Source organism: Acinetobacter sp. AR_0276, assembly GCF_003000705.1.
GTDB classification, from domain to species: domain Bacteria; phylum Pseudomonadota; class Gammaproteobacteria; order Pseudomonadales; family Moraxellaceae; genus Acinetobacter; species Acinetobacter nosocomialis.
Genome location: NZ_PSQO01000004.1, coordinates 749,381 through 807,051 on the forward strand (window position 1 = coordinate 749,381; position 57,671 = coordinate 807,051).

The 57,671-nt window shown below is 38.2% G+C and carries 64 protein-coding genes, 1 tRNA gene and 1 pseudogene (2 of these 66 running past the window's edge); 27 read left to right on the top strand and 39 right to left on the bottom strand.

Features of this window, described 5'->3' with window-relative positions; all coding sequences use genetic code 11:
* On the top strand, positions 1–45 hold the end of the coding sequence (locus tag CSB87_RS04375; protein WP_031953051.1) for a hypothetical protein. Its footprint begins 864 nt before the window's first position; only the last 45 of its 909 coding nucleotides appear in the window; its start codon lies beyond the left edge, outside the window; the stop codon is at positions 43–45.
* A gap of 3 nt (positions 46–48) precedes the next feature.
* Here CSB87_RS04375 and wecB read toward each other — a convergent pair whose 3' ends face one another.
* Together wecB and CSB87_RS04385 are read right to left on the bottom strand one after the other, a co-directional pair.
* The gene (gene wecB, locus CSB87_RS04380; RefSeq protein ID WP_031953052.1) at positions 49–1,185 is read right to left on the bottom strand and encodes a non-hydrolyzing UDP-N-acetylglucosamine 2-epimerase; all 1,137 of its coding nucleotides are present in this window, start codon (positions 1,183–1,185) and stop codon (positions 49–51) included.
* Between the two features lie 2 nt (positions 1,186–1,187).
* A complete protein-coding gene (locus tag CSB87_RS04385; RefSeq protein WP_146128702.1) occupies positions 1,188–2,408 on the bottom strand; it encodes a tetratricopeptide repeat protein in 1,221 nt (406 codons plus the stop codon).
* 255 nt (positions 2,409–2,663) lie between these two features.
* Between CSB87_RS04385 and CSB87_RS04390 the strand changes: the two genes are divergently transcribed.
* Positions 2,664–3,365, top strand: coding sequence for a VIT1/CCC1 transporter family protein (locus CSB87_RS04390; RefSeq protein WP_002052483.1), 702 nt, complete (start codon positions 2,664–2,666; stop codon positions 3,363–3,365).
* Positions 3,366–3,475: 110 nt separating this feature from the next.
* The gene (locus tag CSB87_RS04395) at positions 3,476–4,522 is read left to right on the top strand and encodes an NAD(P)H-dependent flavin oxidoreductase (RefSeq protein WP_031953056.1); all 1,047 of its coding nucleotides are present in this window, start codon (positions 3,476–3,478) and stop codon (positions 4,520–4,522) included.
* Positions 4,523–4,565: 43 nt separating this feature from the next.
* Here CSB87_RS04395 and dusB read toward each other — a convergent pair whose 3' ends face one another.
* The gene (dusB, locus tag CSB87_RS04400; RefSeq protein WP_031953058.1) at positions 4,566–5,591 is read right to left on the bottom strand and encodes a tRNA dihydrouridine synthase DusB; all 1,026 of its coding nucleotides are present in this window, start codon (positions 5,589–5,591) and stop codon (positions 4,566–4,568) included.
* 82 nt (positions 5,592–5,673) lie between these two features.
* Here dusB and CSB87_RS04405 point away from each other — a divergent pair, with 82 nt between their 5' ends.
* A complete protein-coding gene (locus tag CSB87_RS04405) occupies positions 5,674–6,882 on the top strand; it encodes a DUF1615 domain-containing protein (RefSeq protein WP_031953060.1) in 1,209 nt (402 codons plus the stop codon).
* A complete protein-coding gene (locus CSB87_RS04410; protein ID WP_004885875.1) occupies positions 6,849–7,505 on the top strand; it encodes an HAD-IB family hydrolase in 657 nt (218 codons plus the stop codon). Before CSB87_RS04405 ends, CSB87_RS04410 begins: the two co-directional genes overlap by 34 nt.
* 27 nt (positions 7,506–7,532) lie before the next feature.
* Here the strand turns inward: CSB87_RS04410 and proB are convergent, their stop codons facing one another.
* The 8 genes from proB to uvrB form a co-directional block, all read right to left on the bottom strand.
* On the bottom strand, positions 7,533–8,666 hold the full coding sequence (proB, locus tag CSB87_RS04415; RefSeq protein ID WP_002052602.1) for a glutamate 5-kinase: 1,134 nt from the start codon (positions 8,664–8,666) through the stop codon (positions 7,533–7,535).
* Positions 8,667–8,681: 15 nt separating this feature from the next.
* Entirely contained in the window at positions 8,682–9,902 is a 1,221-nt protein-coding gene (gene cgtA / locus CSB87_RS04420; protein ID WP_002052725.1) for an Obg family GTPase CgtA, read from the bottom strand.
* Positions 9,903–10,066: 164 nt separating this feature from the next.
* Positions 10,067–10,741, bottom strand: coding sequence for a hypothetical protein (locus CSB87_RS04425; RefSeq protein ID WP_002052875.1), 675 nt, complete (start codon positions 10,739–10,741; stop codon positions 10,067–10,069).
* 11 nt (positions 10,742–10,752) lie between these two features.
* Complete coding sequence (locus CSB87_RS04430) at positions 10,753–11,487, bottom strand: hypothetical protein (RefSeq protein ID WP_004885863.1); 735 nt, start codon at positions 11,485–11,487, stop codon at positions 10,753–10,755.
* A gap of 149 nt (positions 11,488–11,636) precedes the next feature.
* Positions 11,637–13,094 (bottom strand): glyceraldehyde-3-phosphate dehydrogenase, encoded by a 1,458-nt coding sequence (locus tag CSB87_RS04435; RefSeq protein WP_002052743.1) that lies wholly within the window; start codon positions 13,092–13,094, stop codon positions 11,637–11,639.
* 216 nt (positions 13,095–13,310) lie between these two features.
* Positions 13,311–14,258, bottom strand: coding sequence for an EamA family transporter RarD (gene rarD, locus CSB87_RS04440; protein ID WP_079376984.1), 948 nt, complete (start codon positions 14,256–14,258; stop codon positions 13,311–13,313).
* 108 nt (positions 14,259–14,366) lie between these two features.
* Entirely contained in the window at positions 14,367–14,954 is a 588-nt protein-coding gene (locus tag CSB87_RS04445) for a lipocalin family protein (RefSeq protein WP_002052730.1), read from the bottom strand.
* A gap of 94 nt (positions 14,955–15,048) precedes the next feature.
* The gene (gene uvrB, locus CSB87_RS04450) at positions 15,049–17,070 is read right to left on the bottom strand and encodes an excinuclease ABC subunit UvrB (RefSeq protein ID WP_004707569.1); all 2,022 of its coding nucleotides are present in this window, start codon (positions 17,068–17,070) and stop codon (positions 15,049–15,051) included.
* A 179-nt stretch (positions 17,071–17,249) separates the two neighbouring features.
* On the opposite strand from uvrB, the gene CSB87_RS04455 reads away from it, so the two are divergent.
* Together CSB87_RS04455 and CSB87_RS04460 are read left to right on the top strand one after the other, a co-directional pair.
* Positions 17,250–18,041, top strand: coding sequence for a hypothetical protein (locus CSB87_RS04455; protein ID WP_002052788.1), 792 nt, complete (start codon positions 17,250–17,252; stop codon positions 18,039–18,041).
* Between the two features lie 143 nt (positions 18,042–18,184).
* Positions 18,185–19,618: a diguanylate cyclase domain-containing protein gene (locus CSB87_RS04460; RefSeq protein WP_031953063.1), complete on the top strand. Its 1,434-nt coding sequence runs from the start codon at positions 18,185–18,187 to the stop codon at positions 19,616–19,618.
* A gap of 32 nt (positions 19,619–19,650) precedes the next feature.
* Here CSB87_RS04460 and CSB87_RS04465 read toward each other — a convergent pair whose 3' ends face one another.
* Positions 19,651–19,830: a hypothetical protein gene (locus CSB87_RS04465; RefSeq protein WP_000139632.1), complete on the bottom strand. Its 180-nt coding sequence runs from the start codon at positions 19,828–19,830 to the stop codon at positions 19,651–19,653.
* 208 nt (positions 19,831–20,038) lie between these two features.
* Here CSB87_RS04465 and CSB87_RS04470 point away from each other — a divergent pair, with 208 nt between their 5' ends.
* On the top strand, positions 20,039–21,274 hold the full coding sequence (locus CSB87_RS04470; RefSeq protein ID WP_031953064.1) for a pyridoxal phosphate-dependent aminotransferase: 1,236 nt from the start codon (positions 20,039–20,041) through the stop codon (positions 21,272–21,274).
* A 51-nt stretch (positions 21,275–21,325) separates the two neighbouring features.
* Here the strand turns inward: CSB87_RS04470 and CSB87_RS04475 are convergent, their stop codons facing one another.
* Positions 21,326–21,736 carry a GFA family protein gene (locus CSB87_RS04475; protein WP_031953066.1) on the bottom strand — a complete coding sequence of 137 codons (411 nt, stop codon included), beginning with the start codon at positions 21,734–21,736 and terminating at the stop codon, positions 21,326–21,328.
* 186 nt (positions 21,737–21,922) lie between these two features.
* On the opposite strand from CSB87_RS04475, the gene CSB87_RS04480 reads away from it, so the two are divergent.
* Positions 21,923–22,360 (top strand): PaaI family thioesterase, encoded by a 438-nt coding sequence (locus tag CSB87_RS04480; RefSeq protein ID WP_004707558.1) that lies wholly within the window; start codon positions 21,923–21,925, stop codon positions 22,358–22,360.
* Positions 22,361–22,374: 14 nt separating this feature from the next.
* Here CSB87_RS04480 and CSB87_RS04485 read toward each other — a convergent pair whose 3' ends face one another.
* Together CSB87_RS04485 and CSB87_RS04490 are read right to left on the bottom strand one after the other, a co-directional pair.
* Positions 22,375–22,803 (bottom strand): hypothetical protein, encoded by a 429-nt coding sequence (locus CSB87_RS04485; RefSeq protein ID WP_031953068.1) that lies wholly within the window; start codon positions 22,801–22,803, stop codon positions 22,375–22,377.
* A gap of 41 nt (positions 22,804–22,844) precedes the next feature.
* Positions 22,845–22,980 (bottom strand): annotated as a pseudogene (locus CSB87_RS04490) (hypothetical protein).
* Positions 22,981–23,038: 58 nt separating this feature from the next.
* Between CSB87_RS04490 and CSB87_RS04495 the strand changes: the two are divergent.
* Positions 23,039–23,114 (top strand) — tRNA-Asn (locus tag CSB87_RS04495).
* A 188-nt stretch (positions 23,115–23,302) separates the two neighbouring features.
* Here CSB87_RS04495 and CSB87_RS04500 read toward each other — a convergent pair.
* The 13 genes from CSB87_RS04500 to CSB87_RS04560 form a co-directional block, all read right to left on the bottom strand.
* Entirely contained in the window at positions 23,303–24,061 is a 759-nt protein-coding gene (locus CSB87_RS04500; RefSeq protein ID WP_031953070.1) for an SDR family oxidoreductase, read from the bottom strand.
* Positions 24,062–24,333: 272 nt separating this feature from the next.
* Positions 24,334–24,978, bottom strand: coding sequence for a tRNA-(ms[2]io[6]A)-hydroxylase (locus tag CSB87_RS04505; RefSeq protein WP_002052437.1), 645 nt, complete (start codon positions 24,976–24,978; stop codon positions 24,334–24,336).
* Positions 24,979–24,984: 6 nt separating this feature from the next.
* A complete protein-coding gene (pdxJ, locus tag CSB87_RS04510; protein WP_004707553.1) occupies positions 24,985–25,710 on the bottom strand; it encodes a pyridoxine 5'-phosphate synthase in 726 nt (241 codons plus the stop codon).
* A gap of 13 nt (positions 25,711–25,723) precedes the next feature.
* Positions 25,724–26,437, bottom strand: coding sequence for a DNA repair protein RecO (gene recO / locus CSB87_RS04515; RefSeq protein WP_004707550.1), 714 nt, complete (start codon positions 26,435–26,437; stop codon positions 25,724–25,726).
* Positions 26,438–26,446: 9 nt separating this feature from the next.
* Positions 26,447–26,647: an NF038104 family lipoprotein gene (locus CSB87_RS04520; protein ID WP_004885836.1), complete on the bottom strand. Its 201-nt coding sequence runs from the start codon at positions 26,645–26,647 to the stop codon at positions 26,447–26,449.
* A gap of 18 nt (positions 26,648–26,665) precedes the next feature.
* On the bottom strand, positions 26,666–27,688 hold the full coding sequence (gene era, locus CSB87_RS04525) for a GTPase Era (protein ID WP_079376989.1): 1,023 nt from the start codon (positions 27,686–27,688) through the stop codon (positions 26,666–26,668).
* Positions 27,689–27,699: 11 nt separating this feature from the next.
* Positions 27,700–28,392, bottom strand: a complete 693-nt coding sequence (gene rnc / locus CSB87_RS04530; protein ID WP_004707545.1) for a ribonuclease III — start codon at positions 28,390–28,392, stop codon at positions 27,700–27,702.
* Positions 28,364–28,738 (bottom strand): DUF4845 domain-containing protein, encoded by a 375-nt coding sequence (locus CSB87_RS04535; RefSeq protein WP_001224037.1) that lies wholly within the window; start codon positions 28,736–28,738, stop codon positions 28,364–28,366. The genes rnc and CSB87_RS04535 overlap by 29 nt, the downstream gene beginning before the upstream one ends.
* A gap of 23 nt (positions 28,739–28,761) precedes the next feature.
* A complete protein-coding gene (gene lepB / locus CSB87_RS04540) occupies positions 28,762–29,589 on the bottom strand; it encodes a signal peptidase I (protein ID WP_002052421.1) in 828 nt (275 codons plus the stop codon).
* Positions 29,590–29,659: 70 nt separating this feature from the next.
* A complete protein-coding gene (gene lepA / locus CSB87_RS04545; RefSeq protein WP_002052578.1) occupies positions 29,660–31,477 on the bottom strand; it encodes a translation elongation factor 4 in 1,818 nt (605 codons plus the stop codon).
* A 182-nt stretch (positions 31,478–31,659) separates the two neighbouring features.
* Positions 31,660–32,208: a GNAT family N-acetyltransferase gene (locus CSB87_RS04550; RefSeq protein WP_004885833.1), complete on the bottom strand. Its 549-nt coding sequence runs from the start codon at positions 32,206–32,208 to the stop codon at positions 31,660–31,662.
* Positions 32,209–32,221: 13 nt separating this feature from the next.
* On the bottom strand, positions 32,222–32,677 hold the full coding sequence (locus tag CSB87_RS04555) for an acyl-CoA thioesterase (protein WP_022575280.1): 456 nt from the start codon (positions 32,675–32,677) through the stop codon (positions 32,222–32,224).
* A 118-nt stretch (positions 32,678–32,795) separates the two neighbouring features.
* The gene (locus CSB87_RS04560) at positions 32,796–34,172 is read right to left on the bottom strand and encodes a Do family serine endopeptidase (protein ID WP_004707541.1); all 1,377 of its coding nucleotides are present in this window, start codon (positions 34,170–34,172) and stop codon (positions 32,796–32,798) included.
* Positions 34,173–34,402: 230 nt separating this feature from the next.
* Here CSB87_RS04560 and nadB point away from each other — a divergent pair, with 230 nt between their 5' ends.
* On the top strand, positions 34,403–36,046 hold the full coding sequence (nadB, locus tag CSB87_RS04565; RefSeq protein ID WP_031953075.1) for an L-aspartate oxidase: 1,644 nt from the start codon (positions 34,403–34,405) through the stop codon (positions 36,044–36,046).
* A 50-nt stretch (positions 36,047–36,096) separates the two neighbouring features.
* Here nadB and CSB87_RS04570 read toward each other — a convergent pair whose 3' ends face one another.
* From CSB87_RS04570 to pabC, 4 genes are all read right to left on the bottom strand, one after another.
* Positions 36,097–36,519 (bottom strand): PaaI family thioesterase, encoded by a 423-nt coding sequence (locus CSB87_RS04570; RefSeq protein WP_031953076.1) that lies wholly within the window; start codon positions 36,517–36,519, stop codon positions 36,097–36,099.
* A gap of 133 nt (positions 36,520–36,652) precedes the next feature.
* Positions 36,653–37,252, bottom strand: coding sequence for a dTMP kinase (tmk, locus tag CSB87_RS04575; RefSeq protein WP_002052412.1), 600 nt, complete (start codon positions 37,250–37,252; stop codon positions 36,653–36,655).
* 9 nt (positions 37,253–37,261) lie between these two features.
* Positions 37,262–38,332 carry an endolytic transglycosylase MltG gene (gene mltG / locus CSB87_RS04580; RefSeq protein ID WP_002052517.1) on the bottom strand — a complete coding sequence of 357 codons (1,071 nt, stop codon included), beginning with the start codon at positions 38,330–38,332 and terminating at the stop codon, positions 37,262–37,264.
* Between the two features lies 1 nt (position 38,333).
* Complete coding sequence (gene pabC / locus CSB87_RS04585) at positions 38,334–39,146, bottom strand: aminodeoxychorismate lyase (protein WP_031953078.1); 813 nt, start codon at positions 39,144–39,146, stop codon at positions 38,334–38,336.
* A 263-nt stretch (positions 39,147–39,409) separates the two neighbouring features.
* Between pabC and CSB87_RS04590 the strand changes: the two genes are divergently transcribed.
* From CSB87_RS04590 to CSB87_RS04615, 6 genes are all read left to right on the top strand, one after another.
* Positions 39,410–40,417, top strand: a complete 1,008-nt coding sequence (locus CSB87_RS04590; RefSeq protein WP_002052521.1) for a sulfate ABC transporter substrate-binding protein — start codon at positions 39,410–39,412, stop codon at positions 40,415–40,417.
* 30 nt (positions 40,418–40,447) lie between these two features.
* The gene (locus CSB87_RS04595) at positions 40,448–41,056 is read left to right on the top strand and encodes an RBBP9/YdeN family alpha/beta hydrolase (RefSeq protein ID WP_004885816.1); all 609 of its coding nucleotides are present in this window, start codon (positions 40,448–40,450) and stop codon (positions 41,054–41,056) included.
* Positions 41,057–41,136: 80 nt separating this feature from the next.
* Positions 41,137–41,970 (top strand): sulfate ABC transporter permease subunit CysT, encoded by an 834-nt coding sequence (gene cysT / locus CSB87_RS04600; RefSeq protein WP_004707527.1) that lies wholly within the window; start codon positions 41,137–41,139, stop codon positions 41,968–41,970.
* Positions 41,967–42,851 carry a sulfate ABC transporter permease subunit CysW gene (gene cysW, locus CSB87_RS04605; protein WP_004707525.1) on the top strand — a complete coding sequence of 295 codons (885 nt, stop codon included), beginning with the start codon at positions 41,967–41,969 and terminating at the stop codon, positions 42,849–42,851. Before cysT ends, cysW begins: the two co-directional genes overlap by 4 nt.
* Before the next feature lie 11 nt (positions 42,852–42,862).
* Positions 42,863–43,924, top strand: a complete 1,062-nt coding sequence (locus CSB87_RS04610) for a sulfate/molybdate ABC transporter ATP-binding protein (protein ID WP_002052588.1) — start codon at positions 42,863–42,865, stop codon at positions 43,922–43,924.
* A 71-nt stretch (positions 43,925–43,995) separates the two neighbouring features.
* Positions 43,996–44,919 (top strand): CysB family HTH-type transcriptional regulator, encoded by a 924-nt coding sequence (locus CSB87_RS04615; protein ID WP_002052645.1) that lies wholly within the window; start codon positions 43,996–43,998, stop codon positions 44,917–44,919.
* A gap of 86 nt (positions 44,920–45,005) precedes the next feature.
* Here CSB87_RS04615 and carO read toward each other — a convergent pair whose 3' ends face one another.
* Positions 45,006–45,746, bottom strand: a complete 741-nt coding sequence (carO, locus tag CSB87_RS04620) for an ornithine uptake porin CarO type 3 (RefSeq protein ID WP_016805510.1) — start codon at positions 45,744–45,746, stop codon at positions 45,006–45,008.
* A 285-nt stretch (positions 45,747–46,031) separates the two neighbouring features.
* Between carO and dapD the strand changes: the two genes are divergently transcribed.
* From dapD to CSB87_RS04660, 8 genes are all read left to right on the top strand, one after another.
* A complete protein-coding gene (gene dapD / locus CSB87_RS04625) occupies positions 46,032–46,853 on the top strand; it encodes a 2,3,4,5-tetrahydropyridine-2,6-dicarboxylate N-succinyltransferase (RefSeq protein ID WP_002052807.1) in 822 nt (273 codons plus the stop codon).
* Between the two features lie 78 nt (positions 46,854–46,931).
* Positions 46,932–47,642: a 7-carboxy-7-deazaguanine synthase QueE gene (gene queE, locus CSB87_RS04630; protein WP_004885803.1), complete on the top strand. Its 711-nt coding sequence runs from the start codon at positions 46,932–46,934 to the stop codon at positions 47,640–47,642.
* Between the two features lie 40 nt (positions 47,643–47,682).
* On the top strand, positions 47,683–48,354 hold the full coding sequence (gene queC, locus CSB87_RS04635) for a 7-cyano-7-deazaguanine synthase QueC (protein ID WP_001247780.1): 672 nt from the start codon (positions 47,683–47,685) through the stop codon (positions 48,352–48,354).
* 13 nt (positions 48,355–48,367) lie between these two features.
* The gene (locus CSB87_RS04640) at positions 48,368–48,784 is read left to right on the top strand and encodes a hypothetical protein (RefSeq protein WP_002052853.1); all 417 of its coding nucleotides are present in this window, start codon (positions 48,368–48,370) and stop codon (positions 48,782–48,784) included.
* A 91-nt stretch (positions 48,785–48,875) separates the two neighbouring features.
* Positions 48,876–49,562, top strand: coding sequence for a diphthine--ammonia ligase (locus tag CSB87_RS04645; protein WP_031953081.1), 687 nt, complete (start codon positions 48,876–48,878; stop codon positions 49,560–49,562).
* Positions 49,563–49,579: 17 nt separating this feature from the next.
* Positions 49,580–50,041, top strand: coding sequence for a peroxiredoxin (locus tag CSB87_RS04650; protein ID WP_031953083.1), 462 nt, complete (start codon positions 49,580–49,582; stop codon positions 50,039–50,041).
* A 121-nt stretch (positions 50,042–50,162) separates the two neighbouring features.
* Positions 50,163–50,732, top strand: coding sequence for a CAP domain-containing protein (locus tag CSB87_RS04655; RefSeq protein WP_031953085.1), 570 nt, complete (start codon positions 50,163–50,165; stop codon positions 50,730–50,732).
* An 11-nt stretch (positions 50,733–50,743) separates the two neighbouring features.
* Positions 50,744–51,106, top strand: coding sequence for a glyoxalase superfamily protein (locus CSB87_RS04660; protein ID WP_002052476.1), 363 nt, complete (start codon positions 50,744–50,746; stop codon positions 51,104–51,106).
* Between the two features lie 10 nt (positions 51,107–51,116).
* Here CSB87_RS04660 and CSB87_RS04665 read toward each other — a convergent pair whose 3' ends face one another.
* Entirely contained in the window at positions 51,117–51,692 is a 576-nt protein-coding gene (locus CSB87_RS04665; protein WP_106105042.1) for a nicotinate-nicotinamide nucleotide adenylyltransferase, read from the bottom strand.
* A 109-nt stretch (positions 51,693–51,801) separates the two neighbouring features.
* Here CSB87_RS04665 and CSB87_RS04670 point away from each other — a divergent pair, with 109 nt between their 5' ends.
* Complete coding sequence (locus CSB87_RS04670; RefSeq protein ID WP_031953087.1) at positions 51,802–52,602, top strand: enoyl-CoA hydratase-related protein; 801 nt, start codon at positions 51,802–51,804, stop codon at positions 52,600–52,602.
* On the opposite strand, the gene CSB87_RS04675 is transcribed toward CSB87_RS04670, so the two are convergent.
* Together CSB87_RS04675 and CSB87_RS20150 are read right to left on the bottom strand one after the other, a co-directional pair.
* Positions 52,599–52,916: an NIF3 1 gene (locus CSB87_RS04675; protein ID WP_004707506.1), complete on the bottom strand. Its 318-nt coding sequence runs from the start codon at positions 52,914–52,916 to the stop codon at positions 52,599–52,601. The two genes, CSB87_RS04670 and CSB87_RS04675, sit on opposite strands and share 4 nt — an antisense overlap.
* A gap of 68 nt (positions 52,917–52,984) precedes the next feature.
* Positions 52,985–53,110, bottom strand: coding sequence for a KGW motif small protein (locus tag CSB87_RS20150; RefSeq protein ID WP_031953088.1), 126 nt, complete (start codon positions 53,108–53,110; stop codon positions 52,985–52,987).
* Between the two features lie 171 nt (positions 53,111–53,281).
* Between CSB87_RS20150 and CSB87_RS04680 the strand changes: the two genes are divergently transcribed.
* Positions 53,282–53,875 carry a hypothetical protein gene (locus tag CSB87_RS04680; protein WP_031953089.1) on the top strand — a complete coding sequence of 198 codons (594 nt, stop codon included), beginning with the start codon at positions 53,282–53,284 and terminating at the stop codon, positions 53,873–53,875.
* On the opposite strand, the gene CSB87_RS04685 is transcribed toward CSB87_RS04680, so the two are convergent.
* The 3 genes from CSB87_RS04685 to purL all read right to left on the bottom strand — a co-directional run.
* Positions 53,870–54,421: a hypothetical protein gene (locus CSB87_RS04685; RefSeq protein WP_017398136.1), complete on the bottom strand. Its 552-nt coding sequence runs from the start codon at positions 54,419–54,421 to the stop codon at positions 53,870–53,872. The genes CSB87_RS04680 and CSB87_RS04685 overlap by 6 nt on opposite strands.
* A gap of 46 nt (positions 54,422–54,467) precedes the next feature.
* Positions 54,468–55,682, bottom strand: coding sequence for a multidrug effflux MFS transporter (locus tag CSB87_RS04690; protein ID WP_031953091.1), 1,215 nt, complete (start codon positions 55,680–55,682; stop codon positions 54,468–54,470).
* 82 nt (positions 55,683–55,764) lie between these two features.
* Positions 55,765–57,671, bottom strand: the 3' portion of a protein-coding gene (gene purL / locus CSB87_RS04695; RefSeq protein WP_031953093.1) for a phosphoribosylformylglycinamidine synthase. 1,927 nt of this gene lie beyond the right edge of the window; only the last 1,907 of its 3,834 coding nucleotides appear in the window; the start codon falls outside the window, past its right edge; the stop codon is at positions 55,765–55,767.

The following is a 57,671-nucleotide window of genomic DNA, read 5'->3' on the forward strand; positions in this document are numbered from 1 at the left end:
AGTACATCTACTGCCATAAACGAATCAGAACTTCAGAATAAATGATCTCTATTCATAAGTTTTAGCAATTTCATCTAATATTCGCTGAGCAGCACGTCCATCACCAAACGGATTTTCAACATGAGCCATTTTTTGGTAATGCTGCGAATCCGTTAAAAGTTTCTCAGCCTCTTCAATAATTTTCTGCTGATTTGTTCCAACCAATACCCCTGCTCCCACCTCTACCACTTCTGGACGTTCAGTCGTGTCTCGTAAAATTAACACTGGCTTATTAAATGATGGGCTTTCCTCTTGTAAACCACCAGAGTCCGTTAAAATAAAGGTTGAACGGTCTATAACAGCTAATAAACTTGGGTAATCTAGAGGTTTCACAAGATGAATTTGAGCATGATTTCTAAACTTATCATGTACAACATCATGTACAGCTGGATTTAAATGCACAGGCCAAATAAAATGCAAATCTGGATGCTGTTTTGCTAAATATTCAACCGCATTACAAATATTTTGAATTCCCTCACCAAAATTTTCACGGCGATGAGCTGTAATAAGTACAACCTTATCATTTAGTTTTAATTCAATTCCGTAGGGATCAAGCTGATTTTTCAAACCAGATTTTTCAGCGATTATTTTTCTTCCTAAATACACAGCATCTACTACAGTGTTACCTGTCACCGTAATTAAAGCTGACTGAATTTGCTCATTTAACAAATTTTGTTTTGACTGCTCTGTAGGGGCAAAATGCCATTTGGTAATACGGGAGACTAACTGACGGTTACCTTCTTCAGGAAATGGGTGGTCTAAGTCATATGAACGTAAACCCGCTTCAACATGAGCAACAGGTATCTTCATTGAAAATGCAACTAACCCAGCAGCTAAGACAGTTGTGGTATCGCCCTGAATGACAATCGCATCTCTTTTTTGACCATCGGTGTATACATGTTCAAGTTGCGTCAAGCCATGAATTAAGAGCTGATTGAGGCTTTGCCCAGCATTCATAATCTTAAGTCGGTGATCAATTTCAACTCCAAAGAAATCGATAGCATCTCGCACTAACTCATCATGTTGCCCCGTGAAAATCACTTCTACCTGAAATCGTGAATCTTGTTTTGCTAATAAAATTACCGGAGCTAACTTTATAAGCTCTGGACGAGTGCCAAATACAATCGAAATAAAAATTTTTTTCATTATTAGAAGTCCTTATAAAAAACAAGTTCTACACGAGTGTTGTTGTAATGATCTTTTGTATTAACAGGTACGTCTTTAAAATAGTTGCCATATAAACGTTCAACACGAAGTTTTATTGGTTGATAATTAAAAGGCTGCCATGAAATACCCGGGCCATATTCAAATAAATTATTGTAATATTCATCTTTACTATCTGCTAAACCATGCAATTTTACATAAGCCTGTACAGTCCCACTCTCACCCTTATAAAGATTTAAGCCTGTACGTAAGCGCAAATCCCCAATAACGTTATAATCTTCTCTCGAATAAGTCGCGACATTGCCATAAAGATCGGTAAAGTAATTATCTAAACAAAGTGTATGATTACAGTTCAATGGTGAATACCATTCTTGATAACCTGTCACCCCCCCAACTACACTTTCACGAAATTTTTTTCTATTTCTGTCAATCAAGTCATAACTTCCACCAACTTCGACATAAGCTCGAACCGGTATTGAAATCCATGGTTGATAATTTGCGCCTACCCCAAGAGTGACTGCGTTCTCATCAATAATTTCAGGTCGTACCCCACCTTGAGATTTAGTATCACGGTTTAAATTAAGAAAACCATAGACTTGAGCTCGTCCATTATCAATATTTTTCCCGTATCTTACTTTTAAAGGAAAAATAACATCGTCATAACGTGACTCATAAGAAGGTGCAAAATAAATATCGCCAAAATATGGCTTAATTTCTCCTCCACTTAAATTTTTAACTGCCTGAGTTGCCTTTGCTGCAATTGCTGGATCTGAAGACGAAGTTAATTCTTTAAATAGAACTAATGCATCACGATCTTTTTTTTGTTGATTCAGCAAATATGCTTCTTGTAATTTTAAAGTGTCATCTTGAGGAGCTAAAGCTCTCGCTTGTCGTAAGCTTTGTAAAGCTTCATCTCTTTTTTCGAGCCGAATTTGTAAGTAAGTAAGGCTTTTCCAAACTTTAATATCTGTAGGGGTCAGCTTACTCAGCTCAACTAATATTTTTTCTGCTTCTTGGGGTTGAGCCTGTTCTATTTTATAAAATCTGTCCCATTTATCATAAATGAGATTGCCAGGTTTATAGTCTGAAGCTACTTGGTCTTGTGCATAAACAGAGCTCATACTCACTACCGTTAAAGAAGAGATCACTGCTCCCATAAGTAATATTGAATGTGTTATAGAGTTTTTTGTTTTGCTATTTTTCATTTTCACCTCTACAGTAAATTAGTCTTATTAAGGAGAACAAGTCTTTGAAATGATCAATAAATATTATAATTAAAAATAATAAGTTACATCGTTAAGTTAGGTTAAAGATGTTTTTAAAATGAATAATTTAATCTCCGTTTTTTATTATTGATCTATTCTGTCTTATCCCTAAATCTCCTATAATAATGACATATTTTTTGATCAATAATTTGTAAATTTTCATAGTATTTATAAAACTTTTATAAGGAAAAACACATGGCTTTTCCACATCATACAGAACACCATGCAATTCACCGTTCAGGCTGGTTAAGAGCTTCAGTCTTAGGGGCTAATGATGGAATTATTTCTGTCACTAGCTTAATTATGGGCATGGCAGCAAGTGGAGCCAACTCACACACTCTATTAATTACATGTATTGCTGGCCTTATTTCTGGTGCTACCTCAATGGCTGCTGGAGAATATATTTCCGTAAAATCTCAAGAAGATATTGAAAAAGCAGATTTAGCGATTGAAGCAAAAGAACTCTCAAAGCACCCTCAAAAAGAGTTAGATGAGCTAACTCAAATTTATATTTCTAGAGGGCTATCTAAAGAATTGGCTCAAGAGGTTGCTTTACAGTTAACAACTCATGATGCATTGGGTGCACATGCTCGTGATGAAATCGGCATTCATGAAAATACCGCAGCTAATCCTGTACAAGCTGCCTTATCATCTGCCGCATCATTTTCTTTTGGTGCTTTTTTCCCTATGCTCGCTATATTACTAAGCCCTAATCATTTGATTATGCCTGTGGTTTTGGCTACTGGTATTCTTTCGTTAGCGATTTTAGGTGCACTTTCCAGTTATTTTGCAGGTACATCTAAAATTAAAGGGAGTTTGCGTATTACGTTATGGGGTATTTTAGCAATGGCTTTTTCAAGCTGGATCGGTTCTTTATTTAATGTCACCCCTTTATAAAAAAGTTTTTAAATACTCCTCTAGAATATTTAAAAATTAAATAGCCAATATTATTTGCTCTTCATTCTATTTTCACGTTATGGTGAAGTGAAAGAAGTGAGGTGAATAAAATGAGCCTAATACAACAACTTGCAATTAAACATCCAATTTTTCTGGCTCCCATGGCAGGGGTTTCTACACCAGAATTAGCGGCCGAGGTTTCAAATCAAGGAGGTCTTGGATCATTAGGCTTGGGAGCAAATACCCCACAAAGTGCACGTGAACAAATTTTAAAAACTCAAGCACTCACCGAAAACTCATTTCAGGTTAATTTTTTCTGTCATCAGTCTACAGAACTTAATCTAGAAAAAGCAAAACAGTGGATTGAATATCTACGTCCTCATTTTGAGAAATTCGGTGCTCAGCCACCTCAAGATTTGCACTGCATCTATCCAAGTTTTTTAGATAATGATGACTTTTTAAATGTTGTTTTAGAAACTAAGCCCAAAGCGGTGAGCTTTCATTTTGGTATTCCCCATCCGCATCAAATTAAAGCTTTAAAAGAGGCTGGTATTTTGACTATGGTTTCGGCTACCAATTTAATTGAAGCGCAAGCGATTGAAGCAGCAGGTATTGATATTATTATTGCTCAAGGTATTGAAGCAGGTGGCCATCGCGGAATTTTCAATCAAACTTTTGATGCTGCGATTAAAACCAGTGACTTAGTACAATTGATTGTGCAGCATTGCAAACTCCCGGTTGTCGCCGCAGGCGGGATCATGACTGGCTTACAAGCCAAACATATGTTGAGCTTGGGAGCAACCGCAGTCCAGTTAGGTACAGCGTTTGTTCAATGCCAGACCTCAAATGCTTCTGCTGAATATCGCAAAGCATTATTTAATGAACCCATAACACAAATTAGCGCTAGCCTTTCTGGGCGCCCCGCTCGCGGTTTATTCAACCATTGGCACAACCAAATTGATTCACCTACTCGACCTGCCCAACCAGAGTATCCATACGCTTACGATTTGGCGAAGCAACTTAATGCTCTTGCGAGTAAACACCATGACTATGGTTTTGGTGCATTTTGGGCAGGAAGTAATGTTGCACTGATACGCGAATTAGGGGCATCAGATCTGGTTAATCAACTCGTTGTTGAAATGCTAGATAATGAATAGATGAAGATTTTAAGCAACCAGCCTGTGTACTGGTTGCTTTATTTTAGTGAGTAGCTAATAAATTAACCTGTTCAACCTGAACATCGCTCATCAAATTACCTTCTGCAAGCAATTGATTAAAATAACTCTCGACTACTAATGCCTGTTCAGCAGTGGTTTCAACTTTATACATATTTTGTCGGAACTCGTTACTTGAGCGTAAACCTTTGGTGTACCAAGCAATATGCTTACGAGCAATACGACATCCAGAATATTCACCATAAAATTGATATAACTCAGACAGATGCCCTAAAAGTACATCTTTGACTTCTTCAATATTTGGAGCAGCCAAATGTTCACCAGTTTTTAAATAATGGGCAATTTCACGGAAAATCCATGGACGACCTTGTGCAGCCCGTCCAATCATGATTGCATCGGCGTCAGTATAGTCCAGTACATATTTTGCTTTTTCAGGACTATCAATATCACCGTTGGCAATTACTGGAATATTGATTAACTCTTTAACATGTTTAATCAATTCATAACGCGCTGTATTTAAATACATGTCTTCACGTGTGCGGCCATGCAATGCTAACGCAGCAATCCCCGCCTCTTCTGCACGTTTTGCCACCCTTAAAATATTTTCTTGGCCATTTAAAAATCCTAAACGAGTTTTTAAAGTCACAGGAACGTCAACTGCTGCAACAACTGCATCCAGTATTCGAGCAACCAAGTCTTCATCTTGTAATAATGCTGAACCTGCTAATTTATTGCATACTTTTTTTGCAGGGCATCCCATATTGATATCAACAATTTGTGCCCCATTTGCAACTTGATAACGAGCAGCCTCAGCTAACTGTTCTGGGTCAGAACCCGCGATTTGCGCAGAGATAGGAGCTAACTCTCCATCAAAATTAGCACGATAAAGACTTTTTTTAGTCATCCGCAAAGTTTTATCAGCAGTCATCATTTCACTGACCGCATGACCCGCACCAAAATACTTGCACAACGTTCTAAATGGACGATCAGTTACACCGGCCATAGGAGCAACAATTAAATTATTTGACAGTTGATAGGGACCAATATACATATATATTCATACAATTGATGATCAACATAGTATACTTCATCCGCTTGATCAGCTCATCTTTTTTGCAGGTGCTTTCCTCGCCATGAACAAACCGTTGTCTTCCCGTTTTTTATTAAAATCATTCGGTGTAGTCACCGTATGCATGAGTTTAGCTGCTTGTGGAGATAAAGCCTGGTGGTCAAAAAATGATGAGCCCGATTTAGAAAGTCAGCAAATTAAAAAGTTAATTCCAGCACGTGTGCATGATCGGGAGTCATGGGCTAAAGATATTGACGATATTATGCAGGACTTAAAAATTCCTAAAACCAAACAAAATGTTTGTAGTATTGTCGCGATTGTAGATCAGGAATCTAACTTTGTTGCTAACCCTGTAGTACCAGGCCTAGGCAAAAAGGCAGTTGACGAAGTCAGTACCCGTTTAAATGAAAAGTTTGAAGACAAACTTGGCCAGAAAGTGGGTGGTACTGTCGCAGGTTATTTTGAAGAAGTATTGAAAACCCAACCCTCTCCTGACAACAACTATATGAGTCAGATGCGTAAAGTCAAAACTGAAAAAGATCTCGACTTACTTTATCGTCAAATTTTTGATTTTATGACTCAACATTATCATGTCAGTGCGTTAACTGGTGCAGCTAAACTAGTTGGGCAAGATATTGGTGAAAAAATGAATCCAATCACCACATTGGGTTCAATGCAAGTTCATATTAATTATGCTAAAGCGCATAAACGTTCTAGCATGAATATTGCAGACCTTAGAAATGATCTTTATACGCAATATGGCGGTCTATATTATGGCATTCATCGCTTGATGGTATACCCAGCAGACTATGATAAGGCCATTTATCGTTTTGCCGATTATAACTCAGGTATGTACTCTAGCCGTAATGCTGCTTTTCAAAGCATGCTCGATGCCCTTACTGATAATGAGCTCACCTTAGATGGTGATTTACTACTTTACAATAAAGCTGGTAGTCCACTCGCAGTTCAGAGTCAGTCAGAAAAAGAGTTAATGAAACTATTTACTGCAAATAATGTCTTAATTACACCAAGACAACTTCGCGATGATCTTAAATTAGAAAAAGAGAAAAAGTTTGAGAATACACAAACTTATATTGCCTTAACTAAACTCTATAAGGCAAAAACAGGCAAAGAACCTATCTATGCTATTATGCCTCAAGTGGTAATTTCTGGGCCTAAATTAAGTCGTGACTATAATACTAACTGGTATGCAACCCGCGTAAACGGACGATATGAATCATGTATGCAACGAGCGAAACGAATAAGACAATAAAAAATCTCGCCCTGTTTGATTTTGATGGGACCTTGTGTAGTAAAGACAGTTTTACAGGTTTCATCTTTTATGCGTTATCTAAGCGCCACATAGTTAAGCAAGGCTTGAAAATCCTGCCATGGATTCAAGCCTATTATCTTAATTTTTATCCCGCCCATGCGATGCGTGCCAAACTTTTTCGAAGCATGTTTCGCAATACCCCAGCAATTGAGCTGCAAAGATTAGGCGAAGAATATGCACAAGAACTCGTCTCAACTCTTTCACCTGAAATTTTTGCACAATTACAACAACATCAGTTACTTGGTGATCAGGTAGTACTAGTTTCGGCTTCAATCGATATCTATCTTGCTCCACTTTGCAAATTACTCGATATCGAATTAATTTGTACTGAAACTCAAGTAAAAAATGGCATGATGACGGGTTATTACTCAACGCCAGATTGTAGTAGTGAACAAAAGAAGTTAAGAATACATGAACAATATTCTTTGCAGGATTATTATCAAGTTTATGCTTATGGAAATAGCTCAGAAGATTTAGATATGCTGAGCCTTGCCACCCACCCTTTTATGGTCGGCGAAGATAGAATCTTGCCATCGTTAACACCACAAAAAAAGCTCGCATAAAGCGAGCTTTTTTTTGTAGATCACTACTTAATAAATCGCCATATGATCGCGATGGATCATTTCAAGCGAACGAGCTTCTCCAAGTACTTGATAAACCTTGTCTGAAGAGAGGCCCTTAATAATTTCAGCTGAACGAGAACTAAAGTTTACTCGTCCAACCGCAATACGTTTGCCTTGCTTATCAACGCATTCAACCACATCACCACGATCAAAATGTCCTTCAACAGTTTTTACCCCTACAGGGAGTAAACTGCGATGTTTAGATTTAATCGCATCAACCGCGCCATCATCTATGACCAGACGACCTGCTGTTTGTAAATGTGCAGCAAGCCACTGTTGATGTGCTGTCATACGGTCTTTATCAGTCGTGAACAATGTACCAAGCATTTCACCAGCCATGACTCGTGACAATACATTATCACTTTCACCACTAGCGATCAGTGTTGGACAGCCCGACTTAGCCGCTAAACGGGCAGCACGGACTTTAGTGACCATGCCTCCTCGCCCAAGTACACCACCACCGCCAGCCATTTCAAATAAAACATCATCCATGGCACGAACAGTTGATAACAGCTTTGCATCAGGGTTGTGACGTGGATCTGAGTCAAACATGCCTTGCTGATCTGTTAAAATGATCAGTAAATCAGCATGTACTTGACCAGCAACCATTGCCGCTAAGGTATCGTTATCACCAAAACGAATCTCGTCAGTAGAGACTGTATCGTTTTCATTAATAACCGGAATAACACGCCAGTCAATCAAGTTCTGCAACGCATCGCATGAGTTCAAATAACGACGGCGATCTGCCAAATCGTCATGTGTTAATAACACTTGAGCTGTTCGAATACTATGATTTTCAAGCACGCTAGACCATGTATGAATTAGGCCCATCTGCCCAATTGCGGCACATGCTTGTAAACTGGGTAGATCGGTGGGTCGACTCGCAAGCTTCATACGAACCATACCTTCTGCTACAGCTCCTGAAGACACTAAAATAATTTCGTGCCCAGCATTGTGTAAATCTGCAATCTGTTTCGCCCAATGCGAAATAGCATCCAGATCTAGCCCCTGCCCATTTGCTGTGAGTAAAGATGATCCGATTTTAACAACGATTCGTTTACACTCACTGAGCTTACGTTGCCCATCGACCACTTCTATCATGTTTTCCTCGGTTTTTTAGTCACGAACGTAGATGCTTTCTACATCATTGTCGTCTTCATCATCGTCAAAATCATCATCATCGTCCATCATGCTTTCAAGACGTTGTGCTCGACGCATTGCACGATATGCTTCTTTTGCCGCAATGGTTTGTTCACGTGTTTCAACTTCTAGTTGTTCACGGAAAGCTCTTACTTCTGCTGCGTACTCAGGATCTTCAACTTCGCGTTCACGTTGCTGTTCAATCTGATCCATCAGGTAGTACACAACTTCCTTTGTACCTTCACTTAATAAGCCCGATGTTTTAAAGACAGGTCCAGTCCACTCTAATTCATCTAGAATGTGCTGACACCACTCTTCACGGCTTTCCTCAGCAATTTGATCCAGTTTATTGAGCACTAAAACAACTGGTAGTTTCGCCAAAGTAGGTGAGAACTTAACCAACTCATTCATAATTGCTTTTGCATTATGAGCTGGATCTGAACCATCAATTGGTTGTACATCAATAATATGTAAAAGAATACGAGTACGCGCCAAATGTTTAAGGAAACGAATTCCTAGACCTGCACCTTCTGCCGCACCTTCAATAAGGCCCGGAATATCGGCCATTACAAATGAACGATGACGGTCAGCATCTACAACACCCAAGTTTGGAACCATGGTTGTAAATGGATAGTCTGCCACTTTTGGCTTTGCAGCACTTACAGCACGAATGAAAGTAGATTTACCAGCATTTGGCATACCTAATAAGCCAACATCTGCCAATACTTTCAACTCAAGACGAATTTCACGAAATTCACCTTTAGTACCCGTAGTACATTTACGTGGAGCACGGTTAGTTGATGATTTAAAGTGTGTATTTCCCAAACCACCTTCACCACCACCTGCAACCAGAATTCTTTGGCCGTCTTCAACCAAGTCGCCAATAATATCGCCAGAATCTGTATCAACAATTGTTGTACCAACAGGTACTTTTAAAACCACATCTTCACCACCGCGTCCGGTACAGTTAGCACCTGCACCGTTTTTACCACGTTCAGCGCGGAATTTACGGGTGTAACGGTAATCGACTAAGGTACTTGTATCATCATCGGCTTGAATATAGATACTTCCACCACGTCCGCCATCACCACCATCTGGGCCACCAAATGGTACAAATTTTTCACGGCGAAAACTGGCTACGCCATTGCCACCGTCGCCAGCCTCTACGGTAATGACTGCTTCATCAACAAAGCGCATTTGCCAATCCTCTAAAAACTCTAAAACCGCCTATTCTGCCATATTTTCATAAAATTCTCGAATAGAAAATCGAGAGAATTCTACTTTCCTAGGTCTTATTTTATTACTTTTTATATTGATAAAAACTTATAGCAGAACATAGCCTCTCTTTATGTATTTATTCCTTAAGGATGTACATTACGCAGAGGTAAATCCATCTTCATATCTAAATTAGCTTTAGTGTGTTGCACAGAGTTATACATAATGGCATTAAAGCTTGAGATATTGCCCATTTCCATTGCATCATTAATTTTTAAGCTTGGATTAAATTGGTGTTTAATCGGTAAATTTACCGATTCATCGAACTCGAAATAAACTGGACCATTAAAAGCAATCTTAACAGGAATGGTATAGCTACGTTTTAACTGAAATGGAATATCCAGATTAATGGGTATATTTAGTTTTAGTGGAAACCTAGGTAACAACTTATTTTGGTATATTAAATCGGTTGTTGTTTCCAAAGGCATCACCTGATCAACTTTCAGCGTTGTTGCATAATCAACGCTTACTGTAATTGGAGTCTCAACTTCAAACGCTAAATCAGCCAAATATCTCCCCTTTAAAGGCACCGAAATCTGACGATTAATATCAATTGATGTATCTAGTTTACCTATGGACTGGACCTGTAAATTATTACCAACATGTATTTTAGTTTCTAATGATTCTGGTAATCGAATATCTGATTCGTGCGCAGAAACCACCACCGAAGCTTGTATATTTAAATAGAGCCAAAATAAAATTGCCGTGAGTACCATAATCAGAAAGAAACTGATGAGCATACTTTTTATTGAACCCAGCATAAGTCACCTTCCTACTTATTCTGGTTCTGTGCAGGTAAAGATGTAGCGTTATCATCTTTAACACGATTAAGGCTCATGCTTGATAGAGGTATTTTTAACTCGCCATGCTCAATTTTAACTGGCAAAGTATTTTTGACATCTACTGAAGCATTTAAAGCAGTTTTTACAGGTACATTCAAACTACCCTGAATTGGAATATTTGTTTTTAATTGGGCATTTAGTGGAATATGAAGATCTTCTTTTAAAACCGTTTTAACTGGAGCATCAAACTTCAAATGAACTTTTTGATCGAGCGGTACTTGAATATCAATAGGTACATCAAGCTTTAAGGGAATATTCCCTTTTAATGGCAAAGTAATATCCTTACCCAATACTCTGACTTGAACTTTGGTGTCTATTGGTAAGCTTTGATCAACTTTTAACGTTTCTTTTACAGGAATAACTGTGCTGATTGGCACCATATTATCGAAATAGACACGAGGAGTTAACGTCTGTGTTAAAGGTATCGTTAACTTTTCATTAATAGGAATATTCGCATTTACTCGGCCTTTTACATCGACATTTAAAGCATCTTTTACTTTGACCTGTACCTGTAATGGTTCTTGTAAATCAATCGCTACAGCTTGGTTTTTCAGCGGAATATAAATATTAAAATGCTTGAAAACCCAAATGGCGATGAGCACACCACATATATTCGCGATGATGATGAAAAAGAAGACTATCAATAATCTTTTAAACTGCTGCAATTCCAATCCCTTACTATTTCTTTTTGTTCCTTAAATCCTATTCTCATTGATTTCTAAAAAATAATCAGCATATATTTTGTACGGTTGTAAAAAAACCCAGTCTAAACTGGGTCTTTTTGTCACATACTTTTATCTAACGTTAAATCAAATTAAGCATTAGTTTCTGCAGGGATTTTTGTATAGCTTACGCCACACATTTGTTCAGCAATACGTAATACTTGGCAGCTATAACCTACTTCGTTATCGTACCAAACATATGCAGTTAAACGGTTACCTGAAGTAATTGTTGCTTGAGCATCATATACACCAGCAGTACGAGAACCGATAAAGTCACTCGATACAACTTCTGTAGAGTTGGTATAACCGATTTGACCTTGAAGTTTAGAGTTAATCGAAATTTGACGAATGTATTCGTTCACTTCTTCGCGATCAACTTCTTTATCAAGTGTTAAGTTTAAGATTGCAAGAGATACGTTTGGTGTAGGAACACGTACAGAGTTACCAGTTAACTTACCTTTTAATGCAGGTAATGCTTTAGCAACAGCTTTAGCAGCACCAGTTTCAGTAATAACCATGTTCAATGTAGCAGCACGACCACGACGATCAGCTTTGTGATAGTTATCAATTAAGTTCTGGTCATTTGTAAATGAGTGAACTGTCTCAACGTGACCATTAAGAACTTTATATTTGTCATCCAATACTTTAAGAATTGGAGTGATCGCATTTGTTGTACAACTTGCAGCAGAAATGATTTTGTCTTCATCTAAGATGTCAGAGTTGTTTACACCAAATACAACGTTTTTCATTTCGCCTTTACTTGGTGCAGTTAATACAACACGTGCAACACCTGGGCATTTCAAATGTTGGCTTAAGCCTTCAGCATCACGCCATTTACCAGTGTTGTCGATTAAAAGCGCGTTTTCAATACCGTATTGAGTATAGTCTACTTCACTTGGGCTAGATGCATAGATCACTTTGATGAAGTTACCGTTAGCAATGATTGCTTCGTTTTCTTCATCAACAGAAATTGTACCAGCGAAAGTACCGTGAATAGAGTCACGACGAAGTAAAGAAGCACGTTTTGCTAAGTCACCGTCAGAAGACTTACGAACAACAATCGCTTTAAGGCTTAAACCACGACCTAAACCTGATTGGCTAATGATTAAACGAGCTAAGATACGACCAATACGACCAAAACCGTAAAGAACTACATCTTTAGGTTGTTCAGAAGTTGCGCTACCTTTAATTGACTCAACTGCTTGAGCAACAAAAGCGTCAACATCACCGCCTTTTTCTTTATATTCAACTGCAAGTTTACCGATATCAACTTCTGCAGAACCAATGTTTTCAACTTTTGCTAAAGCTTCTAAAATTGGGAAAGTATTTACTACAGAAAGCTCAACATCTACAACACGTGTACGACGGTGAGTTTTCAAAATTTGAATAACAGAACGGTTAATTAAAGAGCGACCGTAAACAGATACGACAATATTTTTTTCACGGTATAATTGACCGATTAATGCAATCATACGTTCCGCGATTTCTTCACGGTTTTTCCAACGGCCTTGGTGTTCAGCGTGCAGGGCGATGATAGTGTCTTTGCTCACAGATACGTCCTCTAATTAATTATATCTAGGCGTGATTTTTAAAACCCCGTAATTGTAATGGAATTATTAGCAAGAATGAATCAAAAGCTGACGTTAGTGACTAGATTTTCCCAAAATTCATCATAAATTCATAAAATACCTATAATTATTTTTTATTATCTTATTGTTTAAAGCAGCTAAATTTTTGCTTTTTCTTACTTTTTAGATTCTGTTGCTCTAATCATGAGCATCATTTTTTAATCTTTTTTGATATTTTTCGAGATTTAATTGCAAATTTTTGGCTTTTTTCTGTTGCTGATAAAGATGGAATGCACCTTCTAGCACAAGTACAAATACAGCACACCAAATTGGAATATAAGTAAACCATTCTTCTTGACCAATGCTTTCCCCTAGCACTAAGGATGCTAAAGCAAGTAACACTGGTTCAAGATATCCAAGTAAGCCAAATACAACTAAAGGTAAAAAACGACTTGCTAATATGTAACATCCCAAGCCTATAGCACTAAGTACTCCTAATCCTGCAATTACTAAGGCAAGAGTTGGTTGATCGAAAAATTTACTATATGGCAATAATCCTGTATGTGTTAGATAAATCGCCACAGGCATGATGATCAAAAGGTCCCACCAAAAACCACCTAAATTATCTGTTTTAATTTTCTTGCGTAACAAGAAATAAGCTGAGTAACCAATGGCCACCAAAGCAGTTTCCCAAGCAATACTTCCTAAACGAAAAATCTCATGGCCGACACCAACTATTGCCAGAATAATAGCGACCCACTGAAATTTTGATATTTTTTCCCCATATAGCACACTACCAGCCAAAACCAGCACAAGCGGTAGAAGGAAATATCCCAAAGATACTTGTAAACCACGTCCATGCATGGGTCCCCATAAAAAGAGCCATAGCTGTACCGATGTTAAAATTGAGGTTGTTATGAGTAACAAAAGTAAAGAAGGTTTTGCCAAAATACGTTGATAGATATTTTTAATATGACTTAAGTCACCACTCCACCACATAAATAGAGTTAAAAATGGCAAAGTAGCAATAATACGCCACCCAAATGTTTGTTCGCTATCAAGTTGACCAAGTAGTTGAGTATAGAAATAAAGAACACCGAAAGTTAATGATGCCATGACAGAGAAAATCACGCCTTTTAACATCATTAACCTCTTTACACTTTAAGAAAAATAAAGCGATACAATACTTGATTTATCCACTATAAAAAAGAAAAAACCATGCGAAAACATGGTTTTTTATTAAGCAGAATTTATTTATTCTTTGTGCTCAGTATGAATAACATCACGAATATCAAATCCTAATGTTTTGGCATAATTTAGATATTCATCAATCAATTCTTTTTTGGGATGTGGTGTTCTAGATAATACCCAAAGATACTTACGTGAAGGCTCCCCTACTAAAACAGTTTGATAGTCTTCATCCAGCTTTAAAATCCAGTAATCTCCACGAATAACCGGAATCCATCTCACAGCTTCAGGTAAAAAACTTACTTTTAATTTTGTGTTATAGGGTGGATTAACTACAAAAGCTTCGCCAATAGATTGCTGTAATTGCTTCTGATTATCGTAGCAGCGATTATCTACAACGATATTTCCATTTTCATTTAAAGTGTAAGTTGCAGATACGTTGTAAGCACATTTTTTTTGGAAAAAAGCCGGTTTACGTGCGACTTCATACCACACACCTAAATAACGGTCTAATTCAACTTTATCGACAGTTGGTAAAGGCTTCTGCTGGGCATAGGCATATGTTCCAACGGCTAAGCCAGTTAGAACAATCCCGCCCAATGCAATTTTTGCCAAGCGCCAACTGGCTTGCGGAACATTATTTCGAAATGCCATTGTTGCCCTCAACTATTAGTTGTGAATACAAAAATAACTTAAACATCTACAGTAGCTTGTTTTTTAAACAAATCATGTAGTGTTATGTATCCATTTATTGCAACATTTGCGCTTTTAAACGAACGATTTCATCACGAATACGAGCCGCTTGCTCAAATTGTAGATCTTTAGACGCCTTTAACATTTCTTTCTCAAGCTTAGTAATATGCTTACTGAACAATTTAGGGTCAGAAAGAATATGACGGTCATCAGCACTTAGTGCTTGTGCCTGCTCCAATATTTTCTCATCAATTTGATCATCTGAAAGCACTTCACCCGTATCAATTTCTTTCACGGCCTGACGGACTGCACTACGTGGTGTAATACCATGCAGCTCGTTAAACTCGATTTGTTTAGCTCTACGGCGTTCTGTCTCATCAATTGCTTTTTGCATAGAGTCGGTAATTCTATCTGCATATAAAATTGCCTTACCTTTCACATTTCGCGCAGCACGACCAATGGTCTGAATAAGTGAACGTTCTGAACGTAAGAAGCCCTCTTTATCTGCATCTAAAATAGCAACTAAAGAAACCTCTGGCATATCTAAGCCTTCACGAAGTAAGTTAATACCGACCAAAACATCAAATACGCCTGTACGTAACTCATGAATAATTTTGACACGTTCAACCGTATCAATATCCGAGTGCAAATAAGCGACCTTAACACCATATTCTTTTAAATAAGATGTTAAATCTTCCGCCATACGTTTTGTTAAAGTCGTCACCAATACACGTTCATTTAAGTTCTTACGAATATTAATTTCAGAAAGAACATCATCGACTTGAGTAAGTACTGGGCGAACTTCAATTTCAGGATCAATCAAACCTGTAGGACGAACGACCTGCTCAACCACTTGTTCTGACTTCTCCAACTCGTATTTGGCTGGCGTTGCACTCACAAAAATAGTGGTCGGAACAATACGTTCCCACTCTTCAAATTTCATTGGGCGGTTATCAAGCGCACTTGGTAAACGGAAACCATAATTCACCAAGTTTTCTTTACGTGAACGGTCACCTTTATACATTGCGCCAATTTGAGGAACCGTTACATGTGACTCATCAATAATAAGTAAAGCATCGTCCGGTACATAATCAAATAATGTCGGTGGTGCTTCACCTGCTGGACGGCCTGATAAATGACGAGAGTAGTTTTCAATACCATTGGTATAACCTAACTGCTGCATCATTTCCAAATCATAACGAGTACGCTGTTCGATACGCTGAGCCTCAAGCAACTTGTCATGTTCACGGAAGAACTTAAGCTGGTCTTGAAGTTCATCCTTAATGGTATCAATAGCACGCGTTAAGTTGTCTTTTGGCGTTACATAATGACTTTTCGGATAAATCGTAACACGTGGTACTTTGCGCACCATCTTACCGGTGAGTGGATCAAACCAACGAATTGAATCTACTTCATCATCAAAAAGTTCAATACGAATTGCGTGTTGGTCAGATTCTGCCGGGAAGATATCAATAATTTCGCCACGAATTCGATAAGTACCACGTAAAAATTCAAGCTCATTACGGGTATATTGCATTTCAACCAAACGGCGAATAATTTCGTCTCGACTCACTCGGTCACCCTGAACCACATGCAATAACATTTGCATATAGGCATTTGGGTCACCCAAACCATAAATAGCAGAAACAGAAGCTACAATAATTGCATCACGACGCTCTAACAAGGCACGTGTTGCAGATAAACGCATCTGGTCAATATGGTCATTAATTGCTGCATCTTTTTCAATAAATGTATCTGAAGACGGAACATAAGCCTCGGGTTGATAGTAGTCGTAATAACTTACGAAGTATTCAACTGCATTATTTGGGAAGAAGGCTTTAAATTCACCATAAAGCTGGGCTGCTAATGTCTTATTGTGCGCCATTACAATGGTTGGTCGCTGTGTTTGGGCAATCACGTTTGCCATGGTATAGGTCTTACCGGAACCAGTCACGCCCAAAAGTAACTGATTACGAAAACCTTTTTCGACGCCATTTACCAGCTTTTCAATTGCCTGTGGCTGATCACCCGCTGGCTGGTAATGAGTGACCAAATCGAAAGGTTGATTTTCGTTCACAGTTCTCTCTCTTTATAAAAAATTTGAATTTATCGTCTAGCAATTTAATGGGGATTTTTTCCCTAATTTAAAGTCTGTAGCCAGATTAATATACAGCGAAAATATTAAGCATCTTGACACTTGACCAATGCTTTAAACGGTTGCAACATGAACTTATCCATTAGATAAAAAGCATAACCATGACCTATCAATATCATGATGAAAGTATTGTAACTGAACTCCCTGAAGATACAGTGTTTGTCTTCGGTAGTAATATGGCTGGGCAACATGGTAGTGGAGCCGCACGTGTTGCCAGTCAGCATTTTGGGGCTGTAGAAGGTGTGGGACGTGGCTGGGCTGGACAAAGCTTTGCAATTCCAACCTTAAATGAACACATTCAACAAATGCCTCTCTCCCAAATCGAGCATTATGTTGAAGACTTTAAAATTTATGCAAAAAATCATCCTAAAATGAAATACTTTGTCACTGCTTTAGGATGTGGGATCGCGGGTTATAAAGTTTCTGAAATTGCCCCGCTTTTTAAAGGCATATATCACAACGTGATTTTTCCAGAATCCTTTAAACCTTATGTTGAAGATAATGCTGTTTCACAGTTTCCGACACTCACTCAAAAAATGGTTCAAAGTTTTATTAACGATGAGGTTATTTTTTACTTTAATCATGGCAGTGAATCTTTTGAAGATGCTTTAGATAAAACTGATTTATCAGATGCTGAAAAAGCAATAGCGCTGATTGTTTTAAATGAAGAGTTGTACCCTCGTGACCGCTATGGCAGAGGCCGAGAGCACGAATTGAGTGATATTTTAGGTAAGCTCAATGGCAAGATTTTCAATATTCATGGTAACTCAGAAGGCGCAATGATTTTTGTCAGTGTCATTGTGGCACTGATGGAACTTTATGATTTTGATGAACAAGACTTCATTAAATTATGGCGCGGCGAGAAAAATATCGACCACCCGATTAACCGTTAATTTATTTTGATATCTTATGAGTAAAGCAGATAAATTCTGCTTTCTCATTATTTTAATTATTCTAAAGATTTAAATTGATTATTTTCCCAAATCCTAATTTTTCTCATTATACTTTAAGACAAACTGAATACTTAAAGAAACAAATGGAAACTTTAGATTCTTCAATTTTTGACCTAACCCCAATTCCAATGTGGATTGAGGACTTCAGTGAAGTTAAACAGCTATTTGATCTATGGAGAAATCAAGGGGTCGAAAACCTTTATGAATTTCTAAGTCAAAATGAAAATTTGATTGTCGAATGCGCCCATAAAATTAAAATTATTAAGGTCAACCAAAAAGTATTAGAACTCTTTGAAGCAAAAAACCAAGAAGAATTATGCGCCAATTTAAATCTTATTTTTAAAAAAGAGATGTTTGAAGCTCATGTTCATGAACTCGAAGCGTTATGGAATGGCAAAACTCATTTCTCAAGTACCACTATAAATTACACGCTCTCTGGTAAACGTATTGATGTACAACTACGGGGAGCAATTTTACCGGGTTCTGAAACTACATTTGACCGTATTTTAATTACCACCGAAGACATTACGCCTTATCAAAATGCACTTCGTCAGGAAGAGAAAAATCGACGTCTAGCAGAATCAATGTTTATCTACTCCCCCACTTCTCTTTGGGTTGAAGATTTTAGCCGTATTAAAAATAGAATTGATCAGCTTAGGCTATTAGGTATTGAAGACTTTAGAACTTTTCTAGATGTACATCCTGAATTTGTGCGTCAATGTATCGAAGATATTTTAATTTTAGATGTTAACCAGTCGACTCTTGATTTATTTAAAGCACCCGACAAAACCGCTCTCTTAAAAAATACGCATAAAATTTTTGCTGAAGAGATGGTGGAAACTTTTAGAGAACAACTAATTGAACTCTGGCAAGGAAATATTCACCATAAGCGTGAAGCCGTTAACTATGCATTAGATGGCCAAATCAGAAATGTTTTACTGCAATTTACCGTATTCCCCGGTTATGAAGATACTTGGGGATTGGTACAGGTTGCTCTTACAGATATTACCGCACGAAAGAAAGCTGAAAATTATTTAGAATATTTAGGTCAGCATGATGTACTGACTAAACTTTATAACCGTGCTTTCTTTACAGAAGAGCTTAATCGTTTAAACCGCAGCATTATTCGTCCTGTTTCTTCAATTTTTTTAGACATGAATGGTTTAAAAGAAACGAATGATCAACTTGGCCACGATATTGGTGACGGTTTATTACGTCGTGTGGGGAATATTTTAAACCAAGCTATTACGAATACTGCTTATACTGCCTCCCGAATTGGTGGAGACGAGTTCGTAATTTTGATGCCTGGTGCAGATGAGGCAAATGTATTGATTATGCTTCAAACTATTCAGGAGCTTTTTAATATCGATAATCAATATTACTCAAGCCATCCTATTAGTATTGCAATTGGACACGCAACGACAAAAGAAAATGAACAAGTGGAAGAGATGTTAAAACGTGCAGATCATCACATGTATCAAAAGAAAAAAATTTATTATCAAGAAGTACTACAATAATAAAAAAAACAGGCATATTGCCTGTTTTTTTATTAACGCTTACCCATAGAACGACGAGTACCACGAGGTGGCATCCAAGTTCTATCTGCATATTGCTCTGGCTTCGGACGCACTTGGTTGTGTACAGCATCGCCAGCTTGGTTGCTTTCATTAGGCATTGGGAATGGCAATTTCACCAAAGCCTTTTTCTGTTTTGGCTGTTGCTCAGTCATAATTCAGTCTCGATATTTCGATTGCGATTTATTATAAAGGATTTTTCTCATTTCTTTCGAAAAAAGCTTCAATTGAATAAAACCGCAACAAGAACGTTTCTAAATTAAACTTTTTTACATCTAAAAATACCCACATCCGCAAATTACTTAATTTTTGCGATAAGATAGTATGCTTTTTATTTTTTAATCCCATAAGAGGAATATTGCCGTGGACGTACGTCTTTCTGATCGTGTCAATGCCATCAAACCGTCCCCTACACTTGCTGTAACTAACAAAGCTGCTGAGCTTAAAGCTGCTGGCAAGAATGTGATTGGTTTAGGTGCTGGCGAGCCAGATTTTGATACCCCTCAACACATTAAAAATGCTGCAATTGAAGCGATTAATAATGGTTTCACCAAATATACGGCTGTAGATGGTACTCCTGGGTTAAAAAAAGCAATTATTGCTAAGTTTAAGCGTGATAATAATCTTGATTATCAAGCGAACCAAATTTTGGTTTCATGTGGTGGTAAGCAAAGCTTCTTTAACTTGGCACTTGCATTATTAAACAAAGGTGATGAAGTGATCATCCCTGCTCCATTCTGGGTAAGCTATCCAGATATGGTGATTATTGCTGAAGGTACGCCAGTTATTGTGAAATGTGGTGAAGACCAACGTTTCAAAATTACACCTGAACAATTAGAAGCTGCGATTACATCAAACACTCGTTTAGTGGTATTAAACAGCCCATCTAACCCAACAGGTATGATTTATAGCAAAGCTGAATTAGAAGCTTTAGCAGAAGTTTTACGTCGTCATCCACAAGTATTTGTTGCTTCTGATGACATGTATGAACCAATTCGTTGGGAAGATGAGTTCTACAACATTGCAACTGTTGCTCCAGATTTATATGACCGCACAATTGTTTTAAATGGTGTATCTAAAGCATATGCGATGACTGGTTGGCGTATTGGCTATGCAGCCGGCCCAGCAAAAATCATTGGTGCAATGAAAAAAATCCAGTCTCAATCAACTTCTAACCCAACTTCAATTTCACAAGTTGCTGCTGAAGCTGCATTGAATGGTCCACAAGATGTTTTAGAGCCAATGATTGAAGCGTTTAAACGTCGTCATGACTTAGTAGTTAATGGCTTAAACGACATCAAAGGTATCTCTTGCTTACCTGCTGATGGTGCATTCTATGCGTATGCAAACATTCGCCCTCTTATTCGTGCAAAAGGCTTAAAGTCTTGCACAGAATTCTCTGAATGGTTACTTGAAGAAACTGGCGTAGCAGTTGTTCCTGGTGATGCATTTGGTTTAGGCGGCTTCATGCGTATTTCATATGCAACAGCTGATGAAGTACTTGTTGATGCGTTAGCACGTATCAAAAAAGCTGCTGAATCAATCGAAGGTGTGGATGCTGCAATTGCATCTATCGAAGCTGAAAAAGCTGCTAAATAATTTGTAAAACTAAAAAAGGCCTCAAAATTGAGGCCTTTTTTATAATTAAAATTATTCTGGGTTAAATAGCGCAACCACCTCGGCCCCAGTTAGTTTCTTGGTATCATTCTGAAAATTATAAAAATCGGGTTTTGAATCAATAAAAATTTCCATATCAAGGTGTAAACCTTCTACTGGCTCATTTAAGGAAAATGCATTGATATTGCAATAACTATGATCTTTAGTTCTCCAAAAAATTATTGTTCCACAAGCATTACAAAAGCCCCTTTCACCCCATTCAGAAGAGTTAAATACACTAAGATGCTTTTGCTGAACAAACTTTAAACTACCTTTAACTACATCAACTGTCATAATGACACCACTGGTTTGTCTTCGACACATCGAACAATGACAAACATGAACATCATGATTTTTTAATTCAACTTCAAAAGTTGTTTCACCACATAAACACTGACCGTTCATTATTATTTTCCATACGAAATTTATATTTTTAGATTTATAAAATATTCTGCCTAATTCAACTTTACAAGTTTATGAACAGTTAACGCAACTATTTTTCTGGTATTTAGCAACTTGACAATAGTTTGTTTAACGCCTAACTTATCAACAAGTTCCATTTTAGAACTTTATTGATTGAAGGACTCAAAAATGAAAAATCCTATGGAAATGACAGGCCTCGAATTTTTACAAGCCATGGTTGAAGGCCACATTCCGCCTGCGAGTATTAGCAAAACTATACCTATGCAACCCACTGAAATTTCTGAAGGATCAGTAACTTTTAAAGCACAAGCAGATCATAGCCATTTAAACCCTTTAGGTGGCGTACATGGTGGTTTCGCTGCAACTGTTCTAGATTCAGTGACTGGCTGTGCTGTGCATACGATGTTACCCGCCGGTGTAGGTTATGGAACTATCGATCTGAATGTAAAAATGTGTCGCCCTATTCCTCAAAATCAGACTTTAATTGCTACAGGTAAGATTATTAATATAAGTAAAAATTTGGGTATTTCCGAAGGCAAAATTATTGATGAAGAAGGTAAACTTTATGCTTATGCAACAGCGACTTGTATGATTATTCGACCATAAAAACTAAGGCAGCTTTAAACGGCTGCCTTTTTTATTAAGTCAGGAAGATCTGGACGGTCACAAGTTTGTGCAACCACATAAGGTGCCCAAATATTCTTAAGTTGAAGCTCTATCACTTTATGAAACTGAGTAGACCAAGCTAAAACTTTATTTTTACCCCACAATAACTCCCCTTCGAGCTGGAAAATATAAAGGGGTTTAGATTGATCTAATATATTGCAAGACTTTAAAACTTTCAGTGAAATATGCGCATCCCATTTTGAACTAAACCAGAGTTGTAATAAGTCACCTAAGTACAAATCCTGCTTTTTAAATGGAAAAGCATTGATCCATGCATCTTCTACAAGTGTGTAATAAGATTCTGGTTGATTTAAAATATTGAGATAATTGCGTTGATAAAAATCAAAATTAGAAAAAATAGAAGCAACAGTAAGTGTTTTCATACTTATCTCCGATTTAGCCATTTTAGTGCTGGCAAGTTGGTTTAAATCCACACTGTTTGGATTACTCCAAACGCTTGTTCTTTTTTGAATCTAGCAATTGAGTTTTTAAAGTGCAAGTAATTTATATCCTCGCCACTCAACTTGATCAAATAAAAAGCATACAACACAAAAATGAATGAAACATGACGATTTTCACTTGACCCTTGTCAAAATCTCCTTATAATCGCATGCAGATTCTCCCATAGCTCAGTCGGTAGAGCGACGGACTGTTAATCCGCAGGTCCCTGGTTCGAGCCCAGGTGGGAGAGCCAAATATTAAAAAGCCCGCAGCATTAAAGCGGGCTTTTTTATTGCCTTCTATTAAAGTATACCTATAAAAAAAATCCCCTACTGCCTGTAGAGGATTTGCTTTTCATAATTCGAATATTTACCAGATCGAATCATTAGATCTAAATTTAAAGAATAACCTCTCCATCTTTAGATCATTTTTAAAATTCTATTATTCGACTTCCACAACTTTTAAAGGGTTAAAAGTTTGCGTTGTTGGCATCATTTCTATACGGTTAATATTAATATGCGGTGGTTGCGATGCAATCCATGCGACCGTATTTGCAATATCTTCAGGCAAGATTGGATTCTTTTTATCATATAAACTACTAGCTTTCTCCTGATCCCCCTTAAAACGTACAAGAGAAAATTCGGTACCACCACACAACCCTGGCTCAATATTCGTTACTCGCACGCCAGTACCAGCCAAATCTGCACGTAGATTTAAACTAAACTGCTCTACAAAAGCTTTTGTTGCCCCATATACATTACCACCAGGATATGGATATGTTCCTGCAATTGACCCCATATTAATAATTAGACCCGATTTCTTCTGCACCATACTTGGTAAAATTAGTCGGGTAATAGTAACCAGCCCCTTAACATTGGTATCAATCATCGTGTACCAATCATCTAATTCAGCTTTATCTGCTGGCTCTAGACCCAATGCCAAGCCTGCATTATTGACCAGTAAGTCAATTTGATCGATTTGAAATTCATTTGGTAATTCTTTAAATAACTTATTTATATTTTCTACTGTATCTGTCATATCAAACACGAGTGGGTAGAATTTCTCACCAAGTTCTTGTTTTAATTCTTCTAGTTTTTCTGCCCGTCTTCCGCAACCAATAACTTTATAGCCCAACTCAATCAATTTTTTTGAAATGCTATAACCAAAACCTGCCGATGCACCTGTAACTAATGCTAACATTCTTATATCCTTAGAAATAATCAACTATTTCAGTTGAACTCATGATGAACATATCAGCCTTTATATTTACATAATATTTATTTTTAGCCTAAAAAAATAAAAGTTTTTTTAAAAATTTTATGAGAAATTAAAATCTATAAAAAATATATTTATTAAATAATTATATGCATTAAAGAACTAAAAGCAGAACATGTCTGCTGCCAAAGGATGAAGTTCACCTAATAAAAAAGTTTACCATGAAAGGTAAACTTTTTTATTTGAGGCATCCAAGACTATGCAGGAATACCACTATGAAAGCGGAAAGTATCGTCCGGAGTCAAAATCAGGTTCTTTTCAACCTCACGGATATGTTCAATACGCTGCTGAATATCCTCTTCAGGATCTTTCATTTTGGCAGTTTTTGCGACATCAAGCGCTAGTGCTAAATAGTCTTCAAAATGACGAGATTCCGACTTCAGCAGATAACGATAATAACGTCCAAGTTCGTCATCTACACGCGGGGCAAGTGCATAAAAACGCTCACACGAACGTGCTTCTACAAAGGCCCCAATAACTAGTACGTCAATTAAAGCTTCTGGCTCATAGGTACGTATTTCTTTTCGTAAGCCACCTGCATATCGTCCTGCGCTTAAACCTTTCCACTCTTGGCCACGTTTCGTCATAAACTCGAGAACTTGTTCATAGTGAAGCATTTCTTCACGTACAAGTTGAGCAAGTTTGACTTGTAGATCTGTAAAAAAACTATAGCGGAACATCAAGTTCATTGCCGTACCGGCTGCTTTTTTCTCACAATTGGCATGATCTTGCATCAAGATGTCTAAATTATTAACGGCCTCATCTAACCATTCATTTGGAGTTTGACACCCCAAAAATGCCAACACAGGCTGCATTAATTCATCGTAATTGATACTCGACATTACTACTTATCCTGCTGCCTGAATCGCTTTTTTCATATCTTTAACAGCCTGTGCCAGACCTACAAAAACACTATCTGCAATAATTGAATGACCAATATTTAATTCATGGATTTGTGGAATTGCTGCAATTGGTGCAATATTTTTTAGGTTAAGGCCATGTCCTGCATTTACAACCAAACCTTTTGAAGCGGCATATTCAACACCTTTTACAATACGAGCCAGCTCTTCTTGTTGTTCTTGTTCTGTTGCTGCATCAGCATATGCACCTGTATGTAATTCAATCGTAGGTGCGCCACATGCAACTGCCGCATCAATTTGAGCAAAATCCGCATCAATAAATAATGATACGTCACATCCCAAAGCAGCTAAAGTCTGGGTTGCAGCCTTAACTTTTTCAAAGTTAGTTACTACATCTAAACCACCTTCAGTTGTTACTTCCTGACGTTTTTCAGGAACGAAACACACGTGCTGTGGTTTAATTTCTTTGGCAAACTCAACCATTTCATCAGTAACGGCCAACTCTAGATTCATACGTGTTTTTAACAATGGGCGCATGCGACGCACATCATCATCTTGAATATGGCGGCGGTCTTCACGAAGATGCAAAGTAATCCCCTCTGCACCAGCTTGTTCACAAATAAGAGCAGCTTCTACAGGGTCTGGGTAAGTAGTACCGCGCGCCTGTCTTAGAGTAGCAACATGGTCTATGTTTACACCAAGCAATGCAGCCATAAATAAATCCTAATTACGATTGAGTTTGAGTATTTTGAATCCACAATTGTCGACTTTTTAGGGGACGATCACCTAAAAGCGATGTAATCATTTGACGGTATAGTTTACCTAATAATTGCAATTGTTCGTGAGAAAAATCCTGCCCTTGCTCATAATCCAACATAGATAAAATTGCTTTTCCCGACAAAGATGAGCGGCCTGCCTGGACAACGGGAGCAAAGCCTTCAGTCACTTGAAATTGATAAAACTGATTTGGCAAAATTTCTTTTTGTGAGCTATCAACTGAAAAATCAATTGCATAGCCCAACTCTGGAAGTAAGATATGTTCGAACTGCCTTAAGATCTGTCTGAGAAAAAGATCGGGATTTTCGTGAGAAGATAATTGTTGTAACTGAAGCAAAGTTAATTGATATTGTTCAAAAGTTTGTGGCATTGGTTCTTCTAGAGGACAAAGTCTTAGAACAATTTCATTTAAGTAAAAGCCAGCAAAAAAAGCATCACCAAAAAAGAAAACTGGCTGATTTAATATTTCCAGCTTCGTAAAATTTTTGAGTTCACTTTTACCTGTAGCTTGCAACCGAATTGGTTGATATTGGGGAGGCGGAGTCTGTCTTAAAATGCCATCGACCCGCCCGTATTCCTGAGTGAAGAGATGCACAATATGGCTTTTTTCACGATATTTACGATGGTGAATCATATATCCATGTAGGACTTCATTGCGCATCATAAAAAGAAACTATTCCTTAGATTCTTTTTCTTTTTTATCGTCATCATCACCATCAGGAATTACAGCTCCTACAACAGCAGCTGTACCCTTCACCACACCTTTAGTTGTTTTATAAGCAATACCTACTGGTACGGTTACAAGCTTATATACACAACCTTGTAACATCAATGTACACCCAATAATAGCCAATATTGATGTAATTGTTTTCATACCAGTATTCCCTGCTTGTTAGATATCACTATATCCTAAACTTTTCAAAGCACGTTCATCATCAGACCAACCGCCTTTAACCTTAACCCATAAGGTAAGCATGATCTTTTGTTCGAACATTTTTTCCATGTCTTTGCGAGCATCCATACCAATCGTTTTAAGCTTGGCACCTTTTTCACCAATCACAATCGCTTTTTGGCCAGGACGATCGACAAAAATTGTTGCATCAATATAGGTACAAGCTGGTTTTAATCGACCATTTTTCTCATTAACAGTTGCCTCTTCTGTTTTAAAAGATTCAATCTGTACTGTTAAATCATATGGTAACTCTTCACCCAACTGACGCATAATTTTTTCACGGATGATTTCACTTGCTAAAAAGCGTTCTGAACGGTCCGTAATTTGATCAAATGAATACAGTGGCGGCTGATAAGGAAGATATTTTTCAATCGTTTCACTTAAATGTTCCAAGTTTGCTCCACGAAGAGCAGAAACAGGAACAATCTCAGCAAAATTCATAAGCTTGGTACGTTCTTGAATTAAAGGAAGAATCTCTCTTTTATCTTCAAAAGTATCAGCTTTATTAATGACCAAAATAACTGGCATTTCAGCGTTCTTGAGTTTCTCAAGCACTAAATCGTCATTTTGAGTCCACTTATACGCATCGATAACAAATAAAACCAAGTTAACATCACGTAATGCAGAATGAGCAGCGCGGTTCATCATTTTATTGATCGCTCGTACTTCTTTCTTATGCATTCCCGGTGTATCTACATAAACCGCTTGCATCTTCTCACGTGAATCAATACCAATAATTTTATGGCGAGTCGTTTGAGGTTTACGTGAAGTAATTGAGAGTTTTTGACCCAATAAATGGTTCATGAGGGTAGATTTACCCACATTTGGACGTCCTACAATCGCCACAAATCCGCTCTTAAAATCCGAAGGAATTGTAACGCCTTTGGAACTAAAAAATTGATCAATCAGATTGTTTGGATCTTGGTTTTCATTTGAATCTGGATTGATTTGATCAGAATGCATCGACATGCAGGTTATTGCTCCAATAACTTTAAAATTTCCGCCGCTGCTGCCTGCTCGGCAAAACGACGACTTGACCCCTCACCATAAATCTTTGGTAAACCATCTACCAAACATTCGACTTTAAAGTGTTGATGAGGTGCATCACCCTGAATATCTACAACCTCGTAAACAGGGAGAGGTTTTTTACGTGCTTGTAGATACTCTTGTAAACGTGATTTTGGATCTTTGAGTTGATCTGTTGGCTCAATATGATCTAAATAAGGTACATACCATTTTAACACAATATCTTTGAGTAGGTTCAGATCACTACTATCAAGATAAATTGCACCAATAATCGCCTCTACCGTATCCGCTAATATTGACTCACGATGATGACCACCAGATTTCAACTCGCCTGTGCTTAATATTAAACACCGACTAAGTTGCAAATCGGTTGCAATTTTACCTAATGCTTCTTGGCGAACTAAAGTCGCACGCATACGTGTTAAACGCCCCTCATTTTCATGTGGATAGGCATGGTATAAATAATTGGCAATGATCATCCCCAACAACGAATCGCCTAAAAACTCCAGACGTTCATAGTTATACTTATGACTCACCGAACGATGAGTCAAAGCTAACTGTAGCAATTCGGGCTGCTTAAATTGATAACCGATTCGACTGAGTAAGCGAGGATCACTTAGTTTGAACTGATGTTTTGTCAAAACTCTTCTCAAATGTTAAAACTAAATCAATATTTAGTAAGAAAGGTTTTCTTACTTCATATTTCTTTTTGACGATTAGACCAGACTCGTTAAACACTTCAGCAATTTCCTTAAAATGGAGATCACGAATATTGTTCATTTCCAGCCGTTGGTCCATCTGTGTCATAAATTTTTGGGGTGTGATATCAGCTGAGCTTTGTTGCATGAGCTCTGTAATCTGATTATTAATCACACGATCATCCCAATATGCTGGCCAAACTGCAAGTACGGCTTTCGCCGCAATTGCAAATATAACCACCCCAAATAAAATTGCTAAATACGAAGTACCCTGTTGTGCCTTACGCATTTTTGTTTTCCTAATAGTTGTTTTTAATCTATTTTTCCATTTCGGTTAAAGCTTGGCAGGTGGAAACCAGGTTCTTTGTGCATCCAGACATAGAAAGCTCGGCCTGTTAAATTTTCTTCAGGAACGAACCCCCAGAAACGACTGTCAGCACTTTGATCACGGTTGTCCCCCATTGCAAAGTAATGTCCTTTCGGAACAGTTACTTCCCAATATAAACCGTCTTGGTTTGAATATTTGCCATTATCAACATAGTTGATAAATGGTGCCTGACGCGCAACGTTTACACCTTCGAGTTCACGCATCGTAAAGGTATGATCACCAATTGTTTCTTTATGATAAATAGACGTTGGTGTATCTAAAGCATCTTTTTCACGACTAAATTGTGTTGGTACTTTAGGAATTTTCTGACCATTAATAATCAATTGTCCATGATCGTAAACAATATGGTCACCTGGTAAACCAATTACACGCTTAATATAACTAATCGTCGGTTGAGGTGGGTAACGGAATACGATGACATCACCACGTTTCGGTTCACCTACATCAATGACTTTTTTATTTACGATAGGTAAACGCACACCATAGTCGAATTTATTAACTAAGATAAAATCGCCAGTCTCTAAAGTTGGAACCATAGAGTCTGATGGAATATTAAATGGCTCATAAAGAAATGAGCGAAGTACAAGCACAACAGCTAAAACTGGCCAAAAGTCATAGGCCCATGTAATAACAAAATTTTCGTTCTCTCGCCCTTTATTTGCACGCTGTTTAAAAACAAGCTTATCTAGCAACCACACTGCAAATAAAATCAGCGTAACTGGAACAAGAATTAAATTAAAATCAAAATCCACATGACCTCACTCGCAGCCTAGCTGCTTGCTTTATGGCTGGGAGAATATAAGTTCATCCCAGCCCTTTCTTTTATCTTTCTACTTTCAAAACAGCTAAGAACGCTTCTTGTGGAATTTCTACACTACCCACTTGTTTCATACGTTTCTTACCTTCTTTTTGTTTAGAAAGTAATTTCTTCTTACGAGACACGTCACCGCCATAACATTTTGCTAGAACGTTTTTACGCATCGCCTTAACAGTCGAACGAGCAATAATTTGAGCACCAATAGCAGCCTGAATTGCAACATCAAACATTTGACGTGGAATCAAATCTTTCATTTTTTCAACTAAAGCAATACCACGATGGCGAGCATCATTACGGTGACAAATCATAGCCAAGGCATCAACCTTTTCACTATTAATTAATACATCAACCTTAACTAAAGATGAACTTTCGAAACGTACGAAGTTATAGTCTAGCGATGCAAAACCACGTGAACATGATTTGAGCTTGTCAAAGAAATCCATCACGACTTCAGCCATTGGAATTTCAAAAGTAATCGAAACTTGATTACCTAAAAATTTCATGTCTTTTTGTACACCACGACGCTCAATACATAAGGTCATGACATTACCTAAGTACTCTTGTGGCACAAGAATATGACATTCAGCAATTGGCTCACGTAAATCTTCAACAACTGAACCATCAGGCATTTTAGACGGACTGTCGATATAGATCGTATCGCCTTTTTTGGTAACGGCTTCATAGACTACTGTTGGTGCAGAGCTAATCAAATCGAGGTCATACTCACGCTCTAAACGCTCTTGTACGATTTCCATATGCAACATGCCTAAGAAACCACAGCGGAAACCGAAACCAAGTGCATCAGAACTTTCAGGTTCAAAGAACAAGGCAGAATCGTTAATTTGTAATTTCTGTAATGCTTCGCGGAATGGTTCAAAATCACTTGAATCGATTGGGAAAAGACCCGCATAAACCTGTGGTTTAACCTTTTTAAAACCAGGTAAAGTTGCAACATCTGGTGTAGACGCAAGCGTAATAGTATCACCTACTGGTGCACCAAAAATGTCTTTAATACCAGCAATAACAAATCCTACTTCGCCAGCTTCAAGAATATCGGTTTCAGTATGTTTAGGGTTAAATACACCTACAGAAGTTACCGGATGAGTTTGTCCTGTCGACTTAACCAACATTTTATCGCCCTTACGGATACGACCTTCTTTAATGCGGACAAGAGAGACTACACCTAAGTAGTTATCAAACCATGAATCGATGATTAACGCTTGAAGTGGAGCTTCACGATCACCTTCTGGCGCTGGAATAACATCGACTAAACGTTCTAATACACCTTCAACGCCCAAACCTGTTTTTGCTGAACAAGTTGGCGCATCCGTCGCTTCAATCCCGATAATTTCTTCAATTTCATGAATTACACGTTCAGGTTCAGCCTGCGGTAAATCAATCTTATTTAAAATAGGAAGAACTTCGAGGCCTTGTTCAATCGCGGTATAACAGTTTGCAACTGATTGAGCTTCTACGCCTTGCGCCGCATCTACGACCAATAACGCGCCTTCACACGCTGCTAATGAACGCGATACTTCATACGAGAAGTCAACGTGCCCCGGGGTATCAATAAAGTTAAGCTGATATTCTTGCCCATTTGGATGGGTGTAATACAATGTCACAGACGCTGCTTTAATGGTAATCCCACGTTCGCGCTCAAGCTCCATTGAGTCCAAGACCTGAGCTTGCATCTCACGATCTTGTAAGCCACCGCACATCTGAATAAAACGGTCAGCCAAAGTAGACTTACCATGATCGATATGAGCGATAATCGAGAAATTTCGGATATTTTTGATATCAACTGATTTTTTAGCTTGCGCCATGGGCTACCTTGAGAAAATATAAAGTGCTATGTAGCTTGTTTTAATACATAGCCAAAGCGGTTTAACAAATTGCGAGAGATTATAGCAGATTGCAGAAATGAAAAAGATATAAATTATTTCTTTTAAAAAAGCTTTTAAACTTCTTTATGTAACCAAGTAATGTTCTTTAAAGAAAACTTAAATTAGTACAACTTCAGCTCAAATTTGAGTAAGTTGTCAGATACCGTATTGTTAGTGTGATTAACTGTTTTACCAATTAATTCAAATCCAAGTTTATTTACAACTTGCTGAGATTTAATGTTCCGTTCAAATATTTCAGCCCAAATATATTTTATTTTGTTCCCAAATAAACGTTCTTGCTTCAAATACTGAATTATCCCTGTAAGCGCTTCTTGCATATAGCCAATACCCCATGCCTTCGGGTGAAGCTCATAACCAATCACTACAGCGAAATCATTATCAACTTGCTTGATGCTATTTACACCACATGTTCCCAACATAGTTCTATTTTGTTTAAGACGGATAGCATGCCTAAAACCTATACGTGTCTTCCATTTTAGATGCATTTTTTCAATCAAAACTTCCGCTTCTTCTAAGGAAACAAAAGCTTTCAAATCATAGAATTCAAGTACTGTTGAATTTGAAAATAATTCAAAAACAGATGTTTTATCACCTTCCTCCAATTCACTTAAAATTAGTCTAGGAGTTTCAATCGAAAATAAATGTTCCAAATTTTGATCTCTCTTAATCGCTTCTATACGAAATAGTAAAATCTAAAGGATTTATACTTGAGTCAAGTGGCTTATAGGCTTGTGTAAAAGTCGGTGACATACGTTTTGGTCGGCCAGATTCAATTTCAATACATGCCCACTTGGTATTCCCAACAAATAAGACAGCCTGATCAGAAGGGCGAAAAAAAACATACTGACGAAATGAATAAAGTGCATTGATATCATCGAGCCATGTCCGTAGTACGATTTCTTCGCCTTCAAACGCAGCTTTACGGTATTGTACATGATGCTCAACAGCAACCATTGCATGTTTAAGCTCAAGATATTTGGTTACGCCTACTCCTAATGTTTCAACATGAGCAGCTGCAACATCTTGCATCCATTGGACATACATTACATTGTTAACATGGCCCAAAGCATCAATATGCTGTGGCTGAACCTGAATATGTAAATCGAAAATACTGCTCACAAAACACCCACTTTAATTATTAAATCTAAAGCTACATTCAAATTAGCTAGATCACATTATGCCGAATCCAAATAATAAAAAACCACCCATTTTCAGGGTGGCTCATTTTTATGTCATATTACTGGATGCGCAAACCAAGCATTGCTCGTTGGCCTTGACGAATAATCCCAACCCGAGCAACCGTATTTTTTTGTAAGCTAGAAACAACTTTAGCAAAATCTTGGCTATTCAAAATTTGAGTATTATTAACCTGAACAATTACATCACCAGGAATGATATTTGACAATGATGCTAGCCCACCACGGCGAACATCTTGAACATAAATACCACCTTTCACGCTTAACGCATTTTTCTCTGGTTCAGCCAAATCACGAATACTCATGCCTAATACTGGACCTTTAGAAGTAGAAGCCTGAGTACCTGTAGCAGGTGTTTCATCTGGTGCAGTTGCCAGAGTTGCCGAAATATTACGAGTTTTATCATCGCGTAATACTTCAAACTGAACTGTTTGGTTTGGCTGTACTTTGTTTAAGGCATAGAGCAAATCACTTGTACGAAGTACAGAAGCACCATTAAGTTTTAAAATCACATCGCCAGCTCTAAGTCCTGCTTTTTGAGCAGGTGAATTTGGCGTAACTTGTGTGATAAGAGCACCTTCTGGTTTAGGCAGTTTGTAAGCATCGGCAAGGTTACGGTCAATATCTTGCATCATAACGCCTAGGTATGAACGAGTAACTTTGCCTTTTGTTTTAAGCTGTTCAGCTACATCCATCGCTACATCGATTGGAATAGAGAAAGACAAGCCCATATAACCGCCAGTACCACTAAAGATACGTGAGTTCACCCCGACAACTTCACCATTTTGGTTAAACAATGGACCGCCTGAGTTACCAGGGTTTAAAGCTACATCTGTTTGAATAAATGGTACAGAGGTTTCACCACTCATGTTACGTGATTTAGCGCTGACAATACCTGCTGAAGCTGAGTAGTCAAAACCAAATGGCGAACCAATCGCTAAAACTGGCTCCCCCACTCGTAAACGGTCAACATTTCCTACTTTTAAAGCAGGATAATTATTTCCATTCACTTTTAATAAGGCAACATCGGTACGTTCATCACTACCAACAACAGTTGCATCAATCTCACGACGGTCATTTAAAGTAATACTAATGCGGGAAGCATTTTCAATCACATGATGGTTCGTAAGTAAGTAACCATCTTTACTAATAAAGAATGCACTACCGTATGCGGTTTTTTCTTGAGGACCTTGTTGCTGTGGAATGATAACCTGATTACCAAAGAAACGTTTTAAAATTTCAGGAACTTGCTGCTGTAACAGTTCATCCTGCGTCATTTTTTTTACAACGTTTACACTCACCACAGCCGGACTAACTTGTTCAACGAGGTTTGAAAAATCAACAGCAGCGTTTGCTTGAACAGCAGCAACTGTAAATACCGCTGCATACATTCCTTGTTGTAAATAGCGAGATTTCATTCGGTGCTCACCCACAATTGGTCTACGAGAATAAGAATAAAACTGTTGTATCACAACGCTTTGGAATTGTGCGTAACAATATGTTTATTTGTAAGGCATCCTCATCACGTTTATTTTACACATTGCAGTTTTTTAAGCTAATTGCAATTTTTCTGTGACTTAGAGCGCTTAAGCTCTTGCCTTTTTAGGTAAAAAGGGGTGTCATTAGCGGACGTTTTAAATTGATGCGAATGGACATGCCTAATCAACAGACAATTCACCACTTTGACGTGATTATTGTGGGCAGTGGCGGTGCTGGTTTAAGCTTAGCTTTATCGTTACCAAGTCATTTTAATATTGCAGTTTTAGCCAAAGCTGCTTTAACTGAAGCAAGTACCTTCTATGCACAAGGTGGTGTTGCTGCAGTTCTTGATGAAACTGACTCTATTCAACAACATATTAATGACACTATGATTGCAGGTGCTCATTTATGTGAAATAGATGCAGTACAGCATACTGTAGAAGGTGGTCGTCCTTCTGTTGATTTTCTTTTAAAGCAAGGCGTGCAGTTCACCTTAGATGAAGATGAACAGCTTCATTTAACTCGTGAGGGCGGTCACTCACAGCGCCGTATTATCCATTCTGCTGATGCAACAGGCAAAGCTATTTCAACTACATTGGTTGAACGAGCGAAAGAACGCAAGAATATTACAATTTTTGAAAATTACATTGCGATTGATTTAATTACGTCGCATAAGTTGGGTCATATAGATCAAGCGAATCGTGCTATTGGTTTATATGCATTAGATGAAAAAACAGAAAAAGTTCATACTTTCCTTGCTCCATTTACCGCACTTGCTTGCGGTGGTGCGATGAAAGCTTATCTTTATACATCTAATCCAGATATTGCTACAGGTGATGGTATTGCTATGGCTTACCGCGCAGGTTGCCGTGTAGCCAATATGGAATTTAACCAGTTTCATCCAACCTGCCTATATCATCCGCAAGCACGTTCTTTCTTAATTACTGAAGCGATGCGTGGTGAAGGTGCTTATTTACGCCTGCCAGACGGCGAACGTTTTATGCTACGTTTCGATGATCGTGCAGAGTTGGCTCCTCGCGATATTGTGGCACGTACCATTGACCACGAAATCAAGCGTCTCGGTATTCGTCATGTCTGGTTAGACATTACCCACAAATCACCTGAGTTTATTAAAGAGCATTTCCCTACACTCTATGCAAGATTGCTTGAGCTAGGTATCGACATCACTAAAGACATGATCCCGGTGGTGCCGGCTGCACATTATACATGTGGTGGTGTTGTAGTTGATTCCAACAGCCAGACCGATATTGAAGGTCTATATGCAATTGGTGAAACCTCTTATACAGGCTTACATGGTGCAAACCGTATGGCAAGTAACTCGTTACTTGAGTGCTTTGTTTACGGTATGAGTGCAGCAAAAGACATCGAAAATAAATTTGATGAAAACTTCAAATTACCAGAAGTACCAACTTGGGATGATTCACAAGTAACCAACCCAGATGAAGATGTGGTTATTTTACAAAACTGGGATGAGTTACGTTCAACCATGTGGAACTATGTTGGTATTGTCAGAACCACAAAACGTTTAGAACGTGCTTTACACCGTATAGAAATGTTAAAGCGTGAAATCACTGAGTATTATCAAGACTACCGTGTCAGCAAAAACCTGATTGAACTGCGTAACCTTGTTTTAGTATCTGAAATGATTGTGCGCTGTGCTATGCAACGTAAAGAATCGCGTGGCCTACATTACACTCTAGATTATCCGGAAACTTCGAGTGAGATTCGTAAAACAGTTCTAACGCCTCCAAACTTTGCAGTAGAGCAGCCCTTGGTTAATACCGACACTTAGGCTATTTTTCTACAAAAAAGCACAGCTCTGGCTGTGCTTTTTATTTAGTTTTATATTTGTGATCTGGGTGGAATTGAATAAGTCGCGGTCACATGCGCTACTGGTTCTTCTAGCCCAACTGAATAAATCCAGACCTCACCCACGACTAAGCTTTTTCCTACTTTCATAAGCTTACATTCACTACGTAAGTCTTTATCACCTGCGGGTTTTCTTAGAAAATTAATATTAAAATTCGTCGTTACCGCCAAACCCACAATTCCAATTTCACCGAGTATTGCAATATACAAAGCAAAATCTGCCAAAGTCATCATGGTTGGACCAGATATGGTACCACCTGGGCGTTGATGTCTTTGATCTACATGATAATAAACGACAGCAGCTCTAGGCGTAACTGATTCAATCGTGCAATGTTCAAGACTTGGGGGAAATTCCTTTTCAAGAAACGCTATGATTTCTTCTTTTGAACTTTTCATCCTTATTTTTCTTCAATTTTAGAACAGTATTCAAAATAGCATAAAATACTGTTCAATATGTTCTATGATCTTTTTAAGCAGATTTGTCGTCATTTTTAACCACTCCCACAGAACTGAGAGTGGCTTTTATTATTTATCCTAAGTATTGCAAGGCTTGCTCAAATACCTGTTCAGGACTTTGCGTAGCATCTAAACGTTTAATACGTTCTGGTTCAGATTTCCATAAAGTCTCATAACCTTCGCGAACTTTAGTAAAGAAGCTTAACTTTTCTTGCTCGAAACGGTCTAAAGCTCCACGTTCACGCGCACGATTCATACCGAGTTCAATCGGTGCATCTAACCAGAAAGTCACCTCTGGCATACGTGAAACAAAATTCTGATTTAAAAGCTGTAATTTATCTTGGCTTAAACCACGACCAGAACATTGGTAAGCAAAGCTGGCATCTGTGAAACGATCACTTAAAACAATTTTGTTAGAGGCTAAAGCCGGCAAAATCACTTGTTGTAAGTGTTGAGCACGTGCCGCATAAATTAAGAGTAGCTCAGTATCATGACTCATATTTTCATCATGATTTACCGCTAAAAGCATCGAACGTATTTGTTCTGCGAGCGGTGTACCACCTGGCTCGCGAGTTAAAACAACTTGTTTACCTTGCTCTTCAAAATGCTGATGAATTTTTCGAATGAGTGTAGTTTTACCTACCCCTTCCGTGCCTTCAAAGCTAATAAACATCTCTTTTCCTTATTTCTTCGATCTCAACACGGATAAGTACTCTTGCACCGCTTGATTATGAGCCTGTAAATCTGCTGTAAATTTATGACCACCATTACCAGTTGCCACAAAATAAATATTATTTGAGTCATCTGGATGTAGTGCTGCTTCAATTGCTTTTTGACTAGGCAAAGCAATTGGTGTTGGCGGTAGGCCGTTAATTGTATAGGTATTATATGCGGTTGGTGTACGTAAGTCTTCGCGACTGATCTTACCCTTATAGTTATCACCCATTCCATAAATCACGGTTGGGTCAGTTTGTAAACGCATACCAATTTTCAAACGGCGTACAAATACACCAGATACTTGCTCAAGCTCACTATCTATACTTGTTTCTTTTTCAACAATTGAAGCCATAATTAAAGCTTCATACTTATCTTTATAGGGTAAGTTTGGTGCGCGATTTGCCCAAGCAGTATCTAAAGCTTTCATTTGATGATGATATAAATCGGTGAGGATTTTTTTGTCAGTCTCACCCTTTGCGAAGAAATAAGTGTTAGGCGCAAATAAACCTTCGGGATGATGATAAGGAATACCTAAAGCCTTCATAAGCTGATCATCTGGTAAATCGAGTATTGTATTTTTTACATTTTTATCATTTTTGAGTGCAGTAATAAGCTGTTTAAAAGTCGTACCTTCAATCACCAAAATACGGTTCATCTGAGCATTATCAGCATTAGACAACATCTCCAATACTTGTCTTACGCTCATTCCCTGTTCGATTTCATACACACCAGCTTTCATGCTGTCATGAATCATAAACTTTTGATAAAGCTTAAGTACAATTGGGAAATGGATTTTATTTTCTTTGGCTAAACGATCAATAAAACCAGAATAGGTCTCACCTGATGTGATCGATAGCATCTGCTTTTTCCCTTCAACAGGATAAGCTTTAAATAAACTTGACCACAAAATAGCAAAAATAGAAATTAAAACGATAAAAAAGCCAATCAGCACCAACTTTTTAGGAAAATGAGATGCTGTTTTCTTGCCCTTTTTTTTAGCATTTTTTGCTTTCGCGTTCACAGGTGGCTTCGGCATATTAATGAATCTGATTCAAGTTAAGATTATGAAATAAATTTAGGCACGCCTGTGAATCTAGAGTTTGTTCACCGATTTGAGTAACCACTCGCATTGGATGTAAAGCATTACAAAAGAATAGACTCTGTATTTGTGGCACTTCATCTAATTCAATTATTCTGACTTCGCAGGCAATTCCATGGTGCTGCATACGTGCCAAAATTTCTGCACGCATCACACCGTGGACGCCATTATAGCGAAGTTCCGGTGTAATCCATCTATCATTTAAACGAATAAAACAATTACTGCTTACCCCTTCAACAATATAACCTTGTACATCAGATACTAATGCTTCTGACCATCCTTGTTGATCTGCTTCTTTTTTTAGCAGTACCTGTTCCAGACGGTTTAAAGATTTAAGTCCAACTAGACTCGGCATGGTTAAACCTAAGGCCTGATTTAAAACCCCGCACTGTATAAAGTCGGGTTGGAATTGCTGCAGTGCTTTTGGATAAAACCAGACATAAATATCTGCTTCATGCTTTGGCAAACTATAACCACGGTCACCTTCACCGCGGCTAATCACAATTTTTAAAGTACCGTTGAGTACAAGGTTTTGTTGGTATAAATGCTGCAAACTTTGTTCAATTAATTCAAAATTTGCAATTAAAGCTAGTTTTTGACAAGCAAGTTTTAGACGTTCCCAGTGACGAGCTTTAAGCTCTATCTCATTCTGAAAAACACGAATTGTGCTAAAGCAACCATCTCCATAATGAAATGCTCGGTCTAGTAACGGAATGGTTTCAACAGGTTGTCCATTTTTAAAACACCACATGTTTAATCCGTCCTTTATTTAAAAACCACTCAACAATACAACACCATTCATTTAATTAATAAACGACTGATTTTTAAAAATTATACCGATTTAGTTTGTACTTTTGAAACTTGTTATATATCAAGATTTAAGAATAGTTTATCCATTTTTATTATTTCTATTTTTTTCATATTAAATTCGTTTTTTATTATTTTTTTAGAATAAAGAGTAGCGCTATTCTGCGTTCATGTTTTGAACATTTCGTATTTTTGAGGGGTTATCTCATGCGTTTTTCTCAATTAAAAGTTGGGGTTATTGCTGCGCTTCTTTCTGTTTCATCATTTGCAGCGCAAGAGTTTTTAAACGTTTCTTACGATCCTACTCGTGAGTTATATACAGACTTTAATAAACAGTTTGGTACTTACTGGAAGCAGCGTACTGGTCAAGATATTCAGTTTAAGCAATCACACGGCGGTTCTGGTAAACAGGCTCGTGCAGTAATTGATGGCTTAAATGCTGACGTTGTGACATTAGCACTTGCAGCTGATATTGACGAAATTGCTGAAAAAGCAAAATTACTTCCAACTGATTGGCAAAAGAAGTTGCCACAAAACTCTACACCATACACATCAACAATCGTGTTTTTGGTACGTAAGGGTAACCCTAAACAAATTAAAGACTGGGGTGACTTAATCAAACCAGGTGTAGAAATTATTACACCAAACCCGAAAACTTCTGGCGGTGCTCGTTGGAACTATCTTGCAGCTTGGGCTTGGGCAAAACATCAACCAGGTGGTAACGATGCTAAAGCACAAGAATATGTCCGCCAAATTTATAAGCACACTAAAGTTTTAGACTCAGGTGCACGTGGTGCAACAACAACTTTTGCTGAACGTGGCATTGGTGACGTATTGCTTGCTTGGGAAAACGAAGCTCATTTAGCTGTTCGCGAACAGCCAGGCAAGTTTGAAATTATTACCCCATCTCTATCTATTTTAGCTGAACCACCAGTTGCTGTTGTTGAGAAAAACGCTGCCAAAAAAGGCAATCTCACCATCGCGAAAGGTTACCTCAACTACCTGTACTCACCTGCTGGCCAAGAAATTGCAGCACGTAATTTCTACCGTCCGCGTAATGCAGCTGTACTCAAAAAATACAGCAATGTATTTAAACCATTGAAACTCGTGACAATTGATAAAGAGTTTGGCGGTTGGACAAAAGTACAAAAACAACACTTTGATAATGGTGGTGTTTTCGATCAAATCGTGAAAATCAATAGTGCAGAGAAGTAATTCTTTGTACTAACGATAAGGAGAACAGACATGACTCACTCTGTAATTGTCCCAGGTGTAGGTGGAAGTGAACATCAACATTGGCAATCTTGGTTGCAGCGTCAACTCGTGTCTAGTTCTCGTGTTGAGCAAAAAAACTGGGATAGACCCGTATTAAGTGAATGGATTGAGCAATTTGTTAAAACAGTTCAAGCAGTACAAGCACCCGTACAAATCGTTGCGCATAGTTTCGGTTGCTTAACCAGTGTTGCTGCTTTGGCTGAGCATCCTGATTTACAACTTCAAGTTAAAAAATTAATTTTGGTTGCTCCTGCAAATCCAGCACGTTTTGGTGAAGCAGGTTTTGCCCGCCATAGCCTGACTGACTACAAAGATTATTTTCATCAGTTAAAAATTAATGTGCCTACAACACTGCTGATTAGTGAAAATGATCCTTGGCTAGATTTTTTCGATGCTTTACAACTTGCTAAAGCTTGGCAATTAGACCCGATTAATCTTGGACAAGTTGGGCATATTAATGTTGCTTCTGGTTTTGGCCCATTTCCTGACTTACTGAACTATCTACTTCCTGAAGATTCGATGTGTAGCCACTCATCTATTGATCCGGTAAAGACACATTTCTCTTTGAAATTTGCTTAATACCCCGCTTTATACCGCGCCGTTTATCTTTATTTATTCGCTTACTGGTTTCAGCAGGCTTTTCTCTTTGAGGAAATATCATGTCGCAGCGATCCCGAGTGCTGCCTGGGTTTGGTCTATCATTGGGCTTCACCCTCGCCTACGTTTCTTTTATTGTGCTTATTCCATTAGCCGCAGTCTTTATCAAATCATTTGGAATCGGATGGGACGGACTATGGGAAATTTTAACCTCTGAACGTATTTTAAAATCGCTTCAACTCAGCTTTAGTTCAGCTTTAATTGCGGCGTTTATTAATGTTGTTTTCGGACTACTTTTAGCTTGGTGCCTTGTCCGTTATAACTTTCCCGGAAAACGTCTAGTTGATGCTTTAGTAGACTTACCTTTTGCACTACCAACGGCAGTCGCAGGTATTGCACTTACTTCGCTTTATGCACCAACTGGCTGGATTGGTCAATATTTAGAACCACTTGGTATTCATGTTGCTTATACCCCTATCGGGATTACGCTAGCTTTAGTATTTATTGGTATTCCTTTTATTGTTCGAACTGTTCAACCGGTATTAAGCGATATCGAAACCGAGCTTGAGGAAGCGGCTTCTGCACTTGGGGCAAATCGCTGGCAGACCATTACTAAAATTATTTTGCCCATATTACTCCCTGCTCTATTTACAGGCTTTGCTTTAGCATTTGCTCGCGGTGTAGGTGAATATGGTTCTGTAATTTTCATTGCAGGAAACCAGCCGTTTAAAACAGAAATTGCCCCGCTCATGATCATTTCTCGCCTTGAAGAATATGACTATGCAGGTGCAACGACTATTGCTGCAGTGATGTTAGTTCTCTCTTTCATTATTTTATTTGTCATTAACTTACTTCAAGCATGGGCAAACCGTCGTACAGGGAGAAATATCACATGAACCTACATACCGACAGCAATGCTCTTGCTTTGAAATTGCAATCCCGTGATGCAACTCGTGAACCAACTTGGGTACGTTATACGCTCATTACAATTGCGCTGATCTTTTTCCTTAGCTGCCTCATGCTGCCACTTATTCTGGTTTTTGTTGAAGCATTTAAACAAGGCCTTGAAGTCTATGTTCAAGCTTTAATTGATCCAGATACCCTGTCAGCAGTGAAATTAACATTACTCACCGCAGCAATTGCCGTTCCGATTAATGTGATTTTTGGTGTTGCGGCAGCATGGGCTGTTTCTAAATTCCAGTTTAAAGGCAAAGCAGTTTTAACCACCATTATTGATATGCCCTTTTCAGTTTCACCTGTTATTGCAGGTTTAATGATTGTACTGATTTTTGGTGCTCAAGGTTGGTTAGGCGGCTGGTTAATGGATCATGACATTAAGATTTTATATGCCGTACCTGCAATTGTTTTAGCGACCATCTTTATCACAGTTCCATTTGTTGCACGTGAGTTAATTCCTCTTATGGAAGCGCAAGGAACAGAGGAAGAAGAAGCAGCTATTGTACTCGGTGCATCAGGTTGGCAAACCTTTTGGAAAGTCACTCTGCCTAACATTAAGTGGGGTCTGATTTACGGTGTGATTTTGTGTAATGCCCGCGCAATGGGTGAGTTTGGCGCAGTATCGGTAGTTTCGGGACACATCCGTGGTGAAACCAATACTCTGCCACTGCATGTTGAAATTTTATATAACGAGTACACCTTCAGCGCAGCCTTTGCCGTGTCCTCATTGCTTGCTTTCTTAGCCTTATTAACACTGGTATTGAAAACTTGGTTAGAACTACATCAAGACAAACCAGAACCGCATTCAACTGATTCGTAAGGAATGAAATCATGAGTATTCAAGTTAAGAATATTGAAAAACACTTTGGTGCATTCCATGCGCTTAAAAATATTTCCCTAGACTTTCCAGAGGGCGAGCTGGTTGCGCTACTCGGACCATCTGGTTGCGGTAAAACCACACTACTTCGTATTATTGCCGGCTTAGAATCGGCCGATGGCGGTCAAGTATTACTTGAAGGCGAAGATGCAACTAATGTCCATGTTCGCGAACGTCAAGTTGGCTTTGTATTTCAGCACTATGCTTTATTCCGCCATATGACTGTATTTGACAATATTGCTTTTGGCTTACGTGTTCGCCCTCGTGCCACACGTCCTTCGGAAGCTGAGATTAAAAAACGTGTTACTCGCTTGCTTGACCTAGTTCAACTGGGCTTTTTAGCAGACCGCTACCCTGCTCAGCTTTCTGGTGGTCAACGTCAACGTATTGCCTTAGCGCGAGCACTCGCTGTAGAGCCTCGTGTGCTATTGCTTGATGAACCATTTGGCGCACTTGATGCCAAAGTCCGTAAAGAACTACGCCGCTGGTTAAGGAACTTGCATGATGAGCTGCATATCACTTCAATTTTCGTAACCCATGATCAAGAAGAAGCACTTGAGGTAGCTGATCAAATTATTGTGATGAATAAAGGTAACGTCGAACAAATTGGTTCGCCGCGTGAAGTTTACGAAAAACCTGCAACACCATTCGTATTTGATTTCTTAGGTCAAGCAAACCGTTTTGAAGGCGAACATGCTGGCGGTATTATCCGTATTGGCAATGATCGTATCGAATTACCGACTACAGTTCAGGCACCGCAAGGAAAAGTGATTGCTTTTGCCCGTCCGGATGAGTTACATATTCATTCGCAACCACAGGCAAATACAATTGAAGCAACTTTTGTACGTGAAGTCTGGATTGCTGGAAAAGTAGTGGCGGAATTACAAGATCGTAATGGACGTTTAATTGAGATTGCTTTGAGCAGTGAAGCTGCAAAACAACATGCATTTAAACCGAATCAAACTGTTTGGGTGAGTGCATCTCAACTTCACCTATTTGCAGATCAAGTTGCTTAAGGAATTATTTGGTGAGGAGCCATCTCGCGGAATTTAAAGCCGTTCCTCACCTCTTTCGAGGAAAAGTGTAAATGAACTTTCAACAATTAAGAATTATCCGAGAAACAGTACGCCAAAACTTTAATTTAACGGAAGCATCTGCCGCGTTATATACCTCTCAATCAGGTGTAAGTAAACATATTAAAGATTTAGAAGATGAGTTAGGTGTACAACTTTTCGTTCGTAAAGGTAAACGTTTACTTGGTTTAACTGAACCAGGCCAATCGCTACTTAGCATTGTGGAACGTATGCTTGTAGATGCAGAAAATATTAAACGTCTTGCAGATGACTTTAATAAAGTGGACGAAGGTACTTTAACAATTGCGACAACGCATACTCAAGCACGTTATGTGCTACCACCGATTGTCAATCAATTTAAAAAGCTGTTCCCTAAAGTCCATTTGATTTTGCAACAAGCCAGTCCTGTCGAAATTGCAGAAATGCTTTTACAAGGCGAAGCCGATATTGGTATTGCGACAGAGTCTTTAACCACTGAAGAAAACTTAGCAAGTATTCCATACTATCAGTGGCAGCACAGTATTATTACTCCGCAAGATCATCCACTTGCAAAGCTCGATAAAATCGATCTTGATGCTTTATCTGAATATCCATTGATTACTTATCACGGTGGTTTTACAGGTCGCTCTAAAATTGATAAAGCATTTGAAGATGCTCAAATTGATGCAGATATCGTAATGTCTGCGCTTGATGCCGATGTTATTAAAACTTATGTTGAACTTGGTATGGGCGTCGGAATTGTCAACGATGTTGCCTATGATGCGGAACGTGACTATCGTTTAAAGCAAATTAAAACTGATATCTTTGGTGTTAATACTACATGGATTGCTGTTCGCAAAGGTCACTTATTACGCGGTTACGGTTATGAGTTTATTTCTTTATGCTCACCTGATGCTGACATTAAAGCGTTGAAGAAAATTGCTTATCCAGATGAATAAGAACTGCAAAAAATAAAAGAGCTTTTTAGCTCTTTTATTTTTATCTATAAAAAAACGAGCCGAGGCTCGTTTTTTATAGGATATTATTACCAGAAGAAGTTCACACCAACTTTACCAACTGGTAACCATTTGTATTTGTCATCGTTAGCAATCTTACGAGCTTCAGCATTCACAGCTTCTTCAAGAGACTGACTGCCACCTGTAATTGCTGAACCAGATGAAACTAGTTTTACAGTTGGGTTACCAGTGTAGTAAGCGCCTACCTCACCGAATACACCCCAGTTTTTATTAATTTTAGGCGCGAAACCAAAACCTAAGTAAGGAGCAATATCATTTTTATATGACATTTTACCGTTAATTTTCACACCATCAGCACCCGCAATAAAGTCTTGGTTATTTACGCGGAATGAACGTGTAGCGTCAACATTACGATTTAGGTCATAGTCATTATCAAGATATGCTGCACCCGCTGCTACGTATACACCTTGAGCCCAACGGTTAGTACTTGCACCCCATGGATGAATTTCAGCATTTAAATAAACGTTGTTATTATCCATATCTAGGTCATATGTTGAACCGTTGACTTTTACATCATCAGACCAAGAAATATCACCACCGTTATAACCCAATGCTAAACCTACATATGGATTTGCTTGCCATAATAAAGCGCCACCGTAACCTGTAGTACCTACCTCAGCACGAGCACCTACTGGAATTAATTGGTTTTTATCGAATGCATAACTGTCATGAACAACAGCTTCATCTGCCATTGCAGCACCAGCAGCAAGTAAAGCTGTAGTTGTCACTAAAACACGTAATACTTTCATCGTTTTCTCCTCAAGAAAAGGCTCTGTTTTTAATTTATTCAGCTTGTGACAAAAATTATATTCAAGAGCATAGATTCTTTTTTATACAAAAACTGCTAGATTTCTGTTATTTTTTGATACAAATTGAGTTAAATTTTTATTTTCAAATCATTTTTGTGTAAAAAACACTTGATTATCTAATAAGCTTTTCCACTTTAACTCTCGCTTTAAACGTAACACGTTTTTTCAAAGATTCTTGTCACAAATTAGTGTAAAATCTTTAAAATTTTTTATGGAAGGAAGATCATGTCTCAGCTTTCTACGATCATTGAGCAAGCATTTGAAGACCGCGCAAACTTTACTGCAGCAGATTGCTCAAGCGAAATTCGCCAAGCTGTTGAAGAAGCAATTGCTGGATTAGATAACGGTACACTTCGTGTTGCAGAGAAAATCAATGGTGAATGGGTTGTTCATCAATGGTTAAAAAAAGCTGTTTTATTATCATTTAAACTAAATGACAATAAACCAATCGAGTCATGTGATCTTCGTTTCTACGACAAAGTTGAAACTAAATTCTCTGGTTGGACTGAAGAGCAATTTAAAGCTGCCGGTGTTCGTGTTGTTCCTCCTGCTGTTGCTCGTCGTGGTAGCTTCCAAGCTAAAAATGTGGTGTTAATGCCATCTTATGTCAACATTGGTGCTTATGTAGATGAAGGTACAATGGTTGATACATGGGCAACTGTAGGTTCATGTGCTCAAATCGGTAAAAACGTTCACTTGTCTGGTGGTGTAGGTATTGGTGGTGTTTTAGAGCCATTACAAGCTAACCCAACCATTATTGAAGACAATTGCTTTATCGGTGCGCGTTCTGAAATCGTTGAAGGCGTTATTGTTGAAGAAGGTTCAGTCATTTCAATGGGCGTTTTCATTGGTCAATCAACCAAAATTTATGACCGTGAAACTGGCGAAATCCATTATGGCCGCGTTCCTGCTGGTTCAGTTGTTGTACCAGGTAACATCCCGTCTGCTGATGGTAAATACAGCTTATACGCTGCAATTATCGTGAAAAAAGTTGATGCGCAAACACGTGCAAAAACAAGTTTGAACGATTTGTTACGCGCTGACTAATTTCAGTTTGATCAAGCATCTCTACGGTCAACACTGATCGTAGAGATTTTATTTTTTATATAGTGTGGTATTTCTAGAATGGCTTCCTTACGTTCCTCTGCAATTCCTGTCTCTGACCCTGCGTCTGGTTTACGCATTACCGAGATTTTTTACTCGTTGCAGGGTGAAGCAAATGCCTCTGGTCTACCGACTGTATTTATTCGTCTCACAGGTTGCCCTTTACGTTGTAGTTATTGTGATACCACCTATTCTTTTGAAGGAGGTGAACGTTTATCACTAGAGCACATTATTGAAACGGCTGAAAAATATCAAACGCCTTATATTTGTGTGACTGGTGGCGAACCTCTAGCACAGCCAAATTGCTTAATTTTATTACAACGTTTATGCGATGCCGGTTTTGACGTTTCTTTGGAAACCAGTGGCGCGCTCGATGTGTCAAAAGTAGACCCACGTGTTTCTAAAGTTCTCGATTTAAAAACTCCAACTTCTGGTGAAGAACATCGTAATCTCATCAGCAATCTTGACTACCTAACTTCACATGACCAAATCAAATTTGTGATTTGTAATCGTGAAGACTATGAGTGGTCAAAACAACAAGTTGAACAATATCAACTGCAGAACAAAGTCAGTACCGTTTGGTTCTCCCCTGCCTTTGCAGTTGAAAAAGGTGCTGTTGGCCTACCACGTTTAGCACGTGATCTGGCACAGTGGATACTGGACGATAAACTGCCTGTTCGTTTCCAGCTACAGTTACATAAACTGCTCTGGAACGATGAATCAGGTCGTTAATCATTCAATAAAACAAATCATTCCGAATATGGAGAAAAATATGCGCCCTCGTGCCATTGTTTTACTTTCAGGCGGCTTAGACTCAACCACTTGCCTAGCTTGGGCACAAGCGCGCTATGAATGTATCGCTATTAGTTTTATGTATGGTCAACGCTCAACCACTGAACTTGATGCAGCAAAAGCATTAGCGCAGCGCGCAGGCGTTGAACATCGTGTTATTAATATCGATTTAGCCAATTTAGGTGGATCTGCACTTACAGACCATAACATTGCTGTACCAGAACAATTACAAGAAGGCATTCCTGTAACTTATGTACCAGCACGTAACACAATTTTCCTCTCTTATGCCTTAGCAGCAGCAGAAGTTTTCAATGCTGAGGCGATTGTTATTGGTATCAATGCTGTTGATTATTCAGGATATCCTGATTGTCGCCCAGAATTTATTGATGCTTTTGCCAATATGGCTCGTTTAGCAACTAAAGCTGGCGTTGAAGGAAAACCACTTAAATTTGAAACACCCCTGTTACATTTATCCAAAGCGAATATTATACGTTTAGGGATTGAACATGGCGTAGACTATAGTCAAACGGTATCTTGCTATCAAGCAGATGCTCAAGGACGTGCGTGTGGCAAGTGTGACAGTTGCCGTTTGCGTAAAGAAGGCTTTATCGATGCTGGTGTTACCGATCCAACACGCTATATACCGCAATAAGTAGGTAAAATTTATGAAGTTGTTAAAATCAAATCTTATTCTTTCATCTTTATTCTCAGCAGCTGCACTTATGGCTGGTTCAGTTCATGCAGCTGATAACCCAGTTCAAGCAGCATATAAAAGCACTAACGTTAAAGGTGCATTAATCAACGTTTGTAAAGACCAAACTGCAAAAGGCGGGAAATTAAGCTCAGCTGAAGTTAGCAAATTCTGTAGCTGCCAAGTGGAAGCACAAGGTAAAGTGACTGAAGCACAAAAATGGGAAATCCAAAGCGCAATCAATGCGAAGAAAAGCCCAAGCTCTTTAGCTTTTGTACAACAACAAAACCGTGATCTTAAAGCATGTTTCGGTCCTCAGTTAACAACTAAGCTTGAAAAATTAACTGAAGAAGCAATGAAAGCAGCTCAACAACAAGCTCCTAAAAAATAAGCTTTTGTTGCTCCAAATTAAGCCTGCATTTATGCAGGCTTTTTTTATAGCTCTGTTAAAATGATACTGACCTCATCATTCGCAATAAACGATGCAAGAACAATGGAAAACCAACGCACATAACAGACAGTCAATTGTCTCCTTTAGTGGAGGTAAAGACAGTTCTCTTGCACTGTATGATGCAATGCGAACTGGGAATGTAATTGGTTTAATCGTTATGCTGGAAGAACATGGCCAACGCTCCCGTTCCCATGCTATGCCACTTGATATTATTCGAGCACAAGCGAAAGCAATTGGCTTACCCGTGTTTATGGCTTCATCTAGCTGGAATGACTATGAAAGTAAATTCATTAACTTATTGAATGAAGCTAAACAAAAAGGTGCAGAAGTACTGGTTACAGGTGACTTAGATATGCCTGAACATGGTTGTTGGCATGATCGCGTCACTCAAATGGTTGGACTTAAACTAGGCATGCCACTTTGGCTACGCCCTCACCGTGAAGTTGTTGAAGAGTTTATTCAACTTGGATTTCAGAGCATCATTGTGACCGTAAACCTTAAACTCGGGATGAAGGTGGAAGATTTAGGTCAAATGTTATCGCTAGAGTATATACAGGAACTTGAAAACCGCGGAATTGATCCATGTGGTGAGGGCGGCGAATTCCATACCACTGTCATTGACGGCCCAATTTTTAACAAAGCTATTCCTGTAAGAAAACTCGATATTGTTTATCATGAAGAATATGCTTTTCTACCACTTGAATTAGATCGCATTTAACTTTTAAAGGATAAGAAATGTCTGAAAATATTCAACTGCCAAATCAGGTTTTCCCAACTACACACGGCGAAGTGAATTTGGCTGAAATCGATAATGAATGGCTGATTATTTACTTCTACCCTAAAGACTCAACTCCTGGCTGCACCACACAAGCTGTCGGTTTTTCTTGTTTAAAAGATCAGTTTGATGCTTTGGGTGCTCGTATTTTTGGAGTATCACGTGACTCAGTAAAAGCCCACCAAAACTTTACAGAAAAACAGGCACTGACCATTGATCTCATTAGTGATAAAGAAGAAGTGCTTTGTAATCACTTTGATGTCATTAAAGAAAAGAATATGTATGGAAAAAAAGTAATGGGTATCGAGCGCTCTACTTTTATTTTCCATAACAAAACTTTAGTTAAAAGCTACCGTAAAGTAAAAGCTGCTGGACATGCAGAACAAGTTTTAGAAGACTTAAAAGCATTACAAACGGCTTAATAAGCTTGAGCAACAAAAAAGCGGGTTTAAGACTCGCTTTTTTACACGCACATAAATTGCTCAGTCATTTTAATTTGACATATGATAAAAATGTTAAAATAATTCGAACTCAAGCATTATTATGAATCTACTAAAAGTTTGTACTTTATTGCCTTGTAGCCTTGTTACTGCTGCCTGCTCAGTTAACTCATCAAGCATGCCTCTTACACTGAACTCTTCTACACCACAAGTTCAGAAATCATCTATAGAAATAAACTGCCAAGATTTACAAAACCCTGCCTACCAACAAGCTATTCTTAGTACAATCAATCAAATACGCCAGCAATCACGCCAATGTGGTCCGCAGTATTTTTCCGCAACCACGCCGCTGAGTTGGAATAATAATTTATATAAAGGCGCACTTTCTCATAGTGAAGATATGGCGGCACATAACTTTCTTGGGCATGTTGGCTCGACTGGCCTCGATTTAAAGTCACGATTAAAACTTTATAATTCACTTGGTAAAGCCAACGGTGAAAATGTCGCGAGCGGGCAGAAAACTTTAAATGAGGTAATGTCTAAATGGCTATCGAGCCCCCTACACTGTAGCAATTTAATGAATTCAAAATTCACAACTTACGCAATTGCTTGTGCTTCTGACAAAACAGGTAAACAAAAGAGCTATTGGACTCAACAATTTGGTACACGTTAAAAGGAAAAATGATGCAATCAGGTTCTATTACACCAATTTTAAGAATTTTTGATGTTGATTTAGCTCGATCATTTTACCTTGAGTTTTTAGGCTTTCAGCTCGACTGGCAACACCAGTTTGAAGATAACTTTCCGCTGTATTTACAGATTTCAAAAGATGATTGCATCATTCATTTATCTGAACATTTTGGAGATGCAAGTCCGCATAGCGCAATCCGTATTTATTGGGAACATATTTATGAGTTACATAGTGAACTCAGTCAAAAAGATTATAAATTTTCTAAACCTCAGGTTGAAAAAACAGATTGGGAAACGCTAGAACTCAGTATTACCGATCCTTTTTCCAACCGAATTATCTTTTGGGCAGATGCTTAATCTATATTAATTACTCAATTTCATCTAAGTTAGAGCGGTCATCTTGCTCAAAACGTTGTTGAAGTTGTTGGTAAGTACGTGTTTTTTTAAATTCATCTAAAAATTGAATAGTTCCAACAGGAAAAAATTCCGTTTGGATTTCACCACGATAATACGCCTCACGCATTGGTGTTGCTGAAATAGAGTCTTTTAAACTATCCAGCTCCACCATTACCCATTCTGGAAATAATCTTAAATAATAAGATGACTCATCTTTAAAGTGGCCAATTAAACCAACTTTCGAGTTCGGCTCTATCACGCCATTTACCAGTGATTTGACTTGTTTTACCCACTTCTCATCATTATAAACATCGACAACATGCACAAGTCGAATACGCTTTTGCTCATCTAATGAAAAATTAGATAAAATCATTTGCTCTCGTTCAATCGCGAGAAACGGATTTTTAATATTACGTTCCATTTGGGCGGAACCTAATGCCAAAATCACATAACGGCTTTGTTGTAGCGCGATTTCGATCGTTTGCATATGTGCCAAGTGAAATGGCTGAAAACGACCTATAAAAACGAGATAATCAAATGTATACATAATGAGTTTTTCACTTTTTATGAACTCACCAGTTACGCTTATTACAAAAAATATGCGCCATAATGAGAACCTAAAAATCAACAACGTGGTTTAAAGCAAGGATAGTACGATGACACTTAGCTGTATTCAACAACCTCATCAACATTTACAAGCAAATTTAGAAGGTGGCGTACTCACCTTAGCCATAAATCGCCCAGAAGCAAAAAATGCACTATATGGCGAACTTTATTTATGGATTGCCAAAGCACTTGATGAAGCTGACCAAAATAAAGATGTACGAGTAGTCGTTCTACGTGGTGCCGAACATGACTTTACCGCTGGTAATGACATGAAAGACTTTATGGGTTTTGTACAAAATCCGAATGCTGGCCCAGCAGGTCAAGTTCCTCCATTTGTACTCCTTAAATCTGCTGCTAAATTATCGAAACCCTTGATTATTGCAGTAAAAGGCGTAGCAATTGGTATTGGCGTTACGATTTTATTACAGGCAGACCTCATTTTTGCCGACAATACGGCCCTCTTCCAAATTCCTTTTGTTAGCCTTGGGCTTTCTCCTGAAGGTGGTGCAAGTCAATTATTAGTTAAACAAGCCGGTTATCACAAAGCAGCTGAACTACTGTTTACTGCGAAAAAGTTCAATGCAAAAACTGCTCTACAAGCTGGCTTAGTGAATGAAATCGTTGAAGATGCTTATTCAATTGCTCAGGCAACTGCTCAACACTTAACAGCTTTACCACTTGCTTCATTAAAACAAACCAAAGCATTAATGAAACATGATTTAGATCAGATTATTGAATGTATTGACCATGAAGCAGAAATCTTTATGCAACGCGTTCAATCACCAGAAATGCTAGAAGCTGTGCAGGCATTTATGCAAAAACGTAAACCGGACTTTTCACAGTTTAATTAAAAATCAACTTCTATGATTTGAATAAACTCAAAGGCAGGCTCTTCGTAAGGATGGCTTGCCTTTAATGCTTTTGCTACTGCATTTGCCTTTTCTTCAAGCACAATCGTTTCAACACGCCATTCGTCAACTTGCTCAAGTTCACCTAGCTCTCCAATATAAGGATCAGCTCCTTTAACTGGCTTGAATTGCCCTATTCCTTTAACTTGCCAAGCACATTGTTCATAGTTCCCTATCCCACCTGCTCCGGCCGCAAATATAGACTCTTTAGTCGACTCAAGATGTGACTCAGGTACGTAATAAATCAGCTTTAACATGAATAGAATGACTCAAAACTAGTAAATTTGCTTTAAATCATACCTTTTAAGAAGACCACGAATCAAAGTCAGCTCATCATTGCTAGATTATTTGCTCCAATAAAAAGTATTTGTATGGCAAGCGCCAAGCCAAATAAGCGCCAACCTTTATCTCTTGTGTACATCGTTCTTATGTGATTTTTGTTTTTCATCATTTTGATCTCCGATTTTTATCGTTGTTACAGAGAAAGCAAAAATTGAACCAACTTCCTTAAAGTATAATTTAATATAAATTTACCTTAACCATCGAAATATTTTTCTTATTAAATTGTTTTTTGTGTAACTTATCAAATAACATGTTAACAAATATTCAGGCTAAAAAGAAAATGACTAATTCATTCATAAATCAATGGAAGTTTTTTTATCCCAATAAACTTCCAATTTCACATTATTTTCGACAATATTTTTCACAATTTTGGTTCCGAATTCATAGCCTTCCAGAATCAAAAAGATATGCAGATACACCTGCAGAATATGAATTATTATTAAATCGTCATAATCAAATTATTGATGACTGTTTCGATTCTAATGCTTCTATTTTTATTGTTACCGGTCATTATTTCAGCCAAAGCGATAATAATAAAATATATGATCCAACTTTAAGGCTCAAATACGAATTTCATCCAGAAAAAGAAATAAATCTAACACAAGCTAATCCCGAATATTATGATGATGACGAAGAAGATCATTTCTATAGACCGTACTCCATCAATGAAATTTGGAAAAAAAATGAACACAATGATTTATTAAAAAAGATCGCCAACGATGAGGTTCGAGCCTTTATGATTTCTTTTGAGCAAAATATAATTATTGCTCCATATGATGGTGGCATTGATCTTATCATCTTTAATGACGCCAAAAGGAATGAGTTAATAAATAAGTATCAAGATTGGCTTTCACCACGAGCTGATGGATTATAGAACTTTAGGAATATTAAATAACACATCTGTAATCTCTAAAGATTTTGGAGATAGATTTAATGAGAAATTATAATTCCCTATGAGTGGATGATCTTCTATTGGTAATGAATCTATATAATTTCTTTGCTTTATCCAATGAGTATGAGCCACACAATATCCATCATTGTATCTTGAAAAAGTTCTTGTATATGAATCAACAAGAATTACTCTAACCTGGAAATAATCACCATATAAAGTACCTGCTGATATTTTATGATCTTTATCAAATGCAATTTTTATGACGGCCTCAATCAAATCCTCTCTTTTTTTCTTATGAATTGCTAAATAATCATCTAGATAGCTCGAGAATTTATTATTTACTTGCTTCAAAAATTCATCATTTATGAAAGAGTTACGATTTAATAGATCAAATGTTAAGGAAAACTCACCTAGTGAAAAACAATGTGTATACAAAACACCGATTGCCCAAAAACCCTCACAATCATGATAACGATTAACAAACTTATCTAGTAATACAGTTGCTGTATCTAATAATCTTTTCTTCATTTATCTAAAGACAATAATATAGAAATAAAACTTTTATCATAATTAATCAAAGATTTGCATTATCTACAATCTTTAACTGCCTCTTCTCATATACGGTCATCATAAATGCTAAACCACATAAAATGACAAAACCGCAAGTCATTGGAATTAATGTGCCGTTATATAATTGCCCAATAATAGAGGCAAGAATAAGTGACAAAACGGAGGACGCTGCACCAATAATAGCCGATGCCATGCCGGCAACATGCCCCATTGGCTCCATTGCAATCGCATTTAAATTACCAAATAGAGTTCCAAATAATAAGAACAAAATGCAGGCGTAAAGCATGAACATCCAAAATGCTACAGTCACACCTATAAGTTGAATCCCTAAGAAAATGACTGAAATTAAGCAAAGACCGAGAAATCCATAAATACAGATTGGACGCATACCAAATTTCATGACAATTTTAGAATTGGTAAATGAAGCAATGCCCATTACACCAGCAAGCACAGCAAAATAGGCACTAAATTCTTGCCCAGTTTTACCAAATTGCTGCATAAAAATTTGTTGAGAAGTTCCTAAGTAACCAATAAATCCACCAAAACAAAAGCCTGCACATAGCAAATAGCTCATGGTGGTTTTATTACTCACTACCTCTTTAAAGCCCTCTTGAAATGCTTGTAAACGCATAGGTAAACGTTTTTCAGGAAGTAGTGTCTCTTCTAATCGTAGAGCGACCCATGCCCCAACGACTAGCGCATACGCCATGTATAAAACAAAAATATCACGCCAACCAAAGAAATGAATAATAAGCTGCCCCAGACTTGGTGCAATCGCAGGAGCAACCATAAAGACCATCATGATTAAAGACATAATACGGGCCATTTGAGCACCGCTGTATTTATCTCTAACAATTGAAATAGAAGCAACATAAGGCCCAGAAACCCCAATACCTTGAATGAAGCGTCCTACTAAAAACCATTCAAAACTTTGTGTGGTAAAGCACAATAAACTTCCCAAAAAGTAAATGATGATACCGGTAAATAAAATGCGCTTACGGCCGATTGCATCGGATAGCGGTCCCGCTATAAGCTGACCTATTGTCATACCGGAAAAAATACCAATGATGACCCACTGTGTCTGATTATTATTTTTTAAGTCAAAAACTCGTCCAATCTCACCTAAGGCAGGTAAAACTGCATCTATCGAAAAAGAAACAATAGACATGAGTAATGCCATCAGAAGTGCAAACTCACGGAAATGGATTTTTGAATTCATTTTTCTTCTCTACTATTTATTTTATTCACATTGTACTACATACAAATAAGCCACCTGACGGTGGCTTATTTCAATTTTTATATTATCCAATAAACTTACGTGCATTACGGAACATACGTAACCATGCACCGTCTTCAGTCCACTCTTCTGGACTCCAAGAGTGTTGAATTGCTCGGAAGGTACGCTCTGGGTGCGGCATCATAATCGTTGCACGACCGTCTTTAGATGTTACACCAGTAATCGCTTCCGGCGAACCGTTCGGGTTCAATGGATAATGTTGAGTCGGGTTACCGTGACTATCAACATAACGCAATGCAACTTGATTCGCTGCATTTAAGCTTGCAATATCAGCTTCGCTAGCAACTGCACGGCCTTCACCATGTGCTACAGCAATCGGTAAAATCGAACCTTCCATACCATCTAGTAATACAGAAACAGATTTTTCAACACGAACGTTTACGCTACGCGCTTCAAAAACTTCTGACATATTACGGTGGAAACGTGGCCAGTGTTCAGCACCCGGAATAAGCGGTGCTAATTGTGACAACATTTGGCAACCATTACAGATACCTAAGCTAAACGTACCCTCACGGTGGAAGAATTGTTCAAACTGATCACGTAATTTTGCATTGAATAAAACTGATTTTGCCCAGCCACCGCCTGCACCCATTACGTCACCGTAAGAGAAACCACCACAAGTCACTAAACCTTCGAAATCACTTAGGCTCACACGACCAGCCAGTAAGTCGCTCATGTGTACGTCAATCGTATTAAAGCCAACTTTATCGAAAGCTGCTGCCATTTCAATATGACCATTTACACCCTGCTCACGCAAGATTGCCATATTCGGACGACGGCTATTAATAAACGGTGCTTCAATAGGTTCATTTAAATCAAATGTAGGTTTAGCAATCAAACCTTGATGTGATTTATCAGTAATTAAAGCAAATTCTTGGTCAGCAGTTTCAACGTTATCACGTAAACGTTGGATCTGATGAGATACTTCAGACCAAGCTTGTTGTAACTCTGCACGCTCTAAAGTTAAGCCATTTACAGATAATTGATCGGTGTTATTTACACGACCAACTACAGCAATTGCATCTTTTAAGCTAGAAGCAGCAACTTCTGCTTGTAAAGCTTCCCAATCAGCCGCTTTGATTTGAACCACGGCACCAATTTCTTCTGCAAATAAGCCCGCAGTAGTTTGGTTCTCTAATGCTACACCTAAACGTGAAGCAAACATCATTTCAGCTACAGTTGCAAGTAAACCACCATCACCGATGTCGTGGTAAGCTTGAATCAAGCCACGGTTATTCCAGTCTTGAATTAAAGCAAAGAACGCTTTGAAATCATCAAAACTATCAACATCTGGAGTGACTGAACCAATTGCTTTATATACTTGCGCAAGAATCGAACCACCTAAACGGAACTGACCTTTAGATAAATCAATACGTACAAGTACTGAATTTTCTAAATTCTTAAGTTCAGGCGTTAAAGTCTTACGAACATCAGCTACTGGAGCAAATGCAGTAATTACACCAGTCATTGGAGATGTTACAGCTTTATCTTCGCCGTTTTCATTCCAAGTGGTACGCATTGAAAGTGAGTCTTTACCTACAGGAATCGCAATTCCTAAAGCAGGACACATTTCCATACCAATCGCTTTCACACCTTCAAACAATGCTTGGTCTTCACCTTTTTGACCAGCAGCAGCCATCCAGTTTGCTGAAAGTTTGATATCGCTAATTTGTTCAATGTTTGCACATGCAATATTGGTAATTGCTTCAGCAACTGCCAAACGAGCAGACGCTGCTGGATTCAACAATGCAACTGGCGGACGCTCCCCCATTGCCATTGCTTCACCAGTGAAGCCTTGTAGGCTTGTAGTCGTTACTGCTGCATCTGCAACAGGAATCTGCCAACGACCAACCATTTGGTCACGTGCAACCATACCTGTAATTGAACGGTCACCAATGGTGATCAAGAATG

Coding starts and splice junctions, on each gene's coding strand:
- CSB87_RS04500 (WP_031953070.1), bottom strand. CDS start 24,061: ATGTTAGCATTAGTTACAGGTGCATCGGCAGGTTTTGGTTATAGCATT.
- queE (WP_004885803.1), top strand. CDS start 46,932: ATGGCTTCCTTACGTTCCTCTGCAATTCCTGTCTCTGACCCTGCGTCT.
- CSB87_RS04520 (WP_004885836.1), bottom strand. CDS start 26,647: ATGAAAACAATTACATCAATATTGGCTATTATTGGGTGTACATTGATG.
- pabC (WP_031953078.1), bottom strand. CDS start 39,146: ATGTGGTGTTTTAAAAATGGACAACCTGTTGAAACCATTCCGTTACTA.
- CSB87_RS04615 (WP_002052645.1), top strand. CDS start 43,996: ATGAACTTTCAACAATTAAGAATTATCCGAGAAACAGTACGCCAAAAC.
- CSB87_RS04610 (WP_002052588.1), top strand. CDS start 42,863: ATGAGTATTCAAGTTAAGAATATTGAAAAACACTTTGGTGCATTCCAT.
- nadB (WP_031953075.1), top strand. CDS start 34,403: ATGGACATGCCTAATCAACAGACAATTCACCACTTTGACGTGATTATT.
- cgtA (WP_002052725.1), bottom strand. CDS start 9,902: ATGCGCTTTGTTGATGAAGCAGTCATTACCGTAGAGGCTGGCGACGGT.
- mltG (WP_002052517.1), bottom strand. CDS start 38,332: ATGCCGAAGCCACCTGTGAACGCGAAAGCAAAAAATGCTAAAAAAAAG.
- wecB (WP_031953052.1), bottom strand. CDS start 1,185: ATGAAAAAAATTTTTATTTCGATTGTATTTGGCACTCGTCCAGAGCTT.
- lepA (WP_002052578.1), bottom strand. CDS start 31,477: ATGGCGCAAGCTAAAAAATCAGTTGATATCAAAAATATCCGAAATTTC.
- CSB87_RS04640 (WP_002052853.1), top strand. CDS start 48,368: ATGAAGTTGTTAAAATCAAATCTTATTCTTTCATCTTTATTCTCAGCA.
- CSB87_RS04645 (WP_031953081.1), top strand. CDS start 48,876: ATGCAAGAACAATGGAAAACCAACGCACATAACAGACAGTCAATTGTC.
- CSB87_RS20150 (WP_031953088.1), bottom strand. CDS start 53,110: ATGATGAAAAACAAAAATCACATAAGAACGATGTACACAAGAGATAAA.
- dapD (WP_002052807.1), top strand. CDS start 46,032: ATGTCTCAGCTTTCTACGATCATTGAGCAAGCATTTGAAGACCGCGCA.
- CSB87_RS04590 (WP_002052521.1), top strand. CDS start 39,410: ATGCGTTTTTCTCAATTAAAAGTTGGGGTTATTGCTGCGCTTCTTTCT.
- queC (WP_001247780.1), top strand. CDS start 47,683: ATGCGCCCTCGTGCCATTGTTTTACTTTCAGGCGGCTTAGACTCAACC.
- CSB87_RS04390 (WP_002052483.1), top strand. CDS start 2,664: ATGGCTTTTCCACATCATACAGAACACCATGCAATTCACCGTTCAGGC.
- CSB87_RS04655 (WP_031953085.1), top strand. CDS start 50,163: ATGAATCTACTAAAAGTTTGTACTTTATTGCCTTGTAGCCTTGTTACT.
- carO (WP_016805510.1), bottom strand. CDS start 45,746: ATGAAAGTATTACGTGTTTTAGTGACAACTACAGCTTTACTTGCTGCT.
- CSB87_RS04650 (WP_031953083.1), top strand. CDS start 49,580: ATGTCTGAAAATATTCAACTGCCAAATCAGGTTTTCCCAACTACACAC.
- CSB87_RS04535 (WP_001224037.1), bottom strand. CDS start 28,738: ATGCGTAAGGCACAACAGGGTACTTCGTATTTAGCAATTTTATTTGGG.
- CSB87_RS04485 (WP_031953068.1), bottom strand. CDS start 22,803: ATGAAAACACTTACTGTTGCTTCTATTTTTTCTAATTTTGATTTTTAT.
- CSB87_RS04670 (WP_031953087.1), top strand. CDS start 51,802: ATGACACTTAGCTGTATTCAACAACCTCATCAACATTTACAAGCAAAT.
- CSB87_RS04660 (WP_002052476.1), top strand. CDS start 50,744: ATGCAATCAGGTTCTATTACACCAATTTTAAGAATTTTTGATGTTGAT.
- CSB87_RS04505 (WP_002052437.1), bottom strand. CDS start 24,978: ATGTCGAGTATCAATTACGATGAATTAATGCAGCCTGTGTTGGCATTT.
- pdxJ (WP_004707553.1), bottom strand. CDS start 25,710: ATGGCTGCATTGCTTGGTGTAAACATAGACCATGTTGCTACTCTAAGA.
- proB (WP_002052602.1), bottom strand. CDS start 8,666: ATGATAGAAGTGGTCGATGGGCAACGTAAGCTCAGTGAGTGTAAACGA.
- era (WP_079376989.1), bottom strand. CDS start 27,688: ATGCATTCTGATCAAATCAATCCAGATTCAAATGAAAACCAAGATCCA.
- cysT (WP_004707527.1), top strand. CDS start 41,137: ATGTCGCAGCGATCCCGAGTGCTGCCTGGGTTTGGTCTATCATTGGGC.
- recO (WP_004707550.1), bottom strand. CDS start 26,437: ATGATGCGCAATGAAGTCCTACATGGATATATGATTCACCATCGTAAA.
- CSB87_RS04455 (WP_002052788.1), top strand. CDS start 17,250: ATGACCTATCAATATCATGATGAAAGTATTGTAACTGAACTCCCTGAA.
- CSB87_RS04690 (WP_031953091.1), bottom strand. CDS start 55,682: ATGAATTCAAAAATCCATTTCCGTGAGTTTGCACTTCTGATGGCATTA.
- CSB87_RS04425 (WP_002052875.1), bottom strand. CDS start 10,741: ATGCTGGGTTCAATAAAAAGTATGCTCATCAGTTTCTTTCTGATTATG.
- CSB87_RS04385 (WP_146128702.1), bottom strand. CDS start 2,408: ATGAAAAATAGCAAAACAAAAAACTCTATAACACATTCAATATTACTT.
- CSB87_RS04465 (WP_000139632.1), bottom strand. CDS start 19,830: ATGACTGAGCAACAGCCAAAACAGAAAAAGGCTTTGGTGAAATTGCCA.
- CSB87_RS04445 (WP_002052730.1), bottom strand. CDS start 14,954: ATGGCATTTCGAAATAATGTTCCGCAAGCCAGTTGGCGCTTGGCAAAA.
- CSB87_RS04475 (WP_031953066.1), bottom strand. CDS start 21,736: ATGAACGGTCAGTGTTTATGTGGTGAAACAACTTTTGAAGTTGAATTA.
- CSB87_RS04480 (WP_004707558.1), top strand. CDS start 21,923: ATGAAAAATCCTATGGAAATGACAGGCCTCGAATTTTTACAAGCCATG.
- dusB (WP_031953058.1), bottom strand. CDS start 5,591: ATGTATATTGGTCCCTATCAACTGTCAAATAATTTAATTGTTGCTCCT.
- CSB87_RS04570 (WP_031953076.1), bottom strand. CDS start 36,519: ATGAAAAGTTCAAAAGAAGAAATCATAGCGTTTCTTGAAAAGGAATTT.
- CSB87_RS04560 (WP_004707541.1), bottom strand. CDS start 34,172: ATGAAATCTCGCTATTTACAACAAGGAATGTATGCAGCGGTATTTACA.
- CSB87_RS04395 (WP_031953056.1), top strand. CDS start 3,476: ATGAGCCTAATACAACAACTTGCAATTAAACATCCAATTTTTCTGGCT.
- CSB87_RS04680 (WP_031953089.1), top strand. CDS start 53,282: ATGACTAATTCATTCATAAATCAATGGAAGTTTTTTTATCCCAATAAA.
- rarD (WP_079376984.1), bottom strand. CDS start 14,258: ATGATGTTAAAAGGCGTGATTTTCTCTGTCATGGCATCATTAACTTTC.
- CSB87_RS04665 (WP_106105042.1), bottom strand. CDS start 51,692: ATGTATACATTTGATTATCTCGTTTTTATAGGTCGTTTTCAGCCATTT.
- CSB87_RS04460 (WP_031953063.1), top strand. CDS start 18,185: ATGGAAACTTTAGATTCTTCAATTTTTGACCTAACCCCAATTCCAATG.
- tmk (WP_002052412.1), bottom strand. CDS start 37,252: ATGTTTATTAGCTTTGAAGGCACGGAAGGGGTAGGTAAAACTACACTC.
- CSB87_RS04685 (WP_017398136.1), bottom strand. CDS start 54,421: ATGAAGAAAAGATTATTAGATACAGCAACTGTATTACTAGATAAGTTT.
- CSB87_RS04410 (WP_004885875.1), top strand. CDS start 6,849: ATGTATGCAACGAGCGAAACGAATAAGACAATAAAAAATCTCGCCCTG.
- CSB87_RS04405 (WP_031953060.1), top strand. CDS start 5,674: ATGAACAAACCGTTGTCTTCCCGTTTTTTATTAAAATCATTCGGTGTA.
- CSB87_RS04595 (WP_004885816.1), top strand. CDS start 40,448: ATGACTCACTCTGTAATTGTCCCAGGTGTAGGTGGAAGTGAACATCAA.
- CSB87_RS04675 (WP_004707506.1), bottom strand. CDS start 52,916: ATGTTAAAGCTGATTTATTACGTACCTGAGTCACATCTTGAGTCGACT.
- cysW (WP_004707525.1), top strand. CDS start 41,967: ATGAACCTACATACCGACAGCAATGCTCTTGCTTTGAAATTGCAATCC.